The sequence below is a fragment of the Streptomyces sp. NPDC001714 genome, assembly GCF_042892755.1.
In the GTDB taxonomy this organism is placed as follows: domain Bacteria; phylum Actinomycetota; class Actinomycetes; order Streptomycetales; family Streptomycetaceae; genus Streptomyces.
Genome location: NZ_JBIAUL010000039.1, coordinates 1 through 56165, shown reverse-complemented (window position 1 = coordinate 56165; position 56165 = coordinate 1). Strand labels below are relative to the sequence as shown.

52 protein-coding genes and 1 pseudogene (1 of these 53 running past the window's edge) are annotated in these 56165 nt (G+C 72.5%); 21 read left to right on the top strand and 32 right to left on the bottom strand.

Features of this window, described 5'->3' with window-relative positions; genetic code table 11:
- Positions 1 to 1705: the 3' portion of a bifunctional serine/threonine-protein kinase/ABC transporter substrate-binding protein gene (locus ACFY0P_RS49595; protein ID WP_388929109.1), read on the top strand. Its footprint begins 407 nt before the window's first position; 1705 of the gene's 2112 nt are visible here — the last part of the coding sequence; its start codon lies beyond the left edge, outside the window; its stop codon occupies positions 1703 to 1705.
- A 219-nt stretch (positions 1706 to 1924) separates the two neighbouring features.
- Here the strand turns inward: ACFY0P_RS49595 and ACFY0P_RS49590 are convergent, their stop codons facing one another.
- The 5 genes from ACFY0P_RS49590 to ACFY0P_RS49570 form a co-directional block, all read right to left on the bottom strand.
- Complete coding sequence (locus tag ACFY0P_RS49590; RefSeq protein ID WP_388929108.1) at positions 1925 to 3979, bottom strand: SWIM zinc finger family protein; 2055 nt, start codon at positions 3977 to 3979, stop codon at positions 1925 to 1927.
- Complete coding sequence (locus ACFY0P_RS49585; protein ID WP_388929107.1) at positions 3976 to 6786, bottom strand: SNF2-related protein; 2811 nt, start codon at positions 6784 to 6786, stop codon at positions 3976 to 3978. The genes ACFY0P_RS49590 and ACFY0P_RS49585 overlap by 4 nt, the downstream gene beginning before the upstream one ends.
- A gap of 97 nt (positions 6787 to 6883) precedes the next feature.
- Positions 6884 to 7465, bottom strand: a complete 582-nt coding sequence (locus tag ACFY0P_RS49580) for a sugar kinase (RefSeq protein ID WP_388929106.1) — start codon at positions 7463 to 7465, stop codon at positions 6884 to 6886.
- Positions 7462 to 8607 carry an ROK family glucokinase gene (locus ACFY0P_RS49575; RefSeq protein WP_351499697.1) on the bottom strand — a complete coding sequence of 382 codons (1146 nt, stop codon included), beginning with the start codon at positions 8605 to 8607 and terminating at the stop codon, positions 7462 to 7464. Before ACFY0P_RS49575 ends, ACFY0P_RS49580 begins: the two co-directional genes overlap by 4 nt.
- A gap of 261 nt (positions 8608 to 8868) precedes the next feature.
- On the bottom strand, positions 8869 to 9606 hold the full coding sequence (locus tag ACFY0P_RS49570; RefSeq protein ID WP_388929116.1) for a GntR family transcriptional regulator: 738 nt from the start codon (positions 9604 to 9606) through the stop codon (positions 8869 to 8871).
- 130 nt (positions 9607 to 9736) lie between these two features.
- Between ACFY0P_RS49570 and ACFY0P_RS49565 the strand changes: the two genes are divergently transcribed.
- On the top strand, positions 9737 to 10747 hold the full coding sequence (locus tag ACFY0P_RS49565; RefSeq protein ID WP_388929105.1) for a Gfo/Idh/MocA family oxidoreductase: 1011 nt from the start codon (positions 9737 to 9739) through the stop codon (positions 10745 to 10747).
- 23 nt (positions 10748 to 10770) lie between these two features.
- Here ACFY0P_RS49565 and ACFY0P_RS49560 read toward each other — a convergent pair whose 3' ends face one another.
- From ACFY0P_RS49560 to ACFY0P_RS49550, 3 genes are all read right to left on the bottom strand, one after another.
- On the bottom strand, positions 10771 to 11952 hold the full coding sequence (locus tag ACFY0P_RS49560) for a cytochrome P450 (RefSeq protein ID WP_388929104.1): 1182 nt from the start codon (positions 11950 to 11952) through the stop codon (positions 10771 to 10773).
- A 74-nt stretch (positions 11953 to 12026) separates the two neighbouring features.
- A complete protein-coding gene (locus ACFY0P_RS49555) occupies positions 12027 to 12689 on the bottom strand; it encodes a response regulator (RefSeq protein ID WP_388929103.1) in 663 nt (220 codons plus the stop codon).
- A gap of 51 nt (positions 12690 to 12740) precedes the next feature.
- A complete protein-coding gene (locus ACFY0P_RS49550) occupies positions 12741 to 14003 on the bottom strand; it encodes a histidine kinase (protein ID WP_388929102.1) in 1263 nt (420 codons plus the stop codon).
- A gap of 174 nt (positions 14004 to 14177) precedes the next feature.
- On the opposite strand from ACFY0P_RS49550, the gene ACFY0P_RS49545 reads away from it, so the two are divergent.
- On the top strand, positions 14178 to 15104 hold the full coding sequence (locus ACFY0P_RS49545; RefSeq protein ID WP_388929101.1) for a DMT family transporter: 927 nt from the start codon (positions 14178 to 14180) through the stop codon (positions 15102 to 15104).
- A gap of 268 nt (positions 15105 to 15372) precedes the next feature.
- Here the strand turns inward: ACFY0P_RS49545 and ACFY0P_RS49540 are convergent, their stop codons facing one another.
- The 5 genes from ACFY0P_RS49540 to allB all read right to left on the bottom strand — a co-directional run bounded on the left by ACFY0P_RS49540 (position 15373) and on the right by allB (position 20256).
- Complete coding sequence (locus ACFY0P_RS49540) at positions 15373 to 15768, bottom strand: ribonuclease domain-containing protein (protein ID WP_388929100.1); 396 nt, start codon at positions 15766 to 15768, stop codon at positions 15373 to 15375.
- A gap of 106 nt (positions 15769 to 15874) precedes the next feature.
- Complete coding sequence (locus ACFY0P_RS49535; RefSeq protein WP_388929099.1) at positions 15875 to 16501, bottom strand: dihydrofolate reductase family protein; 627 nt, start codon at positions 16499 to 16501, stop codon at positions 15875 to 15877.
- Between the two features lie 93 nt (positions 16502 to 16594).
- Positions 16595 to 17407: an AIM24 family protein gene (locus ACFY0P_RS49530; protein ID WP_388929098.1), complete on the bottom strand. Its 813-nt coding sequence runs from the start codon at positions 17405 to 17407 to the stop codon at positions 16595 to 16597.
- Positions 17408 to 17751: 344 nt separating this feature from the next.
- Positions 17752 to 18864, bottom strand: coding sequence for an allantoicase (alc, locus tag ACFY0P_RS49525; RefSeq protein ID WP_388929097.1), 1113 nt, complete (start codon positions 18862 to 18864; stop codon positions 17752 to 17754).
- A gap of 51 nt (positions 18865 to 18915) precedes the next feature.
- Entirely contained in the window at positions 18916 to 20256 is a 1341-nt protein-coding gene (gene allB, locus ACFY0P_RS49520; RefSeq protein WP_388929096.1) for an allantoinase AllB, read from the bottom strand.
- A gap of 273 nt (positions 20257 to 20529) precedes the next feature.
- On the opposite strand from allB, the gene ACFY0P_RS49515 reads away from it, so the two are divergent.
- Positions 20530 to 21318: an IclR family transcriptional regulator gene (locus ACFY0P_RS49515; RefSeq protein ID WP_388929095.1), complete on the top strand. Its 789-nt coding sequence runs from the start codon at positions 20530 to 20532 to the stop codon at positions 21316 to 21318.
- 127 nt (positions 21319 to 21445) lie between these two features.
- Here the strand turns inward: ACFY0P_RS49515 and ACFY0P_RS49510 are convergent, their stop codons facing one another.
- Complete coding sequence (locus ACFY0P_RS49510; protein ID WP_388929094.1) at positions 21446 to 21760, bottom strand: DUF5955 family protein; 315 nt, start codon at positions 21758 to 21760, stop codon at positions 21446 to 21448.
- A gap of 155 nt (positions 21761 to 21915) precedes the next feature.
- On the opposite strand from ACFY0P_RS49510, the gene ACFY0P_RS49505 reads away from it, so the two are divergent.
- Positions 21916 to 22515, top strand: a complete 600-nt coding sequence (locus tag ACFY0P_RS49505; protein WP_388929093.1) for an NTP transferase domain-containing protein — start codon at positions 21916 to 21918, stop codon at positions 22513 to 22515.
- Between the two features lie 184 nt (positions 22516 to 22699).
- Positions 22700 to 24322, top strand: a complete 1623-nt coding sequence (aceB, locus tag ACFY0P_RS49500; protein ID WP_388929092.1) for a malate synthase A — start codon at positions 22700 to 22702, stop codon at positions 24320 to 24322.
- Between the two features lie 6 nt (positions 24323 to 24328).
- Here aceB and ACFY0P_RS49495 read toward each other — a convergent pair whose 3' ends face one another.
- The 4 genes from ACFY0P_RS49495 to ACFY0P_RS49480 form a co-directional block, all read right to left on the bottom strand.
- The gene (locus tag ACFY0P_RS49495) at positions 24329 to 24616 is read right to left on the bottom strand and encodes a SelT/SelW/SelH family protein (protein ID WP_388929091.1); all 288 of its coding nucleotides are present in this window, start codon (positions 24614 to 24616) and stop codon (positions 24329 to 24331) included.
- Between the two features lie 57 nt (positions 24617 to 24673).
- On the bottom strand, positions 24674 to 25579 hold the full coding sequence (locus tag ACFY0P_RS49490; protein WP_388929090.1) for a HipA family kinase: 906 nt from the start codon (positions 25577 to 25579) through the stop codon (positions 24674 to 24676).
- A 67-nt stretch (positions 25580 to 25646) separates the two neighbouring features.
- Positions 25647 to 26462, bottom strand: coding sequence for an SDR family NAD(P)-dependent oxidoreductase (locus ACFY0P_RS49485; protein ID WP_388929089.1), 816 nt, complete (start codon positions 26460 to 26462; stop codon positions 25647 to 25649).
- Positions 26463 to 26504: 42 nt separating this feature from the next.
- A complete protein-coding gene (locus ACFY0P_RS49480; protein ID WP_388929088.1) occupies positions 26505 to 28058 on the bottom strand; it encodes an IucA/IucC family protein in 1554 nt (517 codons plus the stop codon).
- A gap of 93 nt (positions 28059 to 28151) precedes the next feature.
- On the opposite strand from ACFY0P_RS49480, the gene ACFY0P_RS49475 reads away from it, so the two are divergent.
- The 3 genes from ACFY0P_RS49475 (at position 28152) to ACFY0P_RS49465 (ending at position 31830) form a co-directional block, all read left to right on the top strand.
- Positions 28152 to 29666 (top strand): IucA/IucC family protein, encoded by a 1515-nt coding sequence (locus tag ACFY0P_RS49475; protein WP_388929087.1) that lies wholly within the window; start codon positions 28152 to 28154, stop codon positions 29664 to 29666.
- A 74-nt stretch (positions 29667 to 29740) separates the two neighbouring features.
- Positions 29741 to 31003, top strand: coding sequence for a VWA domain-containing protein (locus ACFY0P_RS49470; RefSeq protein ID WP_388929086.1), 1263 nt, complete (start codon positions 29741 to 29743; stop codon positions 31001 to 31003).
- The gene (locus ACFY0P_RS49465) at positions 31003 to 31830 is read left to right on the top strand and encodes a hypothetical protein (protein ID WP_388929085.1); all 828 of its coding nucleotides are present in this window, start codon (positions 31003 to 31005) and stop codon (positions 31828 to 31830) included. The genes ACFY0P_RS49470 and ACFY0P_RS49465 overlap by 1 nt, the downstream gene beginning before the upstream one ends.
- A gap of 53 nt (positions 31831 to 31883) precedes the next feature.
- On the opposite strand, the gene ACFY0P_RS49460 is transcribed toward ACFY0P_RS49465, so the two are convergent.
- Positions 31884 to 32510: a winged helix-turn-helix transcriptional regulator gene (locus tag ACFY0P_RS49460; protein WP_388929084.1), complete on the bottom strand. Its 627-nt coding sequence runs from the start codon at positions 32508 to 32510 to the stop codon at positions 31884 to 31886.
- An 81-nt stretch (positions 32511 to 32591) separates the two neighbouring features.
- Between ACFY0P_RS49460 and ACFY0P_RS49455 the strand changes: the two genes are divergently transcribed.
- The 5 genes from ACFY0P_RS49455 (at position 32592) to ACFY0P_RS49435 (ending at position 36154) form a co-directional block, all read left to right on the top strand.
- Entirely contained in the window at positions 32592 to 33800 is a 1209-nt protein-coding gene (locus ACFY0P_RS49455) for a pyridoxal phosphate-dependent aminotransferase (protein ID WP_388929083.1), read from the top strand.
- Positions 33801 to 33833: 33 nt separating this feature from the next.
- Positions 33834 to 34364, top strand: coding sequence for a hypothetical protein (locus tag ACFY0P_RS49450; protein WP_388929082.1), 531 nt, complete (start codon positions 33834 to 33836; stop codon positions 34362 to 34364).
- Positions 34365 to 34367: 3 nt separating this feature from the next.
- Entirely contained in the window at positions 34368 to 34967 is a 600-nt protein-coding gene (locus tag ACFY0P_RS49445; RefSeq protein ID WP_388929081.1) for a histidine phosphatase family protein, read from the top strand.
- A gap of 89 nt (positions 34968 to 35056) precedes the next feature.
- A complete protein-coding gene (locus ACFY0P_RS49440) occupies positions 35057 to 35674 on the top strand; it encodes a hypothetical protein (RefSeq protein ID WP_388929080.1) in 618 nt (205 codons plus the stop codon).
- A gap of 57 nt (positions 35675 to 35731) precedes the next feature.
- Positions 35732 to 36154 (top strand): acyl-CoA thioesterase, encoded by a 423-nt coding sequence (locus ACFY0P_RS49435; RefSeq protein ID WP_388929079.1) that lies wholly within the window; start codon positions 35732 to 35734, stop codon positions 36152 to 36154.
- Positions 36155 to 36181: 27 nt separating this feature from the next.
- Here ACFY0P_RS49435 and ACFY0P_RS49430 read toward each other — a convergent pair whose 3' ends face one another.
- Positions 36182 to 36583, bottom strand: coding sequence for a winged helix-turn-helix transcriptional regulator (locus ACFY0P_RS49430; RefSeq protein WP_388929078.1), 402 nt, complete (start codon positions 36581 to 36583; stop codon positions 36182 to 36184).
- A 131-nt stretch (positions 36584 to 36714) separates the two neighbouring features.
- Between ACFY0P_RS49430 and ACFY0P_RS49425 the strand changes: the two genes are divergently transcribed.
- The gene (locus ACFY0P_RS49425) at positions 36715 to 38148 is read left to right on the top strand and encodes an MFS transporter (RefSeq protein WP_388929077.1); all 1434 of its coding nucleotides are present in this window, start codon (positions 36715 to 36717) and stop codon (positions 38146 to 38148) included.
- Positions 38149 to 38579: 431 nt separating this feature from the next.
- On the opposite strand, the gene ACFY0P_RS49420 is transcribed toward ACFY0P_RS49425, so the two are convergent.
- A complete protein-coding gene (locus ACFY0P_RS49420; protein ID WP_388929076.1) occupies positions 38580 to 39443 on the bottom strand; it encodes an NAD(P)H-binding protein in 864 nt (287 codons plus the stop codon).
- 93 nt (positions 39444 to 39536) lie between these two features.
- On the opposite strand from ACFY0P_RS49420, the gene ACFY0P_RS49415 reads away from it, so the two are divergent.
- Positions 39537 to 40328 (top strand): helix-turn-helix domain-containing protein, encoded by a 792-nt coding sequence (locus ACFY0P_RS49415; RefSeq protein ID WP_388929075.1) that lies wholly within the window; start codon positions 39537 to 39539, stop codon positions 40326 to 40328.
- Positions 40329 to 40374: 46 nt separating this feature from the next.
- Here ACFY0P_RS49415 and ACFY0P_RS49410 read toward each other — a convergent pair whose 3' ends face one another.
- The 9 genes from ACFY0P_RS49410 to polX form a co-directional block, all read right to left on the bottom strand.
- Positions 40375 to 40995: a TMEM175 family protein gene (locus ACFY0P_RS49410; protein WP_388929074.1), complete on the bottom strand. Its 621-nt coding sequence runs from the start codon at positions 40993 to 40995 to the stop codon at positions 40375 to 40377.
- Between the two features lie 61 nt (positions 40996 to 41056).
- Complete coding sequence (locus ACFY0P_RS49405) at positions 41057 to 42385, bottom strand: nucleobase:cation symporter-2 family protein (RefSeq protein WP_388929115.1); 1329 nt, start codon at positions 42383 to 42385, stop codon at positions 41057 to 41059.
- Positions 42386 to 42659: 274 nt separating this feature from the next.
- Positions 42660 to 44036 carry an 8-oxoguanine deaminase gene (locus tag ACFY0P_RS49400; protein ID WP_388929073.1) on the bottom strand — a complete coding sequence of 459 codons (1377 nt, stop codon included), beginning with the start codon at positions 44034 to 44036 and terminating at the stop codon, positions 42660 to 42662.
- A 125-nt stretch (positions 44037 to 44161) separates the two neighbouring features.
- The gene (pucL, locus tag ACFY0P_RS49395) at positions 44162 to 45094 is read right to left on the bottom strand and encodes a factor-independent urate hydroxylase (protein ID WP_388929072.1); all 933 of its coding nucleotides are present in this window, start codon (positions 45092 to 45094) and stop codon (positions 44162 to 44164) included.
- Positions 45095 to 45097: 3 nt separating this feature from the next.
- Positions 45098 to 45505 (bottom strand): hydroxyisourate hydrolase, encoded by a 408-nt coding sequence (gene uraH, locus ACFY0P_RS49390; protein ID WP_388929071.1) that lies wholly within the window; start codon positions 45503 to 45505, stop codon positions 45098 to 45100.
- Between the two features lie 4 nt (positions 45506 to 45509).
- On the bottom strand, positions 45510 to 46022 hold the full coding sequence (gene uraD / locus ACFY0P_RS49385) for a 2-oxo-4-hydroxy-4-carboxy-5-ureidoimidazoline decarboxylase (RefSeq protein WP_388929070.1): 513 nt from the start codon (positions 46020 to 46022) through the stop codon (positions 45510 to 45512).
- 214 nt (positions 46023 to 46236) lie between these two features.
- Positions 46237 to 46605 carry a helix-turn-helix domain-containing protein gene (locus ACFY0P_RS49380; RefSeq protein WP_388929069.1) on the bottom strand — a complete coding sequence of 123 codons (369 nt, stop codon included), beginning with the start codon at positions 46603 to 46605 and terminating at the stop codon, positions 46237 to 46239.
- Positions 46602 to 46853, bottom strand: a complete 252-nt coding sequence (locus tag ACFY0P_RS49375; RefSeq protein WP_388929068.1) for a hypothetical protein — start codon at positions 46851 to 46853, stop codon at positions 46602 to 46604. The genes ACFY0P_RS49380 and ACFY0P_RS49375 overlap by 4 nt, the downstream gene beginning before the upstream one ends.
- 47 nt (positions 46854 to 46900) lie before the next feature.
- The gene (gene polX, locus ACFY0P_RS49370) at positions 46901 to 48640 is read right to left on the bottom strand and encodes a DNA polymerase/3'-5' exonuclease PolX (RefSeq protein WP_388929067.1); all 1740 of its coding nucleotides are present in this window, start codon (positions 48638 to 48640) and stop codon (positions 46901 to 46903) included.
- A 131-nt stretch (positions 48641 to 48771) separates the two neighbouring features.
- Between polX and ACFY0P_RS49365 the strand changes: the two genes are divergently transcribed.
- The 4 genes and pseudogenes from ACFY0P_RS49365 (at position 48772) to ACFY0P_RS49350 (ending at position 51476) form a co-directional block, all read left to right on the top strand.
- On the top strand, positions 48772 to 49611 hold the full coding sequence (locus ACFY0P_RS49365) for a TIM barrel protein (RefSeq protein WP_388929066.1): 840 nt from the start codon (positions 48772 to 48774) through the stop codon (positions 49609 to 49611).
- A gap of 111 nt (positions 49612 to 49722) precedes the next feature.
- Entirely contained in the window at positions 49723 to 50616 is an 894-nt protein-coding gene (locus ACFY0P_RS49360) for a 2-hydroxy-3-oxopropionate reductase (protein ID WP_388929065.1), read from the top strand.
- A gap of 138 nt (positions 50617 to 50754) precedes the next feature.
- Positions 50755 to 50880: pseudogene (locus ACFY0P_RS49355) on the top strand (catalase-related domain-containing protein); the annotation flags it as partial.
- A gap of 353 nt (positions 50881 to 51233) precedes the next feature.
- On the top strand, positions 51234 to 51476 hold the full coding sequence (locus ACFY0P_RS49350; protein WP_388929064.1) for a hypothetical protein: 243 nt from the start codon (positions 51234 to 51236) through the stop codon (positions 51474 to 51476).
- A gap of 216 nt (positions 51477 to 51692) precedes the next feature.
- Here the strand turns inward: ACFY0P_RS49350 and gcl are convergent, their stop codons facing one another.
- The gene (gene gcl / locus ACFY0P_RS49345) at positions 51693 to 53477 is read right to left on the bottom strand and encodes a glyoxylate carboligase (RefSeq protein ID WP_388929063.1); all 1785 of its coding nucleotides are present in this window, start codon (positions 53475 to 53477) and stop codon (positions 51693 to 51695) included.
- A 209-nt stretch (positions 53478 to 53686) separates the two neighbouring features.
- Here gcl and ACFY0P_RS49340 point away from each other — a divergent pair, with 209 nt between their 5' ends.
- Positions 53687 to 54364, top strand: coding sequence for a hypothetical protein (locus tag ACFY0P_RS49340; protein ID WP_388929062.1), 678 nt, complete (start codon positions 53687 to 53689; stop codon positions 54362 to 54364).
- 90 nt (positions 54365 to 54454) lie between these two features.
- On the opposite strand, the gene ACFY0P_RS49335 is transcribed toward ACFY0P_RS49340, so the two are convergent.
- Positions 54455 to 56065 (bottom strand): AMP-binding protein, encoded by a 1611-nt coding sequence (locus ACFY0P_RS49335; RefSeq protein ID WP_388929061.1) that lies wholly within the window; start codon positions 56063 to 56065, stop codon positions 54455 to 54457.
- Between the last annotated feature and the right edge of the window lie 100 nt (positions 56066 to 56165).

The window sequence follows — 56165 nt, the reverse complement described above, 5'->3', positions numbered from 1 at the left end:
GGACGTGAAACCGGCGAACGTCCTGCTCGCCGCCGACGGACCGCGCCTGATCGACTTCGGCATCGCCCGCGCGGTGGGCGCGACGGCACTCACCACGGACGGCTCGGTCATCGGCTCCCCCGGCTACCTGTCACCGGAACAGGCCCGCGGCAGGACGGTGGGACTGCCCAGCGACGTCTTCTCCCTGGGGTGCGTGCTCGCCCACGCGGCGACCGGACGGCCGCCGTTCGGCACCGGGGGCGCGGCGGCCGTCCTGTACCGGACGGTGCGCGAGGACCCGGACCTGACCGGGGTCCCCGAGGACCTCGCCCCGACGCTGCGCGCCTGTCTGGCGAAGGGGCCCGGCGACCGCCCCACGGTGCCTCACCTGCGAGCCGTCTTCGGCGAGTTCACTGCGGAGTCATGGCTGCCGGCGGGCCTGCCCGCGCTGGTCGCGGACCGTGCCGCACGCGTCCTTGACCTGCCGGTGCCGGAGCCCACCGCCCTCTCCGAGGTGCCTTTCACCGCCGCCCCGCCCGCCCCGTCCCGGCGGTGGCTGCTGATCGCGTCGGCGGCGGCCGGCGTCGGCGCGGTGGGCGGTGGCAGCGCCTGGTGGCGGTGGGGGCGGCCGGGGCCGCCGGGGTCCGGCAAGGGCCCGCTGCCGACCCGTACGATCGCGCTGCTCGGCGACCTGTCCACCGCCGTCGTCCGGGCCCAGGCGCGCGGGGCACGGCTGGCGGTCGACGCGCACAACGCCCGTTCCGACCGGGCCTTCGACCTCGCCCTGCGCACGGCCGACGACCGGGGCACCGCGGCCGGTTCCGCCGCCGCGGCCGCCCGGCTCGTCGCCGCCCGCGAGGTGTACGCGGTGATCGGCGCCGGCACCAACACGGCCGTGCCCGCCGCCGTGCCGGTGTGCACCGCGGCCGGGGTGTGCCTGCTGGTCACCCGCGCCGACACCGACGCCCTCGACGGCACCAACACGACCAGTTCGCTCATCCTGCGCAGCACCCGTACCGCGGGTCCCGGTGCCGTCGTGAAATACCTCAACCGGGTGGTACGGCCCGCCCGCACCGTCGTCGTGCACGACCTCACCGACGCCCGCGAGGGCGAGGCCACCGTCCGGATCGTCGACGTGTACCGGAAGGTGGAGGTGGGCACCGTCGAGGTGGCCGAGGTCGCCGAGGGCGCCGGCTTCACCGACGTGGCCCACGGCCTCGCCGCCCACCCGGACACGGCCGTCGTCTTCGCGGGCGGTCTCCCGGCCCGCGCCGCCGCCTGCGCGCGGGTTCTGACCGACACCGGGCACCGCGGATTCCGTGGCGGCGACGAACACATCCTCGGCACGCCCTTCCTTGAGGCGGGCGGCGGCTGGTGGATCAGCACGGGGTACTGCGACCCGGCCACCGACCCGAAGACCCGGACGTTCGCCGCCGCCTACCGGACCCGCTACCGCACCGCTCCACCACCGTGGGCGGCCGAGGCGTACGACGCCGTCGACTACGTCGCCCACGGCCTCGCGGCGCCCAGCAGCGACGAACGCGAGTCCCTGCGCGCGGAGTTGCTGCGCAAGCCCTGGCAGGGCATCACCCGCCGGTACAGCTACGAGAGCCAGTACCAGTACCTGGAGACCGGCCAGGACGGCGGGTGGTTCCTGTACCGCGTCGAGAACGGCAGGGCCCGGTTCGTCGCCCGGCACGACGACATCGGGAAGAAGACGTCGTAGGCCTCCGGCAGGGCGGCGGGGCGGCGGGACCAAGCGGGTCCGGCGAAGTCCGCCGCGGTTCGGCAGCGCTCCGAAGGGGCGCGGGGCTGTGTCCCTCTGCGGCTCCGCCGCGATGGGGGTCCTTTGGGGTTCGAGCGAAGCCGGGAACTTGGGGGAGCGACCGGCCACGACGGCGCCGCAGTCGACCGACGGCACAGCGCGGCAGTCCCAGCGGAACGCTCAGAGGTCGTCCGATGCGCCGAGGCCGGTCAGCGCGCCCACCGGGTCCAGGTCGGGGGTGCCTCTGGGCCACCAGTCGTCGTGGCCCGGCTCCGACTCGTAGGCGTACCACAGGCCGTCGCGGCCGAAGCGGAGCTGGAGATGTCCGCCGGGGTGGGTGAGGTGGTTGTGCCACGGCCGGAAGGCCGGGAGGTCGGCGGCGAGCAGCAGCGGCCGGGCCCGGTCGAAGCGGCCGGCCGGCGGGTCCCAGGGCTCTTCCAGGACGGCCAGCCCCTCCTGGCCGCCCTGGCGCCAGGCGGCGACCGCGCGCGCCAGGTCGCCCGGGGTACGGCCGACGGCGTCCGCGAGCGTGGCGTAGAGGGCGCGGGTGGACGCGGTCAGGCCGGAACCGGGGCGGGCCGCGGCGAGCCGTACCGCGTCCTGCCAGAGGGTCAGTTCACCCACCGGGTCGTGCCCGGTGGTGAGCAGGGCGTGGGCGCGGGCCGCCGCGTCGGTGGCCAGCTGGTCCAGCGCGAACGGGTCCGGGCCGCCGGGCACCCCCGGATACACCGGTGGCTGCTCGGGGTGCGCCGGAGCCGGCAACGGAGGCGGCAGCGGCGGAAGCTGACGCGGCACGAGGGCCTCGGACGCGCGGACGCCCGGCAGCGCGGCCGGCTGCCGCTCCCGGGCCGCGCGGGCGGCGTTGCGCCGGGACAGCGCGTCCAGCACCTCGCGCTCCCCGCGGCCGCGCAGCAGAAGCAGCACGAACGGGTCGGCGTCCAGCAGCCGCGCGGTCTGGTAGCAGAGAGCCGCCGCGTGCTTGCAGGGGTGCCCGAAGTCGGGGCAGCTGCACCGGGGTTCGAGCTCGCCGGGCCCCGGCAGCAGCGGAACCCCGCTGTCGGCGAGGGTCTGCGGCAGCTCCTTGTCGAGCAGCGCGGCGATGTCGGCGGGCCGGTCGGCGGCGGCCTCCAGCAGCCGCTCCCACTCGTCCTCGCCGAAGGTCCGCAGCCGCACCTGCACGCGGTACGGCCGGGGCCGGCTTCCCTGCACGTACGCCAGGACCAGCCCCGGGGTCACGGTGATGGCGTCCACGTGCCCGCGCTCGGCGTAACCCCGCCCGCGCACCAGCCGCTTCGCGTCCAGCGCGCCCTCTTCCAGCGCCCGTACCCAGGCGTTGCCCCACCAGGTCGCGGCGAAGTCGGGAGCAGAGCCGGAGGCGCGGGGCGGAAGGGAAGGGAAGGTACGGCGGAGTTCGGAGTCGCGGTGGGGGGTGGCCATGGTGCGCGGGAGGCGGGGCGCCGGCTCGGCGGGGTCCGCGGCAGCAACAGCGGGCCGGGGATCGGCGGGCTCGGGCCTGTTCGGCCCGGACTCCGGCTCAGGAGTCTCCGGCCCAGACTCCGACTCGGGCGTGTTCGGCCCAGACTCCGGCTCAGGCGTGTTCGGCCCGGACTCGGTCTCGGGCGTGTTCGGCCCGGACTCCCGCTCAGGAGTCTCCGGCTGGGGCTCGGGCCCATGCGACTCGGGCTCGGGCTCGGGCCGACCCGGCTCGGCCTCGTCCCTCGGCATCCGGAACGCGGTCGCCAGGAACTGCTTCAGGTCACGGGCGTTGCGACCGCGGGCCGCGGACGCCCGGGCCGGTGAGGACGAGGGCGAGGACGAGGGCGACGGCAGCCGCCGTACCGCTGAGGCCGGGGACCGTTCCGAAGCCTCGGCCTTGGCGGTCTCCTCGGCCCGCCTCGCCTCCGCGCGCGCCGCCCGCAGTGCCTCGCGTGCGACGTCACCGGGGCGACCGACCGGCCGGACGGCAGCGGAGGCGCCGGTGTCGGCCTGGTCGGCCCGCTCGGCGACCACACCTGCCTCGGGCTCGGGCTCGGCGTCCCGCTGCTCCGCCTCCTTCGCGGCGGCGGCCGCCCGCAGCGCCAGACGCGCGGCGTCCCCCGGCCTGGGCGCCCGCTCCGCCCGCTCCCCCGGTACCTCGGCCGGACCGCTCCCGTCGCCGCCGGTCTCCGCCTCCTGTCCGCGCGCCGCCCGCAGCGCCCGCCGTGCCGCGTCCCCGGGTCGCTGCTCGGCGGTCATGACGTCCTCCGCAACGACACCAGGTCGGACAGCTCGCGGTCCGTCAGTTCGGTCAGGGCGGCCTCGCCGGAGCCCAGGATCGCGTCGGCGAGAGCCCGCTTCGCCTCCAGCATCTCGGCGATGCGGTCCTCGACGGTGCCCTCGGTGACCAGGCGGTGCACCTGGACCGGCTGGGTCTGGCCGATGCGGTACGCGCGGTCGGTGGCCTGTTCCTCCACCGCCGGGTTCCACCAGCGGTCGAAGTGCACGACATGGCCGGCGCGGGTGAGGTTGAGGCCGGTGCCGGCGGCCTTCAGGGAGAGGACGAGGACCGGGGTCGCGCCGCTCTGGAAGCGGTCCACCATGCGCTCCCGCTCCGGTACCGGGGTGCCGCCGTGCAGCAGGTCGACCGGGACCGCGCGGGCCTGGAGGTGCGCGGTGATCATGCGGGCCATGCCGACGTACTGGGTGAAGACGAGCGCCGAGCCGTCCTCGGCGAGCACGGTGTCCAGCAGTTCGTCGAGCAGGGCGAGTTTGCCGGAGCGGGCGGCCAGGCCCTCGATGCGGGACTCCTCCTTGAGATACAGCCCGGGGTGGTCGCAGATCTGCTTCAGGGCGCCGAGCAGCTTGAGCACCAGACCGCGGCGCGCGATGCCGTCCGCCGTCTCGATGGCGAGCAGCGACTCGCGCACCACCGCCTCGTACAGCGCGGCCTGTTCGCGGGTGAGCGGGACGGGGTGGTCGGTCTCCGTCTTGGGCGGGAGCTCGGGGACGATCCCGGGGTCGGACTTCTTGCGGCGCAGGAGGAAGGGGCGGACCAGCCGGGCCAGCCGGGCCACCGCCTCCTCGTCCTCGCCGTTCTCGACGGCGCGGGCGTGCCGGGCGCGGAAGGACTTGAGGGGGCCGAGAAGCCCGGGGGTGGTCCAGTCGAGGAGGGCCCAGAGCTCGGAGAGGTTGTTCTCCACCGGGGTGCCGGTGAGAGCCACGCGCGCGGGGGTGGGGATGGTGCGCAGGGCCTTCGCGGTGGCCGAGTAGGGGTTCTTGACGTGCTGTGCCTCGTCGGCGACGACCATGCCCCAGGGCTGGTCGGCGAGCCTGGCCGCGGTGGCGCGCATGGTGCCGTAGGTGGTGAGGACGAAGCCGCCGTCGAGGCCGTCCAGGGTGCGGTCGGGGCCGTGGAAGCGGCGGACCGGGACGCCGGGCGCGAACCGGGCGATCTCCCGTTGCCAGTTGCCGAGCAGCGAGGCCGGGCAGACCACCAGGGTCGGCTCGGTGCGGGCCCGCTTCAGGTGCAGGGCGATGACGGTGATCGTCTTGCCGAGGCCCATGTCGTCGGCGAGGCAGCCGCCGAGGCCGAGGGCGGTCATCAGGTCGAGCCAGGCCAGGCCGCGGAGCTGGTAGTCGCGCAGGGTGGCGTGCAGGCCGGCGGGCGGCTCGGCCGGCCGGATGCCGGCGGTGAGGCGGTCACGCAGGGCCGCGAGGACGCCGACGGGGACCGCCTCGACCCGCTCGCCGTCCACCTCGGCCTCGCCGGTGAGCGCCACCGAGAGGGCGTCGACCGGGTCGAGCAGGCCGAGTTCGCGCTTGCGCGCCTTGCGGACGAGGGCGGGGTCGACGAGCACCCAGCGGTCCCGCAGTCGTACGACCGGGCGGTGGGCCTCGGCGAGGGCGTCCATCTCGGCGTCGCTGAGCGGATCGCCGCCGAGGGCCAACTGCCAGCGGAACTGGAGCAGTTCCTCGCTCTCGAAGAAGCCCGTGCCGTCGGTGGCCGAGCCGGGGGCGGCCCGGACCACGGCGGCCGCGGTCAGGTCCTGGGCCAGGTCCCGGGGCCAGTGCACGGCGACCCCGGCCGCCGCGAGCCTGGTCGCAGCCACCCCGAGCAGCTGGCCCAGCTCCTCCTCGGAGAGCGCGAGCACGTCCGGCACGTCCTGCTCGGCCAGGCGGGCCAGCGGCGGCCATACCCGCGCGGCCCGGCGCACGGCCAGCGCGGCGTCCACGCGCGCGCGGGGACCGAAGGCGGCGTCGGACGCCCCGGACCACAGCGCCGCCGCGTCGGTCACCAGGGTCGGGTCGGCCAGGCTGTGCACCTGGACGATCGCCGCTCCCGCGCGGTGCGCGTCCTCGCCGTCGTCGAACAGGTCGTACGCCGACAGGTCCAGGCGCAACGAGATGCGCACGCCCGCGTCCATGCCGGCGGCGACCTCCGCGGCCCACTCCCGGGCGTCGGGCAGCCGCTGGGGATCGCGGGCGGCGAAGGGCCGGCCCGAGGTGTGCGGCGCGGCCGGGGTGCGGGGCAGGGTGTCGGCGACCGCGTCCAGGAAGGAGCGGACCAGCGCTTCCGGCCCGGGCAGCAGGAGCGGGCCGGGGCCGGGCAGCGGGACGGCGTGGCCCTCGGCGGGCAGGGCGTCGGCCACCGCGCGCAGGTGGGCGATGTCGGCGGGCTCCAGGGGGCCCGCCCGCCAGGCGTCGTGTCCATCCGGGGTGAGGCCGGGCAGCAGCCGGCCGCGGGCGGTGAGCCGCAGCGCGTGCAGGGCGGCCGCGCCCCAGCAGGCGGTGGCGGGGTGGGCGGCCGGATCGCGGCGGGCCCGGACGAGCAGCGGGAGGGCGTCGGCGAGCGGCAGGGTGAGCGCGGGCACCTGCCGACGGCGGACACCGGTGGCGCCGTGCCGTCGTACGACCGTCAGCTCCTCGGTGGCCGCGCCGGGCAACGGGTCCCCCTCGGGGTCCCAGAAGGCCATCCGGCCCTGGCGGGGCAGGTCGGCAGGCAGATAGACCGCCGCCAGGCGCACCGGTACGCCCGCGTCGGCCCGGGCCGTCGTGCCGCTCATACGTTCTGCCACCTCCCGCCCACCTGTCGGATCAGACGTCTTCGACTGTACGGGCGGGGTCTGACAGTCGGCTCCGGCGACCGGCCGGGACCGCGGCCTACGGGACGGTGCGTGAGACGACGTAGATCATCGGGTAGTTCGGGTCGGCCGTGTTCACGACCACGTCCTGGGTGGGCGCCGGGTTCTTCTGCTTGTGCGTCAGGCCCGACCAGGTTCCGGGGCCGGTGAACTTCCAGCCGCTGATCTTCTGGTCGCGGGAGCTGATGCTGATGTCGTCCTTCTTGAGCGCGTCCCGGCTGACGCCCATGCCCTCCAGGAAGCTGTCCAGTCCGGCGCTGTTGGTGCGGAACTGGACGTAGAGACGGCTGGTCTTCCAGTTGTTCGTCTCGTAGTAGGCGATCGTGTCGGCCGGGTGCGGGACCGGCACCTGGTAGAGGCGCCGCTGCACCTTCGACGGCCAGCCCTCGGTGAGGCCGGTCGCCGAGTACTTGGACTCCTTGTCCTTGCCGCTGTTGCGGCTCTGGGCGGCGGAGATCACCAGGTAGCCGGCCGGTACGCCGATGAGCAGCACGATGATCAGCAGCGTCAGCGCCCGGCGCCTGGCCTTGTGTCCCGGGGTCTCGGGCGGGCGCTGCGGTCCCTCCGGGGACGCGGCCTGACGGGGCAGCGCAGCGGTCATGCGGTGTCCCGGGTACGGCGGGCCTCCGCGAACCGCTCGTAGCGCTCGTACCGCTCGACCCGGCGCCGCTTGGCGCGCCGGAAGCGGCGGGCGACCAGGCGGGCGAGGTCGGCGGCGCCGACCATGCCGGCCTCGGGGCCCAGCTGGGCGCGGGCGATCCGGGCCTCGGGGCGGTAGCCGCGCCCGGTCAGCTGTCGCTTGAACGCGTCCCGCGCGGGGCCGATCAGCAGGTCGTCGGCGGCGCTGACGCCACCGCCGATCACGAAGCAGGAGGGGTCGAGGGCGGCGGCGAGGTTGGCGATGCCGACGCCGAGCCACTGGCCGATGTCCTGGAGCAGTTCGACGCACATCGCGTCGCCCTCGCGGGCCAGCTCGGTGATCATCGGGCCGGTGATCTCGTTGATGTTGCCCTTGACGTGCTCGATGATCCCGTACGCGACCGGGGAGTCGGCGGCGGCCAGCTCCTTGGCCTCGCGGACCAGCGCGTTGCCGGAGCTGTACTGCTCCCAGCAGCCGCGGTTGCCGCACGGGCAGCGGTGGCCGCCGGGCACCACCTGCATGTGGCCGAACTCGCCGGCGACGCCGTACTTGCCGCGCTTGACCTGGCCGTCCTCCAGGATCGCGCCGCCGATGCCGGTGCCGAGCGTGATCATGACCAGGTGGTCCTCGCCGCGGCCGGCGCCGAACCGCCACTCCGCCCAGGCGGCGGTGTTGGCGTCGTTGTCGACGAGAACGGGGACCGAGAGGCGGCCGGAGAGGCGGTCGCGCAGCGGTTCGTTCCGCCAGGACAGGTGGGGGGCGAACAGCACGCGGTTGCGGTCGGCGTCGACCCAGCCGGCGGCGCCGATGCCCACGGCGTGCACGTCGTGCCGGTCGGACAGGTCCAGGACCAGTTCGACGATCGTGTCCTCGACGACCTTCGGGCTCTTGGACTTGTCCGGGGTCTCCGTGCGGAGCTTCTCCAGGATGTTGCCGTCGGCGTCCACGACGCCCGCCATGACCTTGGTGCCGCCGATGTCGATGCCGACCGTGGGCACCCGGGGTGCCGTCAGGTGGGAGCGGCGTTCCCGGGTGCCGACGGTCCGCAGGACGGGGGCGCGGCGGGAGCCGATGGGGGCGGTGAGGTCGCGGTAGGTGCTCATCGGGCTCGATTCTGCCGTACGCGTGCGTGCAGTGCCGTTCGGGGGAGATAAGGGCCGGGACGGCACCGTTGCGGGTGCGGGTGCGTGGGGGCTGGTCGCGCAGTTCCCCGCGCCCCTGACCTCGTCACGGTTCACGGCGTAGAGCATCCAGGTCGCTGCCCCTGCCCTCGGCCGGGTGGGCTGTCCCGCACCACACGCGGCCATCGCGACGGCCACCCGGAGTCATATTGTCCGGACATCATGACTGATGGGGCGGCGCATTCAGGACCGCACCAGCAGCTGGAACTCGAAGGAGTAGCGGGTGGGGCGGTAGATGTGGTCGCCGAACTCGACGGCTCGGCCGGTGTCGTCGTACGTGGTGCGCTGCATGGTGAGCAGCGGGGCACCCTCCGGCTCGACGAGCCGGTCCGCCTCGGCGGCCGCGGCGCCGCGCGCGCCGATGGACTGGCGGGCGCTGTGCAGGGTGATCCCGGCGCTCCGCATCAGGCGGTACAGGCCGGTCGCCTCCAGCTGGGCGGTGTCCAGGTCGAGCAGGCCCGGGGGCAGGTAGTTGGTCAGGTACGCCATGGGCTCACCGTGTGCCAGCCGCAGCCGTTCGATGCGGTGCACCTCGGCGCCCTCGGCGACCCCGAGCGCGGCCGCGACCTCGGCTGACGCCGGGACGACGGTGTTGACCAGCACCTTCGTCGCGGGGCGCTGACCGGCCGACTCCAGGTCGTCGTAGAGGCTGCTGAGTTCCAGCGGGCGCTTGACCTGGCTGTGCACGACCTGGGTGCCGACACCCCGGCGGCGGACGAGCAGGCCCTTGTCCACGAGGGACTGGATGGCCTGGCGGACCGTCGGGCGGGACAGGCCGAGCCGTGCGGCGAGCTCGATCTCGTTGCCCAGCAGGCTGCCGGGAGTGAGCGAGCCGTGCTCGATCGCCGCTTCCAGCTGCTGGGCGAGCTGGAAGTACAACGGCACCGGCGAGCTCCGGTCCACGCTGAGGTCGAGCGTCACGGTCGGGTCCACATCTGGTTTCGGCACGGGGCCGAGCGTATCCCCGTGACGGGTTGACGGGAAGTTGTGTAGTTCGATTGTCCGGACATACGGATTGACAGCGCACGGTGTGCACCAGCACCTTGTTCCCATGCGCATCGGGGTCATCGGGACGGGCCGCATCGGCACCATTCACGCGAACACGCTCAGCCGTAATCGCGAGGTCGGATCGCTGATCCTCACGGACGTGGATCCCCAGCGGGCGCAGGATCTGGCGCACCGGCTCGGGGAGACGGCGGCGCCCGGGACGGACGAGATCTTCAAGTGGGGCGTGGACGCCGTGGTGATCACCGCGGCCACCTCGGCCCACGCCGACCTGATCGGCCGGGCGGCCCGCTCCGGGCTGCCGGTCTTCTGCGAGAAGCCGATCGCCCTCGACCTGCCGGGCACGCTGCAGGCCCTGGCGGACGTGGAGACGGCCGGGACGGTGCTGCAGATGGGTTTCCAGCGGCGCTTCGACAAGGGGTACGCCGGTGCGCGGGAGGCGGTGCGCTCGGGCCGGCTCGGCCGGCTGCACACGGTACGGGCGCTGACCTCCGACCAGTCCCCGCCCCCGCCGGAGTGGCTGCCGCTGTCCGGCGGGCTGTTCCGGGACACGCTGATCCACGACTTCGACGTGCTGCGCTGGGTGACCGGCCGCGAGGTCGTGGACGTGTACGCGACGGGCTCGGACGCGGGACCCGCGATGTTCCGCGAGGCCGGTGACGTCGACACGGGCGCGGCGGTGCTCACCCTGGACGACGGCACGCTGGCGACGGCGACGGCGACCCGGCTGAACGGCGCCGGGTACGACGTGCGGATGGAACTGGCCGGCGAGCGGGACACCGTGGTGGTCGGCCTGGACGACCGTACGCCGGTCGCCTCGACCGAGCCGACCGGACCGCCGCCCGCGGACAAGCCGTGGCCCGGCTTCCTGGAGCGCTTCGGGCCCGCCTACGAGGCCGAGCTGTGCGCCTTCGTCGACGTGGTGCGGGGTCAGCTGGCCAACCCCTGCGACGGGCGCGAGGCACTGCAGGCGCTGCGGATCGCGGAGGCCTGCGAGATCTCCCGGCACGAGCGCAGACCGGTGGCGCTCGCGGAGGTCCCCGACCGGCCGGCCTGACCGGCCTCGGCCCACCGGTGCCGCTACCAGCGCACCGGGAGGCTGCGGACCCCTCTCATCAGAGTGCCCGGCAGCCACGGACCGTGCGGGCCGTCCAGGGCGAGGCCCGGGGCCCGCTCCAGGAGGGTGCGCAGAGCGATCCGGCCCTCCAGACGGGCCAGGGGTGCGCCCAGGCAGTAGTGGATGCCGTGACCGAAGGCGAGATGGCCGCGGTGGTCGCGCCGGATGTCGAAGCGGTCGGGCTCGGGGTAGCGGTCACCGTCGCGGTCGGCGCCGGCGAGGCTGATCATCACGGGGTCGCCCCGGCCGATGGCGGTGCCGGCGATCTCCAGGGGTTCGGCGGCGTACCGGTACGTGGCGTTCTCCACCGGGCCCTCCCAGCGCAGGGTCTCCTCGACCGCGCCGTCCAGGAGGCTCATGTCGGCGCGCAGGGCGGCGAGTTGGTCCGGGTGGGTGAGCAGGGCGAGGACGCCGTTGCCGATGAGGTTGACGGTGGTCTCGTGGCCGGCGATCAGCAGGACGAAGGCCATGCCGCGCAGCTCCCCGACGGAGAGCCGGTCGCCGTCCTCGGCGGTGGTGCGGATCAGGTCGCTCAGCAGGTCGCCGCTCGGGCCCGCGCACCGCTTGTCCTCGATGAGCTCGGCGAGATAGTCGGCGAGCGCGGCGAAGGCGTCGTATTCGCTGCCCGGGTGACTGGACGCGACCACCTCGTTGGACAGCTTCCGGAACCGCGCGCGGTCCAGTTCGGGGACGCCGAGCAGTTCGCTGATCACCGTGATCGGCAGCGGGTAGGCGAGTGCGTCGACGAGGTCGGCGCGGCCGCGCGGGAGCATCTCGTCGAGCAGCCGGTCGGTGATCTCCTGGATCCTCGGCTCAAGACCGGCCACCCGGCGGGCGGTGAAGGCGCGTGTGATCAGGCCGCGCAGCCTGGTGTGCTGGGGCGGGTCGGCGACCAGCAGGTACTTGCCGATCAGCTCCTCGTCGAGGAACTTGAAGCCGACCTTCTCGGTGTCCTTGGCCAGCCGGGAGTCGGCGAGCGCCGCGCGCGCCTCCTCGTACCCGACGACCAGCCACGTCTCGTGGTACTGGTCGGGAAGCGGCCACCGCACCCGGTGCACCGGGCCGCGCTCACGCAGCCGCGCGTACACCGTGTGCGGGTCCGTGCGCAGACCGTCGCCGTACTCGCCGAGGTCGGTCACCTGCATGCTCTGCTCCCCCTTCAGGAGGTCCCCGAGGCCGTCCCGTATCCCGACAACGCCCGGGCCGCCCCACAGGTGCCCTATGCCTCCAGCAGTCCCGCGTCGTACGTCAGCAGGGCGATCTGGACGCGGTTGTTGAGGCCGAGCTTGGCCAGGATGCGGGAGACGTGGGTCTTGACGGTGGCGACGCTCATGAAGAGGCCGGTGGCGATCTCGGCGTTGGCGAGGCCCCGGCCGACCGCGACGGCGACCTCGCGCTCACGGTCGTTGAGGGCGGCGAGCCGGTCACGCGCGCGTGCCTGCCGGGTGTCGGCCCGGGCGCCGGCCGCGTGCCGCATCAGCTGCCGGGTGACGGCGGGCGACAGCACGGGGTCTCCGGCCGCGACCCGGCGTACCGCGGCGACGATCTCGGCGGGCGGGGTGTCCTTGAGGACGAACCCGGCGGCTCCCGCGCGCAGCGCGTGCAACACCTGTTCGTCGGCGTGGAAGGTGGTCAGGACGACGACCTGGGGGGCGTCGGCACGCGCGCGCAGCCGCTCGGTGGCGGTGAGTCCGTCCACGATCGGCATCCGGATGTCCATCAGGACGACGTCCGGACGGGCGCGGTCCACGAGCGCCTCGACCTCGTCGCCGTCGGCACCCTCCCCGACGATCTCGATGTCCCCGGCCCCGCCCATCATGAGGGCGAGCCCCGCCCGCACCAGCGGATCGTCGTCGACGAGCAGCAGTCTGATCGCGGTCATGGCACCAACGTAATCACGCGGGTACGGCTTCACGTGGCCGTCTTCCGGTCGTCACCCGGCCGGTGCGGCGGCGGCCCAGGGCAGCCAGGCCCGTACCTCGAAGCCGCCGTCGCCGGTGGCCCGGTGCTCCAGCCGTCCGCCGGCCAGCGTCGCGCGTTCGGTGAGGCCGATCAGGCCCTGGCTGGAGCCGGGGACGTGCGGGGCGTCGGTCGCGGGGGCGGGGTTGTGCACGGTGATGTCCAGGCCGTCGCCGGGGGCGCCGGTGACGCGGACGGTGACCTCGGCGCCAGGGGCGTGTTTGCGGGCGTTGGTGAGGCCCTCCTGGGCGATGCGGTAGGCGGTGCGGCCGACGGAGGCGGGGACGGCGGCCGGGTCGCCGACGCGGTTGTCCAGCACCACCGTCATACCGGCCCCGCGCACTTCGGCGACCAGCGACTCCAGCCCGGCGAGGGTCGGCTGCGGCCGGCCGCCCGCCTCGTCGCCGTCGGCGGCCCGCAGCACGCCGATGATCTCGCGCAGGTCCTGGAGGGCCTCGTGGGCGCTCTCCCGGATGACCCCGGCCGCCCGGGCGATCTCCTCCTGGGGCGCGTCGGGGCGGAACTCCAGGGCTCCGGCGTGCACGCTGAGCAGGGTCAGCCGGTGGGCGAGGACGTCGTGCATCTCGCGGGCGATGGCCTCCCGGGCCAGCCGCTGGGCCCGCTCGGCGCGCAGCCCGGCCTCGGTCTCGGCCCGCCGGGCCCGGTCACGCAGGCTGACCATGAGCAGCCGCTTGGAGCGCACGAACATGCCGAGGCTGACGACCAGGAGGGTGAACAGCACGACCAGGATGACGACGGCCAGGTAGGGCAGGTCGGGGTCGGGGCGCAGCCAGTAGAAGAGCGGGACCAGCGCGAGGTTGACGCCGGCGACCCAGGCGACGTACCGGAACGGGCGGTGCACGGCGAGCGTGAACAGCGCGACCGTGGCGGCGCCGCCCGCGGTGTCGGAGACGAGGCCGACCGGGACCATGGCGATGGCCAGGCCCACCGGCCAGCGGCGGCGCAGCCAGACCGCGGCGCAGGCCAGCCCGCCGACCATCTGGTCGGCGACGGCGAGGACGTGCGAGACGTGCGGGTCCTGGCGCATCGTGTTGGCGGCCGCCGCGCCGAGGAGGACGGCCAGCAGGAAGCAGCTGAAGTCGACGAGCCAGTCGCGCGCGGTGCGCCGGGGCCGCCGGCCGGCCGGACCGGCGTCGGGGTCGAGTTCATGGATCACGGCGGAGGGGAAGAGCCACCGCCGCCCCTCGAACGTCCGTATGGAGATGTCACCGCTCACGGTCGACCAATCTACGGAGGACCGGCCCGCGGCACCTACTCGTGCACGGGATCGTCGACCAAAGTTGTGCCCATGTGGACTTTCGGAGTGCCACGCGCGCGTGCGGAGGGTCTTCCGGCGGGCACGGCTCGCCCCGCGGCTGATGGCGCGCGGGGAGACGACGGGGCGACCGGCATGCCCGTCGCCGCCGTGGGCATGATCACCGAGCCCGCGCAGGCCGCCGAGATCATCGCCTCCGGCAGCGCCGACGCGGTCCTGCCGGCCCGGGAACTCCTGCGCAACCCGTACTGGGCCCGGCACGCCGCCGACCAGCTCGGTGGCAAGGTCGGCTCGCCCGTCGGCGGAATTCTCGGAGTGATCGGCTCGGCCCTGTTCCAGGCACTCGCGCTCGACTACGGGACCCTGGCCGCCGTCCAGCCGGTCTTCATCCTCGAACTTCCGCTCGCACTCGTCTTCGGCAGCTTCGTGTTCCGGGTCCAGGTCTCCCGGAAAGCGTGGTGGTGCGTCGTCGCCATCTTCGCGGGACTGGCGATCAGCCTCTTCTCGGCCGCTCCCTCCGGCGGACGCGCCCAGGTCCCCGGCGTGTGGTGGGTGCCCACGATCGCCGCCGCAGGCGGGGCCGGGGCCGCGCTCGTCCTCGTCGGTCTGCGACGCCCGCACGGCCTGGCGCGCGCGGCCTGCCTGGCCGCGGCCGCCGCCGTCGGAAACGCGCTCACGGCAGCCCTGGTGAAGTCCGCGATGAACATCCTGTCCCGGCACGGAGCCACCGCGTTCTTCCTCGCGTGGCAGACCTACGGCTTCGCACTCGTCGGCTCGTTCTCCATCATCCTGCTGGGATACGCCATGCAAGGAGGCCCTCTCATCGCCTCCCAGCCGGCGCTCACCCTCGGCGACGCCGTGGTCAGCTTCTGCCTCGGAGTCACCCTCTACGCGGAGTCACCACGTACCGACATGTGGCTCATGCCGGCCCTATTCGGGGTCGCCCTGCTCTCGTACGGCGTCTTCGCGCTCTCTCGCACCCGCTGCCTGGCGAAGTGCGTCGACCGGGACACCGAGCAGGACGCGCACCGGGCGGAGCGTCGAGCGGCGACGGCGATGTGATCGGGGTAATCGGGAGCGGCGTGAAAGGGGCGGCAGCCGAGCGGGGCCACGTCCCGCGGTCAACATCGTGGGGGGGACCGTGGGACGTGGCCCCTGGCAGGGGGCTGTCGCCCGAAGCACTCGGATTCGTCGCCTTGGCCGTGCGGGCGGTCGCACCGGCCGCCGCCGGGGGCCGGAGGGCCGGATGTGAACCGGCCCTCCGGCGTGTCGCACCGTTCCTCAGCGGACCATGATCTCTTCGGCCTGCCGGCTCAGACGGGGAAGCCGCTCAGCAGCCGAAGTCGATCAGGTCGAACGTGACGTAGTGGTCCGCCGTGTAGTAGTCCTCCTGGTACTCCTCGCCGGTCACGATGCGCCGTGCACCGCGCGTGGAGGAACCGGGCGTCTTCACCGTGTACTCGTGGTAGTAGCCGGTGGGCTCGCTCGGCAGCACGCCCTCCTGGTTGCGGAAGACGACCCCGTCCTGCGAGTACGGGAACGGACCGCCCGACGCGATCAGGTCGAGCGTGTCGTACGCCTGCGACGGCAGGTCGCTGTAGCAGATACTGCCGACCGAGTCGGCAGCGGCGTCCGCCGTGGCGGCGGAGACGGTGCCGCCCACGAGGAGGGCGGACAGCAGGGCGCCCGCGGCGCCGACGCGGGTGATTCGTGGGGGGAATCTCATGGCTCCATGATGACGCGCGTAGAGTGTGGCATGTCAATGTCAAGTCTGAAGAATTTGCCGCCAAGTCCCGCGAGTTTTCAGGGAATTAACTTGGACCGCGAGGCGGTCAGGCGTTCTGCTCCGCGAGGTACGACCCGTAGTCGGGGCGGCCCGCGACGTCGTACGACTGGATGGAGACGCCCGCCGCGGTGATCCGCCCGCCGGTGTGCCGGAACTTCGTCGGCAGGGCGCCTTCCTGGAAGAACCGGCGGCCGGAGCCGAGCACGACCGGGAAGGTCACGAGGTGGAGGGTGTCGACGAGGCCGAGGTCCAGCAGGGAGCGGACCAGGGCTCCGCTGCCGTGCACCTGGAGCTCGCCGTCGGTGCGCTCCTCGAGGGCGGTGACCTCCTTGGCGAGGTCGCCGGTGAGGACCGTGGTGCCGGACCAGCCGGGGTCGGCCAGGGTCGCGGACGGGACGTACTTCGGCAGTGCGTTGAGCCTGGCCGCGATCGGGTTGCCGGGGTCGGTGATCTTCGGCCAGTAGGACGCGAAGATGTCGTACGTACGGCGGCCGAGCAGGAAGGCGCCGGCCCGCTCGAAGACCTCGGCGACGAACCGGCCGAAGTCCTCGTCGCCGTAGGTGAAGCTCCAGCCACCGTGGGTGAAGCCCCCGCTGGGGTCTTCCTCGGGGCCGCCGGGCGCCTGGTAGACGCCGTCGAGGGTGACGAACATGGTGGAGACGAGCTTGCCCATGGCGGTGCCTGCTTCCTGGGGCGGGGTCCGTTGTCGTCGTTCAGACCCCGGTGGCACCCGTAACTCATCGGTCGGCCGGTCCCCGGCGTGCCCTCACCCCGCGTGCGTCGAGAACAGTCCGCCGGTCGGGCCCTGCTTGTCGCCGCCCTGGGCCTTCTTCAGGGCGTTGGCGAGGCTCTCGATGGTGAGGGACTGCAGGATCACCCGGCCGTTGCCCTCCAGGGTGGCCAGGGAGAGGCCCTCGCCGCCGAAGACGGCGTTCATCAGGCCCTGGCGGTTGAGGCCGCCGACGCGCTGGACGCCGTACTGGATGCCCTCCTCGAAGGCGACGACGCAGCCCGTGTCGACCTCGATACGGCCGCCGAAGTCGGCGGGGTTCAGGTCGATGAAGTTGCCCGCGCCGGCGATGATCACCGTGCCGTGGCCGGTGAACTTCTCCAGGATGAAGCCCTCGCCGCCGCTCATGCCGGTACGGCCGCCGGAGAAGGCGATGCCGAACTCGACGGTGGACTCGGCCGCGACGAAGGCGTCCTTCTCGGCGAACCACGCACGCGTGCCGGTCAGCTCCAGCGCGCGCATCTCGCCGGGGAGCACCCCCGCGAAGCCGACGGTGCCCTCGCCGCCCTGGGAGGTGAAGTACTGGAACGCCAGCGACTCGCCGGCGAGCATGCGCTGGCCGACCTGCATGGCGGTGCCCATGGCCTGGCGCAGCATGCCGCCCATGCCGCCACCGCCGCCGCCCTGCTGCTGACCGCCGCCGTTCGGGCCGCTCAGCCGGGTCTCCATGGTCACGTTCGTCGTCTTGAACAGGAACTTGCCGGCCTCGCAGTAGACGGTCTGGCCGGGGTGCAGGTTGACGACCGCCATCTGCATGGCGTTGCCGACGATCTCTTGCTGAAGGGTCACGGCAGAAGAACGTAGCCGACGGCTCAGCGGTTCCCTCCGCCCACCCACCACCCGACTCGGTCAGCCGACAAGCGAGGCCTCATAAGCCGACACCCACCACCCTCGAAGACCGTCCCGCTCCCCGCTGACCTCGGCCCCAGCCGTCCCATCCCGCCCCCGGCCAACCAATCCGACCGCCCCGGCCACCCCCTCCCGGGTGACCTCGGCCGCCCCGTCCCACCCGGCTCTGCCTGGGCGCCCCACCCCACCCCGCCTTGGGTGCCTAGGTGGGCCCGTCCTGTCGTTGCTTTTCGAGTTCGCTTTGCGAGAAGGCGAGTCGGGTGGGTGGGTGGGCGAACACGGCGTCAGGACAGTTCGCGGTGCCTTGCCGTCAGGGCCGTTGCCCCCGCTTCCGTCGGTGTACCGAACAGCCGCAGGCGGGAGATCCCGCCGTCCGGGAAGATGTCCACGCGCGCGTGCGTGCCGACCGCGGGTGTCGGCAGGACGAAGCGGTGGTTCGTGTCCGGCTGGAGGCGGGTGCGCGGCAGGATCTCGCGCCACTCGCCGTCCTCGCCGTCCCTCACCGACACCGAAGCCCAGCCCGCGCTGTTGCCCTTCAGGTACGCCGTGTCGATCTCGATCGCCCGGATCTGGGACTGGGCGGCGAGCCGGTACCGGATCCAGTCGTTGCCCCGGTCTCGGCGGCGGCGCGTCTCCCAGCCGTCGTCCATCTTGCGGGAGCGGCCCGGCTGGATGGTGTTGGTCGCGGGTGAGTAGAAGAGATCGGAGGCGTCCTCCACCCGGCCGCCGTTCTCCAGGGCCGCCACGTCGAAGGTGCCGAGCACGGCGAGCCACTCGGGGTCGGGCACGACCTCGCCGTACACGCGCAGGCGTGCGATGCCGCCGTCGGGGTGCTGGTTGACGCGGAGGTGGGTGAAGCGCTGTTCCAGGGAGACCGTGAAGCCGTTCGCCGCGTGGCCGCCGACCGGCGTGCGCGGGACGAGGGTCGTCCACTTCACGTCGTCGCCGAGCAGTTCCGCCGGGGACGGCGAACCCGCCACCGACGTGCCCTCGACCGACACCGCCTGCGGGTAGTTGCCGCGGAAGTGGGCCGTGTCGACGACGATCCCGCGGACGACGCCGGCGGCGCCGAGCCGGACCAGCGCCCAGTCGTGGTCCTCGGCGGTGGGCCAGGGATGGTCGGCCGAGACCCCGCGGCGCCGGCGCGTCTCCCAGCCGTCCATGATCTTGCCCTTGTGCCCGAAGTGCTCGGGGTCGAACTCGGCCCGCCCCGGCACCAGCAGGTTCTCCCGCTGGGCGAAGAACTCGTCGTTGGCGGCGATGACCCCGGCACCGAGCTGCCGGTCGGCGAGGTTGACGTACCGGGTGAAGGGGAAGTCGGCGGTGCGGTAGTCCGCGTACGGGTCGCCGCCGGAGTAGGGGTGCGCGTCGCCGGTGAAGGTCGGGATCGCCGTCAAGGTGTTCCTTTCGGTGTCGGCCGCCGCGGGTGCGGAAGGAGCAGAGGGAGGTCAGGGGGTGCGGGTGAGGAGGCGGCCCTGCGGGGGCGTGAACTCGCCGTCCGCCACGACGCGTTCGCCGCGCAGCCAGGTGGACCGCACGACGCCGTACAGGGTCTTGCCCGCGTAGGCGGTGACCCGGTTGCGGTGTTGGAGGCCCGCCGGGTCCACGGTGAAGGTCTCGTCGGGCGCGAGGACGGCGAAGTCGGCGTCCCGGCCCGCCGCGATGGCGCCCTTGCGGTCGTCGAGCCCGACGAGCGCGGCCGTGCGGGCCGACATCCAGCGGACCACGTCCTCGAGTCCGTGGCCGCGCCTGCGGGCTTCGGTCCACACGGCGGCCAGGCTGAGCTGGAGGCCGGAGATGCCGCCCCAGGCGGTCGCGAAGTCGCTCGTCTTGAGGTCGGCCGTGGAGGGCGAGTGGTCGGTGACCACGCAGTCGACGGTGCCGTCGGCCAGCGCCTGCCAGAGCAGGTCCTGGTTGGCCGCCTCCCGGATGGGCGGGCAGCACTTGAACTCGCTGGCGCCGTCGGGGACCTCCTCGGCGGTGAGGGTGAGGTAGTGCGGGCAGGTCTCGACGGTGAGGCGGACACCGTCCGCCTTGGCCGCCGCGATCAGCGGCAGCGCGTCGGAGGAGGACAGGTGCAGGACGTGCACGCGCGCGTGCAGGCGTTTCGCCTGGGCGATCAGCTGGGCGATCGCCGTGTCCTCCGCGTCGCGCGGACGGGAGGCGAGGAAGTCGGCGTACTTCGGGCCGCCCTGCTGCGGGGCGGCCTCCAGGTGGTGCGGGTCCTCGGCGTGCACGATCAGCAGGCCGTCGAAGGAGGCGATCTCCGCCAGGGACCGGGCCAGCTGCTCCTGGTCGAGGTGCGGGAACTCGTCCACGCCGGACGGCGACAGGAACGCCTTGAAGCCGAAGACCCCGGCCTCGTGCAGCGGGCGCAGGTCCTTGACGTTGTCGGGCAGCGCGCCGCCCCAGAAGCCGACGTCGATGTGCGCCTTGTCGGCCGCGACCCGTCGCTTGACGCGGAGGTTCTCGACGGTCGTGGTCGGCGGGAGGGAGTTGAGCGGCATGTCGACCAGGGTGGTGATGCCGCCGGCCGCCGCCGCGCGGGTGGCGGTCCAGAAGCCCTCCCACTCGGTGCGGCCCGGGTCGTTCACATGCACATGGGTGTCGACCAGGCCGGGCAGCAGGACGTCGTCGCCGAAGTCCTCCAGGCGGGCGCCCTCCGGGACGGGAGCGTCGTAGGGCAGTACGGCCGTGATCGTCCCGGCGGACACGGCGACCGAGGCGGCCCGCGTCCCCTCCGGGGTGATGACGCGCGTCGAGCGCAGCACCAGTTCAGCGTCGGACACCCGGACCCCTCTCTCTGCCGCCGTTTTACTTCCGCGAAACGGGATTTACACCCACGCAACGGAATTCAACGTTCTGTTGAAGGAGTCTTCACTCCCGCTCCCGCGCCGTCAAGGGCACACTGCATCCCAGGGCCCGACAGGCGCCCACTCTGGACGTTTCCACAAAGCGGAATTACACTTCCGGCAAGCAGAACGTAGCTAGGTACGACCAGGGAGTCAACCGACTGCCGGGTAGGCTTCTGCCCTTCCCGCCAGTCCCGAAAGGAACGCGCCGTGCCGACGTCCAGCGCCAGCACCAACGACTCCGCCAAGTCCGGCGGCGGCGTCCAGTCCCTCGAGCGCGCCTTCGATCTGCTGGAGCGGATGGCGGACGCGGGCGGCGAGGTGGGCCTCAGCGAGCTCTCCGCGAGCAGTGGGCTGCCGTTGCCGACGATCCACCGGCTGATGCGGACGCTGGTCGCCTGCGGCTATGTACGGCAGCAGCCGAACCGGCGGTACGCGCTCGGCCCCCGGCTGATCCGGCTCGGCGAGTCCGCGTCGCGGCTGCTCGGTACCTGGGCGCGGCCGTACCTCGCGCGGCTGGTCGAGGAGACCGGGGAGACGGCGAACATGGCGCTGCTCGACGGGGACGAGATCGTGTACGTGGCGCAGGTGCCGTCGAAGCATTCGATGAGGATGTTCACGGAAGTGGGCCGCCGGGTGCTGCCCCACTCGACCGGCGTGGGCAAGGCGTTGCTGGCGAATGTGCCGGACGCCGAGGTGCGGGCGCTGCTGGGGCGGACCGGGATGCCCGCGGCGACGGAGAAGACGATCACCACTCCGGAGGGGTTCCTGGCCGCGCTGGCGGAGGTGCGGGAACTCGGGTACGCCGTGGACGACAACGAGCAGGAGATGGGGGTGCGGTGCCTGGCGGTGTCCGTGCCGGACTCGCCGACCGCGGCGGCCATTTCGATCTCCGGGCCTGCGGGGCGGGTCACGGAGGCGGCGGTCGAGAAGATCGTGCCGGTGCTGCAGCAGGTGGCTGTCGAGTTGTCCCGGGCGCTTGCGAGTTCGGGGGCCTGAGGGGTTTCAGGGGCCTAAGGGGCAGGGACGACAGGAGCGTTGGCGGGTGCGGGTGCGCGGGGTCTGGTCGCGCAGTTCCTCCCCCAGCCTTCGGCCGGGGGTACCCCCAGCGCCCCTGACGAGGCGCTCAGCGTCTCGGCGTTTCACCGAACAGGTCCACCGCCTGCCGTACGTCCGACAGGCCCCGGGACAGTGCGCTCATCGAACCGATCGCGCCCGCGATCAGTAACAACGACCGGCGCAGGCGGGGGATCTCCGGGATGCCGCCCGTCGCCATCGCCGCCAGGGCCGCCAGCTCGTCCTCGGCTATCGCGCGGTCCGGGAACTCGGCCGGGTGTGCGGCCAGTTCGCGGCGCAGCCGGGAGACCGCCGTGCGTAGTTCCGTCACCCTCGGATCCTCGTCGCTGCCGGTCACTGGCCTCTGTCCCAAGCTCCGCAACACAGCTCTCCCCCCTCGCCAGGTGCCCCTGAACGGTGGTCGGGCGCCCGGGGACGCGGGTCAGTAAACGCCCTCCCGTACGGAAAGCGCTACAGCGCGGACCGAATTTCAGCCCTCAGGAACCGGCCGCCCGCTCCGGCGTCGGGTATGCAGGACGCATGACGGACACGCACGACCAGATCGCCGGCCTGCTGCTCGCCGCCGGCGGTGGCAGACGGCTCGGCGGGCGGCCCAAGGCGCTGCTGACACACCGGGGGCGGCCGCTGGTGGAGTACGCGGTCGGGGTGCTGCGGGCGGGCGGCTGCGGGCCGGTGCACGTGGTTCTGGGGGCCGGCGCGGACGACGTGCGGGCGCGGGCCGGGCTGGACGGCTGTGTGGTCGTGGAGAACCCGGACTGGGCCGAGGGCATGGGGTCCTCGCTGCGGGTGGGGCTGGAGTCGCTCGCCGGGGCGGGGGTGCGGGCGGCCCTGGTGTCCCTGGTGGACCAGCCCGGGATCGGGGCCGCGGCCGTGGCTCGGGTGCTCGGCGGGTACCGGGACCGGAACTCGCTGGTGTCGGCCGCCTACGACGGGGTGCGCGGCCATCCCGTCCTGTTCGGCTCGGCCCACTGGGCGGGGATCGCCGCGAGCGCGACCGGGGACCGGGGCGCCCGCGCCTATCTCAGGGCCCACGAGGAGGCGATCACGCTCGTCGAGTGCGGGGACGTGGCCGAGCCGTACGACATCGACACGGAGGCGGACCTGGGCCACCTTGAGTGAACGGGGTGGCACCGAGCGCCACCTTGGCTCGACCCGGAGAATCTCGACATCAACAAACCATTGAACTTCCACAATGAGGAAACTAGTATCCACTGTTCAGAAGCTCCCGGCCCCTGATCGGGTGCGCTTCGCTCTACCCGGAACGACTGGCACCCGGTGCCACCGCTGAAGGAAGTGACAGCTCATGTCCGCACCAGCGCCGTCTCCGCTGGCCATCGTCGACGCCGAGCCCCTGCCCCGGCAGGAGGAGGTCCTCACCGACGCGGCGCTCGCCTTCGTGGCCGAGCTGCACCGGCGGTTCTCGCCGCGCCGTGCCGAACTCCTCGCCCGCCGCGCCGAGCGCCGCGCCGAGATCGCCCGCACCTCGACCCTGGACTTCCTCCCGGAGACCGCCGCCGTCCGCGCGGACGACTCCTGGCAGGTGGCCCCCTCCCCCGCGGCGCTGAACGACCGCCGGGTCGAGATCACCGGTCCCACCGACCGCAAGATGACCATCAACGCCCTCAACTCGGGCGCCCGGATCTGGCTCGCGGACTTCGAGGACGCCTCCGCCCCGACCTGGGAGAACGTCGTCCTGGGCCAGCTGAACCTGATCGACGCCTACACCCGGAACATCGACTTCACGGACCCGGCGAGCGGCAAGTCGTACGCCCTGCGCCCGGACGAGGAGCTCGCGACGGTCGTCATGCGGCCGCGCGGCTGGCACCTGAACGAGCGGCACGTCGAGGTCGACGGCGAGCAGGTGCCCGGTGCCTTCGTCGACTTCGGCCTCTACTTCTTCCACAACGCGCAGCGGCTGCTCGACCTCGGCAAGGGGCCGTACTTCTACCTCCCGAAGACCGAGTCGCACCTCGAAGCCCGGCTCTGGAACGACGTGTTCGTCTTCGCGCAGGACTACGTCGGCATCCCGCAGGGCAGCGTCCGCGCCACCGTGCTGATCGAGACGATCACGGCCGCGTACGAGATGGAGGAGATCCTCTACGAACTCCGCGACCACGCCTCCGGGTTGAACGCCGGCCGCTGGGACTACCTGTTCTCCATCGTGAAGAACTTCCGTGACGGCGGCCCCAGGTTCGTCCTCCCGGACCGCAACGCGGTCACCATGACGGCCCCGTTCATGCGGGCGTACACCGAACTCCTCGTCCGCACCTGCCACAAGCGCGGCGCGCACGCGATCGGCGGCATGGCGGCCTTCATCCCGTCCCGTCGGGACGCCGAGGTGAACAAGGTGGCCTTCGAGAAGGTGCGCGCCGACAAGGACCGGGAGGCGAACGACGGTTTCGACGGCTCCTGGGTGGCCCACCCCGACCTGGTCCCGATCGCCATGGAGTCCTTCGACCGGGTCCTCGGCGACAAACCGAACCAGAAGGACCGGCTGCGCGAGGACGTCCACGTCGAGGCCGCCGACCTGATCGCGGTCGACTCGCTGGAGGCCAGGCCGACCTACGCCGGTCTGGTCAACGCCGTCCAGGTGGGCATCCGTTACATCGAGGCCTGGCTGCGTGGTCTCGGCGCCGTGGCCATCTTCAACCTCATGGAGGACGCGGCCACCGCGGAGATCTCGCGCTCGCAGATCTGGCAGTGGATCAACGCCGGCGTCGAGTTCGAGAACGGCGAGAAGGCCACACCGGAGCTGGCCCGCACGATCGCCGCCGAGGAACTCGACGCCATCCGCGCGGAGATCGGTGACGAGGCCTTCGCGGCCGGCCACTGGCAGCAGGCCCACGACCTGCTGCTCACCGTCGCCCTCGACGAGAACTACGCGGACTTCCTGACGCTGCCCGCGTACCAGCAGCTGCGCGGCTGACCCGACCTAGTCCTGCGCAGCCTTGTCCGAGTGGCCCAGGGACTTCCCCGGGGCCACTCGGTCGCGTACGGCCTGCTTCACGGCCGTGGGCTCGGGGAAGCCCTGTTCGCGCCGGTCCCACACCACCTCGTCACCGACCCGTACGACGAAGACGCCGCCCTTGCCCGGCTTCAGCGCCAGCTCCGTCAGCTCGGTCTCGAAGGTGGTCAGCAGCTCCTGCGCCAGCCAGGCCGCCCGCGGCAGCCAGCGGCACTGGGTGCAGTACTCGATCTCCACGCGCCGACTGTCACTCATCGCTGTCTCTCATCCGAACTGTCTCTGAACCGAACCGCCGCTCATCCGGACCGCCGCTCATCCGAGGTGCACCGACCAATCCTGTCGGGCAGCGGGCTTGCCGTGCAGGTCGGGAACCCGCTTCAGCCAGGCCGGGCGTCCCTGCTGGGTCCTGGCCGCGCGGGCGGCCTCCTCGGCCGCGAGCTGGTCGCGCCCCGGGAAGTCGGTGGGGAGCCACTCGGCGGAGGCCCGCACCCGGGCCAGCAGGTAGCCGACGTAGGCCTCGCGCATCTCGTCGGGCGTACCGAAGTCGGTGAGCCAGGCGTCCGGGACCTCGGCGAGGACGTCCCGGAGCAGTTTCTCGGTCACTTCGGGCGCGAGTTCGGCGTCGGCGGCCCGGGTGTCGGGGCCGTACCGGCCGAGGGCGTGATGCCGGAAGTCGTACGCCTTCCCCGGGGCCGAGGTGTCCCAGCGGTGGTGGAAGACGAGGGCGGCACCGTGGTCGATGAGCCACAGGCGCGGGGGTGCGATGCCGAAGGTCGGCCAGACCATGAGGTTGGAGCTGTGCACCGTACGGTCGACGTTGACGGTGAGCGCGTCCAGCCAGACGATCCGGCCCGCCTCCAGCGGGTCCACCGGGAAGACCTCGGCGATCTGCGGGGTGAAGTCCTCCGCGCCGGGCAGGAAGTCCATCCCGAGGTTCACTCCGCCGCTGGCCTCGTGCAGGTCGCGCACCTCCTGATGCGGCTCGTCCCCGGCGATCGCCGGGTCGAAGTGCACCAGGACCAGCTCGGGGAACCGCAGCCCGAGCGCCCGCGCCAGCTCCCCCACGATCACCTCGGCGACCAGCGCCTTGCGCCCCTGCGCGGACCCGGTGAACTTGACGACGTAGGTGCCGAGGTCGTCGGCCTCGACGATGCCGGGCACCGAGCCGCCGGAGCGCAGGGGGGCGACATAGCGGGTGGCGGTGACCTCCCTCAGCATGCTCGCCCCTCGTTCTCCGGCCTCGGACGTGAAGTGACCAGCGTAACCGGGCCTGACGGTGCGCGGCTCAGTGGTCGCCGTCGCGGCTCTCGACGCGGAAGCCGAAGGGCACCGTGCCCGGGTCGAGGGCCGTGATGCCGCCGTCGACGGTGAGGGTCGCGCCGTTGACGAAGGACGCGGCGGGCGAGAGCAGCCAGGCGATGGCCTCGGCGACCTCGGAGGGATCGCCCGGACGGCCGGCGGGCGCCAGCCTCGTCGCCTCCGTGTAGGCCTCCTCGACCCCGCCGGCCATGCCCTCCGCCGCCGCGAAGCGGGCCATGCGTCCGTCGGCCATCTCGGTGCGGACCCAGGTGGGGCACACCGTGTTGGCCCGCACGCCCCGGCTGCCGTAGTCGACGGCCACCGAGCGGCACAGCTGGAGGAGCGCGGCCTTCGAGGTGGCGTACGCGGCGTTGCCCCAGCCGTTGCGCAGCGCCGCGACGGAGGCGACCGCGACGACCGCGCCGCGGGTCTCCAGCAGGTGCGGGAGGGCGGCGCGCAGGGTCAGGAACGGGCCGGTCAGGTTGGTGCGCAGCACCTCGTCCCAGGTCTCGTCCGAGAGGTCGCCGACCGCGCCGCTGCGGCCGATGCCCGCGTTGAGGACCAGTCCGTCGAGCCGGCCGTGGCGGGCGACCGCGGTGTCGATGAGGTCCTGGATCGCCGCCGGGTCCGAGAGGTCGCCGGGGTGCGCCAGCGCGCCGGTCTCGTCGGCCACCCGCCGCAGCGGGTCGGGCCGCCGCCCGCCGATGACGACGTGGTGTCCGGCGGCCCGCAGCAGCCGGGCGGTGGCGGCGCCGATGCCGGTACCGCCGCCGGTCACCACGACAACTCGCTCGTCACCCATGACGGTCGGCTCCTCGTCGGCAGGGGATCAGGCGCTGTGATCCTAGGCCGGTCCCCCTTCGGTCCCCGCGATTTCAGGCCAGGGGACGGCCAGGGGATTCGGCAACGGCAGATAGCGCGCGTCGGCGCCGTCCGCACCGGTCCAGCGCAGCAGGAGGTTGGTCTTGCCGGGCAGGGTCGGGGAGGCGAGCAGGTCGGTCACCTCCGGGAGCGGCTGCCGTGCCAGCTCCCGCCGTGCCGCCGGCCACGGGTCGAACCCGGGGTGGCGTTCGGCGAGCGCGGCGGCGACCTCGGTCAGGTGGTTGACGACCAGGCAGTACACCAGCCGCTCCCACCCGGCGGCCCGGTCCACGTCGGCCAGCAGTTTGACCCCTTCGGCGTCCCGGTACAGCGCCTGCACCGGCATGCCCTCGGCGTCGACGGCGACCAGGGTGTTCTGCAGGTGCGCCTCGAGGACGACGCCGTGCTCGGCGAAGGCGGTCAGGGCCGGGGGTACGACCGCCCGCAGATACGCCTCCCACCAGGCACCGGGGTCCGCCGCCGCGGCCAGCGGGTCGCCGTCGAAGCCCTCGACCAGGCCGGCGGCGAGCAGCGGGGTGGCCCCCGGCAGCAGCGGTCCGCGCAGCCCGTCCCGGACGAGCACGGCGAGCTCCTCGAAGGCGAAGCGTGCGGTGCGGTAGCCGCGGTCGCCGAGCCAGCCCGCGGGGCCGCCCATCGCCGTGAACGCGGCGGTCGCGGCCGCGTCCGTGCGGCGCAGTTTCCGCAGGTCGTGCGCCCAGAGGCGGCGGATGTCGTTGGTGATCCGGACATCCAGGCTGAACTTCAGGAAGAGATCCCGCTCCGGCTCGTACACCGTGCGGATGGCGGCGGTCGGCCAGGTCGTGAAGCCGGTTTCGCCGAGGCGCAGCAGCCGTCCGTCCGCGAAGGCCGGGGCGAGGTCGCGGGCGACCAGGTCGAGCTGCCAGGGGTGGGCGGGCAGCAGCCGGTAGCCGTCCGGTACGGCGGCCGGCGCGGCCAGTGCGTCCAGCGCGGCCGTGTCGCCCTCCTCCACCACCTCGTCCTCGCGGACCGCGAGCAGCACCAGCGGGAACCGGGCGTGCGCCTCGGGGGCGTACGGCAGCCAGGCGGTGACCGGGCCGCCACCGCGCGCCTTGGGGGCGGGGTGGTAGGGATGGCCGGTGATGAGGGACTGCTCCGAACGCACATACGGGTCGTCGGGCGCCGTCGCCCGAGCGCGTGCCGTGAGCAGCGCGGCGACCGCGTCCCGGCTGTCGATCATCTCGGTGGGCAGGTCGCCGTTGGACAGCCCGGTGTGTCCGCGCAGTTCCTCGGCGACGAGTTTCACCAGTTCGGCGTGGCCGAGGCGGTGCCAGGTGCCGTCCGCGTGCACCTCGGGAGCGGTCGGCCGGCGTTCGCCGCGCACCCGCAGCAGCCGTCCGCCGCCGGGCAGCCGGTAGACCCGCGACGGCCCTTCCCCGGCGTCCGGGAGCGGCTGGGCCACCTCCCGCAGCAGGCAGTTGAGCAGGGGCGCGGCAGCGTACGCGTCGGCTTGTTCGCCGACCGCGTCGCTGAGGGGCATGAGATCCACGCGTTCCATTCGTTCGCTACGTCCACACAGTCCGATCCTGATCAGTATGTCGCTCGGCACCGGTCATCATGACCGTCGTACCCGTCCCCGAGGAGCTCTCCCGTGCACCGTCCCTCCCCCATCGAGACCCGGCTCGCCGCGGAGCTGGCCGAGGCGCGGCCGGACCTCGTCGAGCGGTACGAGACCGAGCTGCCCGGTGCGCGGGCGGCGGTGCTGACCCGGCTGTGGCGGGCGCTGGCGCACGAGCCGCTGCCGTGGGTGGCGCGCCGGGTGCGCGGGGCGCACAGCCTGGCCCTGCGGCTGGCCGACGGGCGGGCCCTGCACGGCCCGCGGGCGGATCCGTACGCCACGCACGCGTACGTGACCGCCGTGCGTCTGGACGGGGTGGCGTACGACGATCCGGCGCGGTTGACGACGGACCTGGGGTGGCCGCACTCGGCCGGGTTCGCCGCCGAACTCGGGCACAGTGTCGCGTCGTTGGCGCTCTCCCGCGCGGACCGGGAGTTCTCCGTCAAGGACCCGGAGGAGTGGCCGGACCGTGACTGGGAGTGGGAGCAGCGGGTCGTCGACGGGCATCCCTTCCACCCCAACTGCCGTTCGCGGCCCGGTTTCTCGGCGGCCGAGCAGCTCGCGTACGGGCCGGAGCACCGGCCGGTCGTCCGGCTGGAGGCGGTCCCGGTCGCGGCCGGGGACTGCCTGCTGACCGGCGACTGGCCGGACGAACTCCGGGACGGTGAGCGGCTGTTGATTCCCGTGCACCCCTGGCAGCGTGACCACGTCCTCAAGGGCGGCTCCGCCGGGCCCTGGCGGGACGCGCACCCGCTGATGTCGCTGCGCACGCTCGCCCTGGCCGACGAGACACATGTGAAGACCGCGCTCAGCGCCCGGCTGACCTCGTCCGTGCGGGACATCTCGGCGTACTCGGTCGGCGCGGCGGTCACGTTGTCGTCGTTCGCCACGGACCTGGCGGACCGCACGGACGGACTCCTGCACGTCACCCGTACGCTGGGCGCGGTGACCGCCGGCTCCCCCGACCTGGCGGCGCTGTTGCGCGAGTCGCCGCAGGCGTACGCGGCACCGGGCGAGCGCGTCCTCCCGGTGGCCGCGCTGGCCACCACCGGTCTCCCCGCATCGCCTTCCTGGCTGGCCGAGTTCACCCGCCTGGCGCTGACGGTGGGGCTGCGGCTGCTGGACCTGGGCGTGGCCCTGGAGGCGCACGGCCAGAACCTCCTGGTCGTGCTCTCCGAGACCGGCGCCCCGCTCCGCCTGGTCTACCGCGACCTGGCCGACATCCGGCTCAGCCCCGCCCGCCTCGCCCGGCACGGCATCGCCCCGCCCGGCCTGACGGGCCGCCTGGTCACGGACGACGAGACGACCCTGCGCCGCAAGCTGTTCGGCTCCCTGGTCGCGGGCGCGCTCGCGAGCACGGCGGGTTCGGGCCCGGCCCTGGCGACGGCCCTGGAGACGGCCGTACGGCACCTGCCCGCCACCCCCGACCTGACCGCACTCCTCGAAGGCCCGCTGCCCACCAAGGCGTTGACCCTGATGCGGCTCTCCCCGGAGGTGCCCGGCGACCAGTGGACGGCCCTGCCGAACCCGCTGGCCGCCCTCCGTTGACCTGCCGGTCATTCTCCTTCACCGGTGCGGACCTCGTTTTGGAGCCCGGCACCTTTGATCAATAGGATCCGCCGATGATCAGAACACATCGGCCGGCGGCAGGAGTCTGCGCTCTGCTCGCCGCCCTGGCGGCCGGGATCGCGTTCCCCGGCCATGCGGTCGCCGACGAGACCGAACAGGCCGCTCCCAAGGTGGAGCTCGTGCTGGACGTCAGCGGTTCCATGCGGACGGCGGACATCGACGGCGGGACGCGCATGGCCGCGGCCAAGCAGGCGTTCAACGAGGTGCTGGACGCGACGCCCGAGGGGGTCCAGCTCGGCATCCGCACGCTGGGCGCCAACTACCGCGGCAACGACCGCAAGGAGGGCTGCAAGGACACCGCGCAGCTGTACCCGGTCGGCACCCTGGACCGCACCGAGGCGAAGACCGCCGTCGCCACGCTCTCGCCGACCGGCTGGACCCCCATCGGCCCCGCGCTGCTCAAGGCGGCCGACGACCTCCAGGGCGGCGACGGGACCCGCCGTATCGTCCTGATCAGCGACGGCGAGGACACCTGCCAGCCGCTGGACCCGTGCGAGGTGGCCCGCGAGATCGCCGCCAAGGGCGTCGGGCTGACCATCGACACCCTCGGCCTGGTGCCGGACGCCAAGACCCGCGACCAGCTCAGCTGCATCGCGGACGCGACCGGCGGCACGTACACCTCCGTCCAGCACAAGGAGGAACTGACCGACCGGGTCGGCCAGTTGGTGGACCGGGCGGCGGACCCCGTGGTCACGCCGGTAGCTACCGAGGGGACGGACCAGTGCTCGTCCGCGCCCGCGCTGAAGTCGGGGCTGTACACCGACCGTGAGGAGTTCGGGCAGCAGCGCTGGTACAAGGTCGACGTCGACCCCGGCCAGGAGCTGCGCGCTTCGGTGAGCGTCGCGGCCGACCGGGCCGTCAACGCCGACTACGGTGTGCTGCTGCGCGCGGTGACCGTGCACGGGCGGGAGATCGTGCGCGGCGAGGCGTCGGGGGTGGGCCGTACGGACGTCATCTCGACCGGGCTGCGGTACCCGAAGGCCGAGAGCGACGACGAGGACACCACCCCGGAGACCGTCTGTCTCCAGGTGACCAACTCCTTCTCGGCCGCGTCCGGGGTGAAGACCAGCCCCGGTCTGCCGGTCGAGCTGACGGTCGACGTGGTGGACGGGCCTTCGAAGGCGAGCGATGTCGCCTCCTTCGGTCTCGGCCGCGGCTGGTGGCTGCTCGGCGCGCTGGTGCTGACCGGCTTCCTCGCGGGTCTGGTGTGGGGCTGGGTGTCTCGCTGGCGGGTCGCGGTCTGGAGGACCAACTGATGGGGATCACACGTGTGCTGAGCGCCGCCCTGCTGGCGGTGGGCCTCGCGGCGGGTCCGGCGGCAGCCGACTCCTCGCCCTCGCCGAGCGCCTCGCAGGACAGCGGCGCGCCCACCCAGGCGGGCACGTCCTTCCGTACGGCGGCCGAGATGGACCAGGGACAGCAGGCGACGGCCAGCGGATCGACCGGCGACTACCTGTACTGGTCCTTCCCTGCCGACGCCGGCCAGCGGCCGGACGTCAAGGCGACGGTGAAGCTGCCCGACTCGCACGCGGGACAGACCTGGCAGCTCGACGTGTACGACGGGCTGCGGCGCCGGCAGGCCTGCCAGTACGGCGCGCAGACCCGCACGGCCGCGCAGGGCGCCACGTCGGTGGAGCTGGCCTGCGTGATGCGCACCGTGCGCGCCTGGTCGGAGCCGTGGGCCGACGACCCGCTGCCCGGCACGTACTACATCCGGCTGACGGTGGTGGATCTGGCCTCGGCCGACCTCGGTCAGCCGGTGAGCGCCGAGGTGAGGGTGGACGCCAAGGACATCGGCGGTTCGGCGGCGGTGGACGGTTCGCTGGCCCAGCCGCTGGTGCCGGGGATCGCGGTCAAGTCCGGGTCGGACGGGGACAGTTCTTCGTCCGACGACACTTCTTCGGCCACGAAGTCCGCGGTGCTGTCCAGCATCGAGCCCGACGACGGCTGGTCCTCCGGCTGGTGGAGCGACCGCTGGGTGTGGACCGGGATCGGCGGCGTGCTGGCCGCGCTGGCCGGGATCGGCGGGTACGCGCTGACGCGGGGGTCGGGTCGGCCGTCACGTGTGCCGCCGGGCGCGTGATCCGATACAGAACCTGGTGACTGGGCCCCGCTCGCGGCGGCCCAGTCGTCGTTTCAGGCCTCCCGCAGCTCCTTGGCCAGCGCCCCGTCCCCGGTCACGGTCACCCGCCCGTCCCGCACCGCCTCCGCCAGCCCCAGCTCCCCCCGGGCCAGCGCCGTACCCGTCCCGGCGTCGAGCACGAGCCGGGCGTCGGGCTCGGCCGGTGCCGGGCCGTGACCGTACACCGGGCCGCCCTCCGCGCCGACGTACAGGTGGAAGTCCCCCTCCTCCAGCCGGACTTCGACGAGCCCCTCGCCCGCCAGAGCCCGCAGCAGCGGCAGCGCGAACCAGTGCGCGCGCACCGCGTCGGTGGGCCGGCGCTCGCCCAGTTCCGGCTCGCCCCACTTGCCCAGCGCCTGGAGCACCGGCAGCAACTCCCGCCCGCGTGGCGTGAGTTCGTAGACGTACGCCGCCCCCGGCGGGGGCAGCCGCCGCCGGGTGGTGAGCCCGTCCCGCTCCATGTCCTTCAGCCGGGAGGCGAGGACGTCCGTGCTGACCCCCGGCAGATCCGCGTGCAGGTCCGTGTAGCGGCGGGGACCGGCGAGCAGCTCCCGGACGATCAGCAGGGTCCAGCGGTCGCCGACCGCGTCGAGGGCGCGGGCCGCGGAACAGTACTGGTCGTAGCTTCGGCGAGGTGACATGCGACGCAGTCTAGACAAGATGTTGGACTTTCCAAGCTCCTACTTGGTAAAACCAAGCAACACGAGTTTCCGGAGGGGCGCATGGAGTTCCGGCAGTCCAACAAGCTCAGCGAGGTCTGTTACGAGATCCGCGGACCGGTGATCGAGCACGCCAACGCGCTCGAGGAGGCGGGTCACAGCGTGCTGCGCCTGAACACCGGCAATCCGGCACTCTTCGGCTTCGAAGCCCCTGAGGAGATCCTCCAGGACATGATCCGGATGCTCCCGCAGGCACACGGCTACACCGACTCGCGCGGCATCCTCTCCGCCCGCCGGGCGGTGGCCGGGCGCTACCAGACCCTTGGCCTGGAGGTCGGCGTCGACGACGTGTTCCTCGGCAACGGCGTCTCGGAGCTGGTCTCCATGGCCGTCCAGGCGCTCGTCGAGGACGGCGACGAGATCCTCATCCCCGCCCCCGACTTCCCGCTCTGGACCGCGGTGACCACCCTCGCCGGCGGCAAGGCGGTGCACTACCTCTGCGACGAACAGGCCGACTGGTACCCGGACCTGGCCGACATGGAGTCGAAGATCACGGACCGCACCAAGGCCGTCGTGATCATCAACCCGAACAACCCGACCGGCGCGGTGTACCCCAGGGAGATCCTGGAGGGCATCCTCGACCTGGCCCGCCGGCACGGCCTGATGATCTTCGCGGACGAGATCTACGACCAGATCCTGTACGACGACGCCGTCCACCACTCCACCGCGGCGCTCGCCCCCGACCTGGTGGTCCTCACCTTCTGCGGCCTGTCCAAGACGTACCGGGTGGCCGGCTTCCGCTCGGGCTGGCTGGTCGTCACCGGCCCGAAGCAGCACGCCAAGGACTACCTGGAGGGCCTCACCATGCTGGCCTCCATGCGGCTGTGCGCCAACGCCCCGGCCCAGTACGCCATCCAGGCCGCGCTCGGCGGCCGCCAGTCCATCCGCGAACTGGTCCTGCCCGGCGGCCGGTTGCACGAGCAGCGCAACGTCGCCTGGGAGAAGCTCAACGAGATCCCGGGCGTCTCCTGCGTCAAACCGAAGGGCGCCCTCTACGCCTTCGCCCGCATCGACCCCAAGGTCCACCCGATCCACGACGACGAGAGGTTCGTCCTGGACCTGCTGCTCCAGGAGAAGATCCAGGTCGTCCAGGGCACCGGCTTCAACTGGCCCGCCCCCGACCACTTCCGCATCCTCACGCTTCCCCACGCCGAGACCCTGGAGACGGCGATCGGCCGCATCGGGCGGTTCCTGAGCGGCTATCGGCAGTAATGGAGCGCGGGGCCGTCCGGGTATGCCGTCCCCATGACCCAGCGGCCTCTGCTCCTCCTCGACGTCGACGGCCCCCTGAACCCGTTCCGGGCCCGGTTCCTGCGGCACCGCGGGTACGTGACCCGCAGGCTGCACCCCGCCAACTGGTCGGCCCGCCAGCGGCCCGGCTCCCGCGCGCTGCGCCGGGGGCTGCGGGTGCGGCTGCATCCGGGGCACGGGGCCCGGCTGCTCGCGCTGCCGTACGAACTCGCCTGGGCCACCACCTGGACGCACCAGGCCAACGAGATGATCGGGCCGGTCGTCGGGCTGCCCGAGCTGCCCGTCATCGAGTGGCCGGAGCCGTTCGCGAAGGATCCGGACGGCCTGTACTGGAAGACGCGGACCGTCGTGGCGTGGGCGGCCGGGCGGCCGTTCGTGTGGGTGGACGACATGGTCACCGAACTCGACGTCCGCCATGTCGCCGAGCACCACGCAGGGCCCGCACTGCTCCTTCCGGTGGATCCGCGGCACGGCCTGCGGGCGCGTGACTTCGCCGAACTGGAGCGCTGGGCTCTTAGCCTCTGACGTATGGCTGATGTCTTTCTCGTCCGGCACGGTGAGACCGAGTGGTCGCGGTCCGGACGGCATACCGGGTGGACCGACGTGCCGCTCACCGAGCACGGCAGGGACGAGGCACGCCGGCTGGTGCCGCTGATCCGCTCGCACCGCATCGGTGCCGCCTTCGTCAGCCCGCTCCAGCGGGCCCGCGAGACCGCGGAGCTGATCGGCGTGCCCGACGCCCGGGTCGACGCCGACCTGCGGGAGTGGGACTACGGCGGCTACGAGGGCGTGACCACCATGGAGATCCAGCGCACCCGGCCCGGCTGGTTCCTGTTCACGGACGGGGTCGCGCCCGGCCCGCCGGACCACCCCGGGGAGAGCCCGGAGCAGGTCGGGGAGCGGGCCGACCGGATGCTCTCCAAGGTCGAGGCGGCCCTCGCCAACACCGAGGGTGTCGTGCTGCTGGTCGCCCACGGGCACTTCCTGCGCGTCCTGACCGCCCGCCGACTCGGCCTGGCGCCGTCCGCCGGGGCCCTGTTCCAGCTGGCGACCGGGACGCTGTGCCGGCTGGGCACGGAGCACGACCGGCCGGTGATCGCGGGCTGGAACATCCGGCCCAGCGGGTAGCGGGACCGCCTTGTCAGTGCCTGGTCGTAGTCTTCGAACGGACCGCTCACCAGGCGGTTCCGGACCGCGGACCACCGGGGAGGAGCATCGTGACCCGACCGCCCACCGCCGCGCAGCGCCGGATCATCGACGCCGCCGACCCGGTCACCGGGCGGCTGCGGGGTACGGAGGCGCAGCTGACGGCACTGGTGAAGCGCGGCCTCGCCTTCCGGCATCCGCGCCCGCCGCACGACCACTTCCTGACCCCGGCCGGGCATCGGATACGGGAGGCTTCGCAGCCCCCGGCCGCCACGGAACCCGAGCCGGCCCACGGCTTCGCCGCACGCGTCGGCGGCGAGGAGCAGGCCGACTCCGGACCCGCCCGGGCGCGTGAGGTGCACAGCGCCTGGCAGGGACTGCTCGAACTGCGCCGCATGACCAACCCCGACGGCGCCACGGACCGGCCGTGCGGCTGGGAGCGTACGCATCTGGTGCGGGCCGCCGCACTTGCCCTGGAGGCCGCCGGACACCCGCCGGAGGGGCCGGACACCCCCGGCTACCGGGTGCGGGCGACCCCGCAGCCGGAGGCGGTCGCGGTGTACGCGCCGGAGGGCGAGCCCCTGCGGGCGTGCGCCGCCACCCTGGAGCGGGCGGGCTGGCAGGCCGGCGAGTACACGGAGCCGCGTACCAGAACGCGCTATCTGCTGGCATCGCCGCGCCGGGTGTGACGGGCGTGTCAGGATGCCGGCAAAGGATCAGTGCGTCGTACACGAGAAGGGGAAGTCGTGAGCGAACCGTATTCCGTCCGCGTCACGGTCCGTGGCTACGAGACCGATGTGCAGGGCCATGTGAACCAGGCGGTGTACATCAACTACGCCGAGCACGCCCGCTGGTCGCTGCTCCAGGCGGCCGGGGTCACGCAGGCCGAGCTGATCGGGCGGGGCGTGGGTCCGGTGGGGCTGGAGACGACCATCCGTTATAAACGGGAACTGCTCGCCGGTGACGAGGTCGATGTGACCTGCGCGTTCGAGTGGAGCGGCGGCAAGACGTTCCGGATACTCCAGAAGATCACCAAGGCGGACGGCACGCTGGCCGCCGAGGTGGACGCGGTCGGCGGGCTGCTGGACCTGAAGGCCCGGAAGCTGGTCGCCGATCCGCGCGAGATCTTCAAGGAACTCACCTCGGCGCCGGAGCTGTTCGGGTTCTGACACGGTCCGCGCCGTCTGCACGGCCGTCTACACGTCGAGCAGTTCCGGCTGGTGCTCGGCGTCGTAGACCGCGCGGGCCTGCGCGATGTAGTGGCGGTTGTGCTCGGCCCATTCGGTCAGCCGCTGCAAAGTCTCGTGCAACTCCAGTGCCACCGGCGTGAGGTCGTACTCCACCCGCGGGGGCACGGTCGGATACACCGTGCGGGTCACCAGGCCGTCGCGCTCCAGGTTGCGCAGGGTGAGGGTCAGCATCCGGCGGCTGATGCCCTCGATGCCACGCTCCAGCTCCGTGAAGCGGATGGGGCCGTGCGAGGCCGCGACCAGGATCTGCACGCTCCATTTGCCGGCCACCCTGTCAAGAACCTCGCGGACGGGGCAGGCCTGCGCGTTCACGACCTGGCTGGTAACACCGGTGTTCCTCTGGGACATCGAGCTGCCTCCTTACGCCGTCCTCTCATGGTCACTCACCATGAACCCCGTTACAAGTCGTGCACCTTGCGCACGATCGGTTCCTGTTGATGTCCCTGGCGAGCTACGGCGATTGCGGAGGCCAGAAGGCCATGTCGACCACGACCGGCACACCGGCCGCACCGGTGACTCCTTCTCGAACATACCCGCGCCGGGCGGCTCTCGCCGTCCTGTGCGCGGGCGCGCTGATGACGATCCTGGACGGCACCATCGTCACGGTGGCGATGCCGGCCGTCCAACGCGACCTGGGCTTCAGCGGTCCGGGGCTTGCCTGGGTGGTGAACGCCTATCTGATCCCGTTCGGAGGACTGCTCCTGCTCTTCGGCCGTCTGGGTGATCTGGTCGGCCGGAAGCGGATGTTCACGGCCGGGCTCGCCGTGTTCACCGCGGCCTCCGTGGCGTGCGGGCTGGCGACGAGCCAGGGCGCGCTGATCGCGGCGCGGGCGGTGCAGGGCGCGGGCGGGGCGATGACCTCGGCCGTCGTGCTCGGCATGCTGGTGTCGCTCTTCCCCGAGCCGCGGGAACAGGCCCGCGCCATCGCGGTGTTCAGCGCGGTGGGGTCGGTGGGCGCCACCCTCGGCACCTTCCTCGGCGGGGCGTTGACGCAGGCGCTGAGCTGGCACTGGATCTTCCTGATCAATCTGCCGATCGGTCTGGCGGCCTGGCTCGCCGCGGTACGGATCCTGGCCCGCGAGCCCGGCGCCGGACTCCGCAGGGGCGCCGACGGCCCGGGGGCGGCCCTGGTCACCGGCGCGCTGATGCTCACCGTCTACGTCATCGTCGGCTCCGGCGACCGGGACCCGGCCGCCACCCTGCTCCTGGCCGCGCTCGCCCTCGCGCTCCTCGTGGCGTTCACCGTCCGCCAGGCCCGGGCCGAGCACCCGCTGCTGCGCCTGCGGATGCTGCGCTCCCGGACGCTGAGCGGCGCGAACAGCGTGCAGATCCTGATGATCGCGACGATGTACGGCTTCCAGTTCCTCGGCGCGCTCTACCTCCAACGCGTGCTGGGCTACGGCGAGTTGCACACCGGTCTCGCCTTCCTCCCGGCACCGCTCGCGATCGGCGTCCTGATGCTGGGGCTGTCGGCGCGCACCACCGCCCGCTTCGGCGCGTACCGTGTGCTCCTCGCCGGGCTCGTCCTCATCACCGTGGGGATGGCCCTGCTGAGCCGGGCGCCCGCCGACGGCTCGTACGCGGCCGACGTGCTGCCCCCGATGCTGCTCATGGCGGCCGGCTTCGCCGCGGCGATGCCCCCGCTCACCGGCCTCGCCATGGCCGGCGCCCGCGAGGAGGACGCGGGACTGGCCTCCGGGCTCTTCAACACCACGCAGGTGGTGGGCGGTTCACTGGGCCTCGCCGCCCTGTCCACCCTCGCGGCGAGCCGTACCGACGGCCTGCTGCAGGCGGGCGCCGAACTCGTGCCGGCCACGGCGGAGGGCTACCGGCTGGCGTTCCGGGTGGCAGCGGTGATCGCGGCGGGGGCCCTGGGGCTGGCGGCGGTCGCACTGCGGCCTCGCCGCGCCTGAACCGGGCCGGGGGGTCGAAGCCGGGCGGGGCCGCCGGAGCCGGGCAGCGCCGCCATGGCCGGGCGGCGGCCGCCATAGCCGGGCGACCGCCGCCATAGCCGGGGGGTTGGCCGTTATAGCCGGGCGCGTTCCGCCGAAGCTGGGCAGCGCCGCCATGGCCGGGCGGCAGCCGCCATAGCCGGGCATGTGCCGCCGAAGCCAGGGGAGGGCCGCCGAAGACGGGCGGCTGCGCCATGGCCGTGCGGCGGCCGCCGAAGCCGGGCGAGTGCCGCCACAGCCGGGCGAGGACCGCCGGAGCCGGGCGAGGGCCGACGAAGCCGGACGAGCGCCGCCGAAGCCGGACGAGGCGAGTACCGCCGAAGCCGGGCGAGGACCGCCATGGCCAGGCGAGGGCCGGGCCCACGGCAGGGCGCCTCGGCTCGCCCCGCCGCTCAGGACGCGCCGAACGCCGCCCTGTGGTCCTCGGCCCACGCCCGATAGGTCCGCGCCGGCCGGCCGAGCACCTCCCGGACGTCCTCGGTGACCACCGCGTTGCCACCGGAGCGGACGAACGCCAGGCCGGTCAGGACTCCGTCCACCTGGGCCCCCGCCATGCCCCAGGCCTCGCGGAGGAAGTCACGGGTCTCGTCCGGGGACAGGTCCCGGGTCGGGACCGGGCGGCCCAGGACCTCGGCGAGCACGGCGGCCTGGTCGGGGACGGTGATCGCCTCGGGACCGGTCAGGGTGTACGTCCGCCCCGCGTGCCCGGCGTCGAGCAGGGCCCGCACCGCCACCTCGGCGATGTCGCGCGGGTCGATCACGCCCGAGGCGCCGTCCCCGGTCATGTTCGGGACCGGCTCGCCCGTACGCAGGGCCGGAAGCCAGGTCAGCGTGTTGGAAGCGAACGACGACGGCCGCAGCACCGTCCAGGCCAGCCCGCTGTCCCGCACGGCCCGCTCGCCGGCTCCGTGCCACTGTGCGGAGGGGCCTGACGCGGAGTCACCGGTGGCGATGGCGGAGAGCTTCACCAGCCGCTCCACGCCCGCGGCCCGGGCCGCGGCGGCCAGTGCCGCGTCCTGCCCCTCGTCGGGGCCGGCCGGCCGGAGCAGGAACGCGGCCGTCGCACCGGCCAGCGCGGCCTCCAGGGACGCGGGGTCGGTGTAGTCCCCGCGCACCACCTCCACCCCGGCGGGCACCGTCGCCCGCGCCGGGTCGCGGGTGAGCGCCCGCACCTTCGCGCCGCGCCCGGACAGCTGTCGTACGACGTCACTTCCGATGGTGCCCGTGGCACCCGTCACCAGAATCATGCGGTCCACGATGGGCCTGCCGGAGCGCCCGCCTCTTGGAAATTCCGGCACGGCAGGCCCGCCCGGAGGCCGGGACAGGTCGCTTACGGTGGAGGGGTGCCGATGACCATCGCCGAGCCGCTCGCGACCGTCCCCGACGTGCTGCGCCCATGGGTCGCCGGGATACGGACCATGTCCTTCGCCGAGCCCCCCGAGGGGACGTTCGTCCATCTGCCGGACGCGCTGACCAAAGTGGTGCTGCGGGTGACGGCGGACGGGCAGCGTGACGTGCTGGCGGTCGGGCCGCGGGTGCGGGCCACCTACCACGGCGGGAAGCCCCACATCTCGTGCGTGGAGCTGGTCCTCGCACCGGGCACCGCCCGGCCCCTGCTGGGTGTGCCGGCCGCCGGGCTGGTCGGCCGGGTGGTGCCGCTGGACGGGCTGCCGGGCGGGGCGGCGCGCCGGTTCGCCCGTGAGGTGCGGTGGCTGAACCCCCTGGAGGCGCTGCCGCGGATCACCGAGGTGCTGCCCGGGCTGCTGTCGGAGCGGACGGACGCGGGCCGGACGGCGTTGCTGCGGGCGGGCGTGGACGCGTTGTCCGTACGGCTGGACCGGGCGCCCGCGCAGGTACGGGACGTGGCCCGCGAACTGGCCGTCAGCGAGCGCCAGTTGCGGAACCTGTTCGCCGACGGCGTCGGTGTCTCCCCGAAGCACTTCGCCCGTATCGACCGGGTCCGCACGGTCGCCGCCCGGGCGGGCAGCGCCCGCTGGTCCGAACTGGCGGCCGCCGCGGGCTACTTCGACCAGGCGCACATGACGACCGACTTCCGCGACCTGATGGGCGTCCCGCCCCGCTCGTACGTCACCGGACGGCTCCCCGCGCTCAGCCCCTGCCAGGCGAACCGGCGCGGCTGAGCCCGGATCCCCGCCCCCGCGGGGCAGGCGGAGCCGCTCGCGAGGCTCACGGCGTGGCCTGGTCCGGGCGGGTCGGGACCGGTACCTGGTTGAAGCCGTAGTAGAGGGCGAGCAGGCCGTGTGCGGCCAGGGTGAGCGGCGCGGAGACGAAGGCCAGACCGACCGTGATCGGGTAGCCGAGTGAGCCGAGCGCGAAGCGGGCGCGGGTGGCACGCGCGGCCTCGACGTCGACGCGGGCGTCGAAGAGGTGGCCGGTCCGGGTGAGATGCCACCACAGGGCCTGGAAGGCGGCCGCCATCAGGACCATCACCAGGCTGTAGACGGCCGCCGCCGCGTGCGAGGACGCGTCCTCCCGCAGATACTCGGCGAGCATCGCCGTCGGCCAGGGCACGGCGGAGACCACCATCAGCACCAGCAGGTTCAGGAACATCAGCGTGCGGTCGACCCTGGCGACATAGCTGAACAGCTGGTGATGGTTGACCCACATGATCCCGACGACCAGGAAGCTCACCACGTAGGCGGCGTAGGACGGCCACTGGGCGCCCAGCGCCTGCCACAGACTCTCGCCCTCCGCGGTCCTCGGCACCTTGATGTCCAGGACGAGCAGGGTGACGGCGATGGCGAACACCCCGTCGCTGAAGGCCTCCACACGGCCCGACTCGTTCATGACGCACTCCCCCGTCGGCTCACAGGGACTTCCTACCGCATCCCGCGCCCCACAGCCGAGGTCACGGGATCGACTGGGGTGCCGCGAGCGGTACGGCGGCCTCCGTCGTGCCCCTCGCTCCCGCGCGCTGCCGGCCCAGGTGGTTGAAGACCAGGTTCAGCACCACCGCCGCCACACATCCCGTCGAGATGCCCGAGTCGAGGACGATCCGGGCGGTCTCCGGGAAGGCGTGGTAGAAGTCCGGCTCGGTGATCGGGATGATGCCGACGGCGAGGGAGACGGCAACGACCAGGACGTTCTCGTCCTTCTCCAGGCCGGCCCTGACCAGGGTCTGGATACCGCTGGCCGCCACCGAGCCGAACAGGACCACGCCCGCGCCGCCCAGGACCGGCCGGGGTACGACGGCGATCAGCGAGGCGGCCATCGGGCACAGCCCCATCAGCACCAGGAAGCCGCCGCCGGCCGCGACCACGAACCGGCTGCGGATCCGGGTCATCGCGACCAGGCCGATGTTCTGCGCGAACGCGCTGCACATGAACCCGTTGAACAGCGGGCTGATCGCCGAGCCGAGGGTGTCGGCGCGCAGCCCGGCCGCGATCGTCCGCTCGTCGGCGGGCCGTTCGACGATCTCGCCCAGCGCCAGCATGTCCGCGGTCGACTCGGTCATCGAGACCACCATCACCACGCACATGGAGAGGATCGCGGCGATCTGGAACTGCGGGGCGCCGAAGTGGAAGGGCGTCGGGAAGCCGATCACGTCCGCGTCCGCGACCGGGCCGAAGTCGGTGACGCCGAACGGGATCGCGACGACCGTGCCGGCGACCAGGCCGATCAGCACGGCGATCTGCTTGACGAAGCCGTGGGTGAAACGGCGAAGGAGCAGGACGAGGACGAGAGTCGCGGCGGCCAGCGCCAGGTACTTGACCGAACCGTGGTCCTTCGCCGTCGGGTCGGGGCCCTGGGCCCAGCCGAAGGCGACCGGAAGCAGCGAGACGCCGATGAGCGTGATGACCGTGCCGGTGACGACGGGCGGGAAGAAGCGGATCGCCTTGCTGAAGAAGGGGGCGGCGAGGAAGCCGAGGAGGCCGGCGACGATCACCGCGCCGAAGATGACCGGCAGGGCGTCGGACTTGTCGTGGGTGGACGCGGCTATCGCGGTCATCGGGGCGACCCCGGCGAAGGTGACGCCGTTGACGAAGGGCAGCCGGGCGCCGATCTTCCAGACACCGAGGGTCTGGAGGAAGGTGGCGAGGCCCGCGGTGAAGAGGCAGGCGGCGGTCAGGAAGGTCAGTTCGGTGCCGGTGAGGCCGATGGCCGCGCCGACGATCAGGGGCGGGGCGACCACCCCGGCGTACATGGCGGCCACGTGCTGCAGGCCGGTGGTCGCCATTTTCAGGGGCGGGAGTTTCTCGTCGACGGGATGCACTTCTTGCACTGCGGCTCTCCTCCGGTCGGTTACGCGGCGGCTCTGGCGCGGGTTTCAGGGAGGTGGTGCGTGATCCAGGTCGTGCGGGACCCGGGAGGAGGACGGTGACCGATCCCGGGCGCGCGCAGGGCAGCGCGCGCCCGGGAGACGGCCGCCGTGGACCCTTTCCGGGGCCACGGCCACCGGCCGGGAGCCGTCCCTCCCGACCGGAGCTCAGGTGCCTTGCAGAGGAGTGGGGTTACCGTCCGGCGATCTCGGCCAGCCGCTGGGCCTCGGCCCGTGTGGCGCGGGCGATCGCGTCCTCGTCGACGTGCAGCAGGCGGCCCGCCTCGACGATCTGACGGCCGTTCACGAAGGAGGCGGTGACCGGGGCGGCCGCGCCGAAGACCAGGGCGGTCACCGGGTCGGCGATGGAGGCGTGGGCGAGGGTGTCCAGCCGCCAGAGGACCAGGTCGGCGAGCTTGCCGGGTTCGAGGGAGCCGATCTGGCCCGCACGGCCCAGCACTTGGGCGCCGCCGTAGGTGCCGAGGCGCAGTGCCTGGCGGGCGTTCAGGGCCGCTTCCCGGTGCGCGCCGAGGCGGTTGATCAGCAGCGCGTTGCGCAGTTCGGTGTGGAGTTCGCCGGACTCGTTGGACGCGGTGCCGTCGACGCCGAGGCCGACCGGGACGCCGGCGGCGAGCATGTCGGGGACACGCGCGATCCCGGCCGCGAGGCGGGCGTTGGAGGACGGGCAGTGGGCGACGCCGGTCTTCGTGCGGGCGAACGCGGCGATGTCGGAGTCGTTCATGTGGACGCAGTGCGCCATCCACACGTCCTCACCGAGCCAGCCGGTGGACTCGAAGTAGTCGGTCGGGCCCATCCCGAACAGCTCCTTGCAGAACTGCTCCTCCTCGACGGTCTCCGAACCGTGGGTGTGCAGGCGCACTCCGAGCCGGCGGGCCAACTCGGCCCCCTGTCGCAGGAGTTCGGTGGAGACGGAGAACGGCGAGCAGGGCGCGACGGCCACCTGGGTCATCGCGTCGAAGGAGGGGTCGTGGTGCTCCTCGACGGTCGCCTCGGTGGCGGCGAGGGCGCCTTCGAGGGTCTCGACGGCGAAGTCCGGGGGCAGGCCGCCGTCCTTCTCGCTGCGGTCCATGGAGCCGCGGGCGAGGGTGAAGCGGACGCCCGTCTCGCGGGCGGCACGGATGATCGCGCCGGACAGGTCGCCGGAGTCCTTCGGATAGACGTAGTGGTGGTCCATCGCGGTGGTGACACCGCCGCGGGCCATCATGGCGAGCGAGCCCTGCGCGGCCGCGTACACCATGGGCTCGTCGATGCGCGCCCAGGTCGGGTACAGCGCGACCAGCCAGTTGAAGAGGTTGTGGTCGGTGGCCAGGCCCCGGGTGATCCACTGGTAGTAGTGGTGGTGGGTGTTGACCAGGCCGGGGGTCACCAGGTGTCCGGTGGCGTCGATCCGCCGTACGACGTTCTCCAGGCCCTCGGGAGCACGGCCCGCGCCGAGCGACTCGATGCGGTTGCCGGCGATGACGACGTACCCGTTCGGGTACTCGGTGTCGTGGGCGTCGACGGTCGCGATCGAACAGTTCTCGATGACGATGCGCTGGTCTGCTGCCATGATTCGTCCTTTTCGCTCAGTGGACTCGTGGTGAGGGCACGGCAGGACCCCGGGGATTTGAGTGCCGTGGCCGGGAAGCCCGAAGACGCCTGGTTCCCCGGCCGCGGGTGCCGAAAAAGAGAAGGTCAGAGGTTGGTGAGGTCCACCGGGATCTTCGCCTCGCAGCCGTCCCGCAGGATGGTCGCCTCGATCAGGCCGTAGGGCCGGTCGGCGGCGTAGTACACGGCACCGTCTTCGGTGGCGTTCTTGAGACCGAACGGCTCCAGGTCCACCAGGAAGTGGTGCTTGTTCGGCAGCGAGAAGCGGACCTCGTCGATCTCGCCGCGGTTGTCGATGATGCGCGAACCCATCTGGTACAGCGTCTGCTGCAGCGAGAGGGAGTACGTCTCGGCGAAGGCCTGGAGCATGTGCTTCTTCGTCTGCTCGTAGGACTTCTCCCAGTCGGGCATCTTCTGCTCGTCGTCGGTCCAGTTGAACCGCCAGCGGCTGGAGACCTGGGTGGCCAGAATGCGGTCGTACGCCTCGGGGAGCGTCGTGTACTTGTCCTTGACGTAGCCCCAGAACTCCGAGTTGGTCGAGTTCATCACGACGAGGTCCTTGAGGCCGGAGACGACCTCCCACGACTCACCGTCGAACGTGATCTGGGTGAGCCGGGTCTCCTGGCCCTTGCGTACGAACGAGTGCTTGACCTCGTCCGCGCCGATGAACCCGGAGTTGGCGCCCGAGGCCTCGATGCGCTCCCAAGCGTACTCCTCGATGCGGATCCGGGCCCGGTGGATCGGCTCCTGCGAGGTCACGAAGTGGCGGGCGAGGTGGATGCCGAACTGCTCGGCGGACTCGATGCCGTGCTCCTTGGCGAACGCGAACACCGTGTTCTTGGTGGTGTCGGTCGGCAGGACGTTGGCGTTGGAGCCGGAGTAGTGGACCTCGTCCATGTCGCCGGAGAGCGACACCGAGACGTTGAGGTCCTTGATGTGGTGGGTGGCACCGTCCCGCGTGATCTTGACGACCCGGTTCTCGGCCTTGCCGTACTGGTTCTGTCCCAGAATGGTGGGCATGAGCTAGCTCCCTCGGTAAACGGAGTAGCCGAACGGGTTGAGCAGCAGCGGTACGTGGTAGTGCTCGCCCGGTACGACGGCGAACGTGATCGCCACCTCCGGGAAGAACACGGCCGGTCCACTGTCCCGATTCGCGGGGGCGTCCTGCTGCGCATCGGCTTGCTTCTTCGCGGTCTTCTCTTCGAAATACGGCTCGACGGCGAAGTCGAGCCGCACGTGTGTCGTCCCCTCCGGCAGGTCCGGAAGGTCCTTGCACCGGCCGTCCGCGTCGGTCCCGCTCCCGCCGAGCGCCTGCCAGTCGGCGTCCCGGCCCCGACGGGCCGCGAGCCGGACGGCGACGCCCGCGGCGGGGCGGCCGATGCTGGTGTCCAGGATGTGTGTGGACACGGAGGCGGTGGTGCTGGTGCTCATGGTGTCAGGCGTCCTCTTCGACGAGTCGGGCGAGCCGGATGCGGTTGATCTTGCCCAGCTCGGTGCGGACGATCTCCCGCTCCCGCTCCGGCGGGTTGCCGATCCGTTCCTTGACCGCGTCCCGCATCTCCTCGCCGGTGCGGCCGGTGGCGCAGATCAGGAAGACGTGGCCGAACCGCTCCTGGTAGGCGAGGTTGAGTTCGAGCATCTCCGCCTTGAGGTCGTCCGCGGCGCCGGCCATGCCGGACTGCTCCCGGGCCGAGGTGGGGTCGCCCGGCCTGGGGCGGCCGATCGGCGGGTGCCCGGCCATGGCCTGAGCCAGGTCCGCCGCGGTCAGCTCGACCATGGCGGCGTCGCTGGCGGTGTAGAGGGCCTCGGGGGTGGCATAGGGGCGGGCGGCGAGCAGGCGCCGGGCCCAGGCCGTGGAGGCGCACGCCTCGTGGAGGGCGGCGAGCGCCGCGGGCTCCTCCAGTTCGTTGAACCGGGCCAGACCCGGGGGCGTGGAAGTCGACGTCACGGGAGCCTCCGTGGCCGTGTGCGGCCTTCGTGCTGAACGGGCTGCCGTTAGCTAACGCCCTCCGGAACCCAGCGTCAACACTTTGTTGAAAATTCCGCGTAACAACCCCCCGCCCGCACCCCACGGGTCACTTCCGGCGCGTCCCCGGGTCTACCGGCGCGCCCTGGGTCACTTCCGGGGCGGCGCCGGGTCGCTCCGGGGCGGTGCCCGCGGGTCAGCTGTCCTTCTCGCGGTTCAGGTAGTTGTACACGGTGAACCGGCTCACCCCGAGCGCGCCGGCCACGGTCTCCACACCGTGCCGTACGGAGAAGGCGCCACGCGCCTCCAGTATGCGCACGACCTCCTGCTTCGCCTTGCGGTCCAGGTCGGCCAGCGGCTTGCCCTGCTTTCGCTCCATGGCGGCCAGGATGTGGTCGAGGGAGTCCGCGAGCTGTGGCAGCCGTACGGCGACCACGTCGACGCCCTCCCAGGCGAGCACGACGTCGTCGGCGCCGGCCTCGTCGGGCGGGAGCATCTCCCCACCCATGGCGTCGACCAGCGGCTTCACGGCGGTGATGAAGGGTTCGTCCCGGTTTCCGGTCACTTGACGTCGCCCTCCACCACGTTGACCTGGAGCGAGATCCGGGTGGCCCCGGCCTCCAGGGCCCTGCGCAGCAGCGCGTCCACGGCGGTGAGCACCGCGTCGGAGCCACCCTCCGCCGTGTTCCCGAACGGCCCGACGTCCACCGCGTCCAGCTCGGCCGCCTCGATGACCTCACGGGCGACCAGCGCGTGCGCGGGGGCCTCGTCGAGGTCGAAGGGCTCGGTCGTGAACTCCACTCTCAATCGCACGCGCTCAACCTAACGCGCGGGGCCGATGTTCGGGCAGCCCTCCGGGATCACCGGCCCTTGCGCAGAAAGCCCCGCAGCCGCCGCTCCGGCCAGGTGTTGATCACGTCGTCCCCGGTGAGCCAGCCGCGCTGGGCGGTGCCGATGCCGTAGCGCATGTTGGCGAGGTGCGGGACGGCGTGGGCGTCGCTGTTCACGGCGAACTTCACGCCGTGCCGGCGGGCCCGCAGGATGTCCTCGTCACGCAGGTCGAGGCGGTCCGGGTGGGCGTTGATCTCCAGCGCCGTGCCGGTGCGGGCGCAGGCGGCGAAGAGCGCGTCGAGGTCGGCGTCGATGCCCGGCCGCCGGCCGATGAGGCGGGTGGTGGGGTGGCCGATGACGTTGACGTACGGGTTCTCGCAGGCCCGCACGAGCCGCCTGGTCAGCTGCTCGCGGGCCTGGTTGAAGTGCGAGTGCACGGAAGCCACGCACAGGTCGAACCCGGCGAGGAAGTCGTCCGGCCAGTCCACCTCCCCCTCGGGACCGATGTTCAGTTCGGTGCCGTGCAGCAGCCGCAGCCCGCCACGCCGGCCCTTGGTGGGGTACGTGCCGTCCAGCTCGCGCACCCGTTCCCGCTGGGCCAGCATCCGCTCGTCGGTCATGCGCTGCATGGCCAGGTCGGGCGCGTGGTCGGTGATCGCGTAGTAGGCGTAACCGCGCCGGGCGGCCGCCGCGGCCATCTCCTCCAGCGGGGCGAGCCCGTCGGTGAGGTCGGTGTGGGTGTGCAGGTCGCCGCGCAGGTCGGCCTCGGTGACCAGCTCGGGCAGCTCGTCGCGGAGTCCGGCCTCGATCTCCCCGCGGTCCTCGCGCAGCGGCGGCGGGATCCAGGGCAGGCCGAGGCGCGCGTACACCTCCTCCTCGGTCTCGGAGACGATCTTCTCGCCGCTCTCGACGTCGAAGAGGCCGTACTCGGAGAGCTTGAGCTTCTGGCGCACCGCGATCTCGCGGGTGCGGATGTTGTGGGCCTTGGAGCCGGTGAAGTACTGCAGCGCGGCGCCCCACGAGTCCGGCGGCACGACCCGCAGGTCGACGTTGAGGCCCTTGCCGGTGCGGACGGACGTCTTGGTCCCGCCCTGCCCGATGACCTCGGTGACGTACGGCAGCCCGGTGAACGCCTTCATGAGCGGTGCCGACTCCGTCGCCGCCGCGAGGATGTCGATGTCGCCGATGGTCTCCCGCATCCGGCGCAGCGAGCCGGCGTACGCGCACCGCCTGCAGCCGGTCACGGCGGAGAGCGCGCCGACGATGTCCTCGGCCAGCTCCGTGGCCACGTCGATCTGCACCCGCCCGCCGGAGGACCGGAGCAGTTCGATGCCGTGCAGGATGTTCTCCTCCGTCTTCGGCCCGAAGCCCTTGAGGTCGCGCAGCCGTTCGTCGCGGATGGCGGCGGCGAGTTCGTCCACCGACGAGACGCCCAGTTCCTCGTAGACCGCCATGGCCTTCTTCGGGCCGAGGGTGGGGACGGCCGTCAGCCGCCGGACCCCGTCCGGGATCTTCGCCCGCAGCTCCTCGACGGCGGCCACCGTGCCGCTGTCGAAGTACTCGCGGACCTTCTGGGCGATCGACTTCCCGACGTTCGGGATCTCCTGCAGCCCCTTGAGGTCGAGCGTGGCGACATCGGCGTGGTGGCCGCCGACCGACCTGGCGGCCTTCTCGTAGACCCGCGTCCTGAACGCGTCTCCGCCGGTGATCGAGATCAGGTCCGCGTACTCCTGGAGCAGCGCGGCTACCTCGTCGTTGGACCGAGCCATGCCTTCAGGGTAGGGCGCCTGTTTGCGCGGGCGCTCTTGACAGCCCTCCCCGGCCACAGGCAGTCTTCCATTAAGCAGAAATCAACTTCCACCATGTGGAATAGAGATAGTGGAAGGGAGCGCCCACCCCCATGGGATTTGCAGAGCAGCGCTTCACCGTCAACCTGTCGATCCTCTTCACGGAACTCCCGCTCCTGGAGCGCCCCGCGGCCGCCGCCGCGGCCGGCTTCACCGCGGTCGAGCTGTGGTGGCCCTGGGTCGACTCCCCCACTCCCGCACGGTCGGAACTCGACGCGCTGCGCCGAGCGATCACGGCCGCGGGCGTCCGGCTGACCGGCCTGAACTTCTACGCCGGACAACTCCCCGGCCCCGACCGGGGCGCCCTGTCGGTCCCGGGCGAGGAGTCGGAGAGGTTCCGCGCCAACATCGACGTGGCGGCCGGTTTCGCCCGTGCCCTGGGCTGCCGGTCGCTCAACGCCCTGTACGGAAACCGCGTGGCCGGCGTGGACCCGGCCGAACAGGACGCGCTGGCCCTGGAGAACCTGGTCAGCGCCGCGGAGGCGGCCGACCGCAACGGGGCGGTCCTGCTGATCGAGGCGCTCAACGAGCCGGAGTCGCCGCGGTATCCGCTGGTGTCGGCGCCGGCCGCGGTCGCGGTCGTCGACAAGGTGAACGAGACCTCGGGACTCGGCAACGCCCGCTTCCTGATGGACCTCTACCACCTGTCGATGAACGGCGAGGACCTGCCGTCGGTGATCGAGCGCTACGCAGCGAAGACCGGCCACGTCCAGATCGCCGACAACCCGGGCCGCGGCGCCCCGGGCACGGGGTCGCTGCCGCTGGCGGACCTCCTCGACCAACTGAGGAAGGCCGGTTACGACGGCTGGGTGGGCCTGGAGTACAAGGCGGGGGCCTCGCCGGGCGCCGAGGCCTTCGGCTGGCTGCCGGTGGAGCAGCGCGCCGCCCGTTGACGTGACCGTCCCCGGGGGCTGCCGCCCCCGGACCCCCGCTGCGGCCTGAACGGCCTCGTCCCCGATCGCCGGACGGGCTGTGTGACCGACGTATCCAGAGAGGCACCCCCTATGAGCAACACACACCCCAAGATCGCCTGGATAGGCCTCGGCATCATGGGCTCCCCCATGTCCGAGAACCTGATCAAGGCGGGTTACGACGTCACCGGCTTCACGCTGGAGCAGGACAAGCTGGACCGGCTGGCCGCCGCCGGCGGCACCGCGGCCGCCTCGATCGCCGAGGCGGTGCGGGACGCGGACGTGGTCATCACCATGGTTCCCGCGTCGCCGCAGGTCGAGGCCATCGCGTACGGCCCGGACGGCATCCTGGCGAACGCCAGGCCCGGCGCGCTGCTCATCGACATGTCGTCCATCACCCCGCAGACCTCCGTCGACCTGGCGAAGGCGGCGCAGGACAAGGGCATCCGCGTGCTCGACGCGCCCGTGTCCGGCGGTGAGGCCGGTGCGGTCGAGGCCGTGCTCTCCATCATGGTCGGCGGCGAGCAGGCCGACTTCGACACGGCGAAGCCGATCTTCGAGGCGTTGGGCAGGACCATCGTGCTGTGCGGTCCGCACGGCTCCGGCCAGACCGTGAAGGCCGCCAACCAGCTGATCGTCGCCGTGAACATCCAGGCGTGCGCCGAGGCCGTGGTCTTCCTGGAGAAGTCCGGCGTGGACCTGACGGCCGCGCTGGACGTGCTGAACGGCGGTCTGGCCGGCTCGACGGTGCTGACGCGGAAGAAGGACAACTTCCTCAGCCGCGACTTCAGGCCGGGCTTCCGGATCGACCTGCACCACAAGGACATGGGCATCGTGACGGACGCGGCCCGCAACGTCGGCGCCGCCCTGCCCGTCGGCGCCGTGGTGGCGCAACTGGTCGCGTCCCTGCGTGCGCAGGGCGACGGCGGCCTGGACCACTCGGCGCTGCTGCGCGCGGTGGAGCGCCTGTCCGGCGCACGGGTCTGAGCCGGACCACATGACTTCCGGGCGGTGCCGGTGCCGACACCTGTCCTGTCGCGCCCAGGCGCCGGCACCGCCCGGAAACCACTTCAACAAACTGTTGACGCCCAGCGGTTCCGATCCTGGGCTCCACGAAGGGGCCACGCCGGCAGCCTCTCGCAGGTCTCCCGCGACGGCGTGATCGAGAAGTACCCGGCCCACTTCCACGCCGCCGACCCGGAGTACGGCAGGCGCGTGGCAGAGGCGGTCCGCGCCCTGCGCGAGGACTGACCCCACAGGCGGCCCGCGGCGGCCGACCGGCCCGGATGAGGGGTGGCCGGTCGGCGGCGCGCGGGCGGGGCGAGGACCGCGGCGGCGTGCGAGCCAGTGCGGTGGTGAAGGAACCGAGCGCTCTTCTCGACCAGAGGGAAGGACGCCCCCCGGCTCCGTCGCACCCGCCGCGGTCCCAGCCACACTCCCTGAGCCCCGTCCGGCGGCGCGAACGTCCTGTCGCGCCCAGCCTCGCGCCGTCGGACGGCCACAGCCGAAGAGAGCCTCACGGACTCCCTGAGCGCCGGATGCGGAACCGCCCGCGTCCGGCGCTTCGGCGTGCGCTTCCGTCCCCGCCGCAGGAGTCTTGTGGCATGACTGCACATCCACCGACGGAGTTCCCGCACATCGTCGTGCACGCCCCGGCCCTGGACGGCTCCCGGCGGGTCACCGAGGGCGATGTGACCCTGGGGATCGCCTCCCACCTCGACGACGTGGTCGAGATCCTGCGGATGGCCGACCTGGACCGGATCGAGGTCGAGGACAGCGACCTCATCGAGTGGCAGGGCGGCGGCCCGGACGACTGGCCGGGACTGACCGAGCATCCCGAAAGCTGATGCGCCGCGAAAGCTGACGTACCGGGACGAAGGCACCGGCGAATCCTCAAATAAAGCTCTGAACCATGTTCAGGATGCTTCAACCGCCCCAGTCAGCGGGCATATTCACGTCACACGGTGCCCGCCGGCACGGGGGCGGCGGGCACCGAGTCACCGACGACACGAAGCGGGCGGCCCATCCCCCCGGATGGACCGCCCGCTCTCGTCTGCGCCGGCTCAGACCTTCAGCGTCCTGATCGAGGTCGGAGCGTGCCCCGGCTCGGTCGCGATCTCCTCGAACTCGACGACGTCGGAGATGTCGTTGGTGGTCGACATGGAGATGTTGGTGACCCGCTCCAGGATCGCCTCCACCACGACCGGCACCTGGTGCTCGGCGGCCAGCTTCTTGGCCTCCTCGAAGGCCGCGCCCAGCTCCGCCGGGTCCGTCACCCGGATCGCCTTGCAGCCCAGGCCCTCGGCGACCTTGACGTGGTCGACGCCGTAGACGCCCAGCTCGGGCGAGTTGATGTTCTCGAACTCCAGCTTGACCTGGAAGTCGATGTCGAACGCCCGCTGCGCCTGTCGGATCAGGCCCAGGTAGGAGTTGTTGACGAGGACGTGCACGTACGGGATCTTGTGCTGCGCGCCGACCGCCAGCTCCTCCAGCATGAACTGGAAGTCGTAGTCGCCGGAGAGGGCGACGACGGACGCCTCCGGGTCGGCCTTGGCCACGCCCAGCGCGGCCGGGATCGTCCAGCCGAGCGGGCCCGCCTGCCCGCAGTTGATCCAGTGCCGGGGCTTGAAGACGTGCAGCATCTGGGCGCCGGCGATCTGCGAGAGGCCGATCGTGGAGACGTACCGGGTCTCCGGGCCGAAGGCCTTGTTCATCTCCTCGTAGACGCGCTGCGGCTTGATCGGGATGTCGTCGAAGTGGGTACGGCGCTGGAGGGTCGCCCTCTTCTCCTGCGCCGAGGCCGCCCACCGCGAGCGGTCGGGGAGACCGCCCGACGCCTTCAACTCCCGTGCCACCTCGACGAAGAGCTCCAGGGCCGCCTTCGCGTCGGAGGCGATGCCGAAGTCGGGGGCGAAGATCCTGCCGATCTGGGTGGGCTCGATGTCCACGTGGACGAAGGTGCGGCCGGCCGTGTAGACGTCCAGCTTGCCGGTGTGGCGGTTGGCCCAGCGGTTGCCGATGCCGAGGACGAAGTCGGACTCCAGGAAGGTCGCGTTGCCGTAGCGGTGCGAGGTCTGCAGGCCCACCATGCCGGCGTTCAGCTCGTGGTCGTCGGGGAGGACGCCCCAGCCCATCAGGGTCGGGACGACCGGAGTGCCCGTCAGTTCGGCGAATTCGACGAGGAGTTCGGCGGCGTCCGCGTTGATGACCCCGCCGCCCGCGACGATCAGCGGGCGCTCCGAGGCGTTCAGCATCCCGATCGCCTTCTCGATCTGGGCGCGGGTGGCGGCCGGCTTGTAGACGGACAGGGGCGCGTACGTCTCCGGGTCGAACTCGATCTCGGTGAGCTGCACGTCGATCGGCAGGTCGATCAGGACCGGGCCCGGGCGGCCGGAGCGCATCAGATGGAAGGCCTGCTGGAAGACGCCCGGGACCTGCGCCGCCTCCAGCACGGTGACCGCCATCTTCGTGACCGGGCCCGCGATCGAGGCGATGTCGACGGCCTGGAAGTCCTCCTTGTGGATCACCGCGGTCGGGGCCTGGCCGGTGATGCAGAGGATCGGGACGGAGTCGCCGGCGGCCGAGTACAGACCGGTGATCATGTCGGTGCCGGCCGGACCGGACGTGCCGACGCAGACGCCGATGTTGCCGGGGTGCGTACGGGTGTAGCCCTCGGCCATGTGCGAGGCGCCCTCGACGTGGCGGGCGAGGGTGTGGTGGATGCCGCCGGAGGCCCGGAGCGCCGCGTAGAAGGGGTTGATCGCCGCGCCGGGCACACCGAACGCGTCGGTGACGCCCTCGCGCTTGAGGATCTCAACTGCCGCGCGGGCAGCGGTCATACGAGCCATCGAGAACTCCTGCTTTCGACTGTCGGATGCCTGCTCCCGTCGCGCCCCGCGGTGAGCATCGTCTTCAGTTTTCCGTATTACGGAAAGCAACTTCTACTATCTGAAATCAATGTAGGTGCGGCGACGAACGTCGTCAAGGGACGGACAACCGGCCCCCGGCGGGAGCACCATGGGACGGCTGAACCGACGCGACGCCTGAGGTGGGGGCCATGTCCGAGAGCGTGCCGGTGCGCTGTCCGGCCTGTCGGCGCGAGCACGTCTACACCGCGCCGTCGTACCCGTGCGCCTGCGGCGCGCCGGTGACCCCGAGCCTCGACGGCGCGGCCGGACCGACGCCGGTGGCGCATCGCGCGTGGGACGCGGACTGGGTGACGGTGAGCTGCGGCTCCTGCGGCCGCCGGGACCAGTGGCCGCAGCCGGAGCTGGGCTGCCCGTGCGGGGCGGTGCTGCGCATCGCGGTCGCCGGCGGCGTGTCCGCGCCGCCGGCGGAGCCCGAGCCCGAGTCCGGGGCCGCCTTCCATCCCGTGACGATCCGCACCGCCCGGGACGCGGTCACCGCGGCCGCGCTCTATCTGCGCTGGCTCGGCTACCGGGACATACGGCGGGCCGACCAGCGGCCGCCGTCCGGCATCGGGCTGGCCGCCCGGGGTCTGGTGGCCCAGGTGGACCCGACCGTGCAGCCGGCCTCGCGGCGGGACGTGGAGTGCCTGTGGCTGACGGCGATGACGGAGGACTCGGGGTGCGTGTACTTCTCCCTTGCGGGGTACGCCGAGGAGGCTCGGGAGCGGGCCGACGCTCTGGGGGTGCCGTTGTTCGTGCTGGACTTCACGGGGACGCCGCAACCCGTGAATGAGCACGCCGATGAACTGCGCGGCTCAGGTAGGTGAGTACCTGCGGGCCGGTGGGGGCTGCTCGCGCAGTTCCTCCCCCAGTCTTCGGCCGGGGGCACCCCCAGCGCCCCTAGGGGGCGCCTTTGCTCACGGGGCGCTGCTGTACGTCTCCCTCAGTTCGATCTTGCGGACCTTCCCCGACACCGTCATCGGGAAGTCGTCGAGGATCTGGATGCGGCTCGGCACCTTGTAGTGGGCCAGGCGGCCCTCGCAGAAGGCGCGGAGTTCGTCCAGGGTGGGCGGGGCGGCCGGGTCGCGCGGGATGACGCAGGCCAGGACCTCCTCGCCGTACCTCTCGTGCGGCACCCCGACCACCTGGACGTCCCGGATCTTGGGGTGGGCGTAGAGGAACTCCTCGATCTCGCGCGGGTAGATGTTCTCGCCACCCCGGATGATCATGTCCTTGATGCGGCCGACGATCTCGACGTACCCGTCCTCGCGCATCAGGGCCAGGTCGCCGGTGTGCATCCAGCGCCCGGCATCGATGGCCTCCGCCGTCTTCTCCGGCTCGTTCCAGTAGCCGAGCATCACGCTGTAGCCGCGGGTGCACAACTCGCCCGCGGTGCCGCGGGGTTGGGTGACCCCGGTGGCCGGGTCGACGACCTTGACCTCCAGGTGCGGCAGCACCCGGCCGACCGTGCCGGTGCGGTGTTCCAGGTCGTCCTCGATCCGGGTCTGGAGCGAGACCGGGGACGTCTCCGTCATGCCGTAGCAGATGGAGACCTCCGCCATGTGCATCTCGGCGACCACCCGCTTCATCACCTCGACCGGGCAGGGCGAGCCCGCCATGATGCCGGTGCGCAGAGACGACAGGTCGTACGACGCGAAGTCGGGGAGGTTCAGCTCCGCGATGAACATGGTCGGGACGCCGTACAGCGAGGTGCAGTGCTCCTGCTGGACCGCCTCCAGGGTGACCTTCGGATCGAAGGACGGGGCCGGGATCACCATGCAGGCGCCGTGCGAGGTGGCGGCCAAATTCCCCATGACCATGCCGAAACAGTGGTAGAAGGGAACGGGAATGCAGATCCGGTCCTGCTCGCTGTAGGCGATCAACTCCCCCACGAAGTAACCGTTGTTGAGGATGTTGTGGTGGGAGAGCGTGGCGCCCTTCGGGAAGCCGGTGGTGCCCGAGGTGTACTGGATGTTGATGGGGTCGTCGCAGGACAACTCGGCCGTACGGGTCGCCAGTTCGTCGCTCCGGTCGGCCGTCCCGCGATCGGTCAGTGCCTCCCAGCTCGGGTCCCCGATGTAGACCGTCTCCCTCAACTGCGGGCACCTTCCCCGCACTTCCTCCACCATGGCCCGGTAGTCGCTGGTCTTGTGCCGCAGTGAGGCGAACAGCAGGGAGATCCCGGCCTGGTTGAGGACGTACTCGACCTCGTGGGTGCGGTAGGCCGGGTTGATGTTGACCATGATCGCGCCGATCCGGGCGGTGGCGTACTGCACCAGCACCCACTCGGCGCAGTTGACCGCCCAGATGCCCACCCGGTCGCCCTTGGCGACCCCGCTCGCCAGCAGCGCGTACGCCAACCGGTCGACGTCGGCGGAGAACCGGGCGTACGTCCAGCGCCTGCCGGTCTCCACGTCCACCAGCGCCTCGCGGTCCGGCCAGGCCGCGACCGCCCGGTCCAGGTTGGCCCCGATGGTGTCCCCGAGCAGCGTGGTGCCGCTCGTGCCGTGCGTGTACGACGAGCTCACCGGAAGTCCTCCTCGCGGTACTCGGCGGCCGAGCCGGCGGCCGTGGCCTCGCGCAGCTCGATCCGGCGGATCTTCCCGGACACCGTCTTCGGCAGCGGCG

Coding starts and splice junctions, on each gene's coding strand:
- ACFY0P_RS49590 (WP_388929108.1), bottom strand. CDS start 3,979: ATGACCGCCGAGCAGCGACCCGGGGACGCGGCACGGCGGGCGCTGCGG.
- ACFY0P_RS49585 (WP_388929107.1), bottom strand. CDS start 6,786: ATGAGCGGCACGACGGCCCGGGCCGACGCGGGCGTACCGGTGCGCCTG.
- ACFY0P_RS49580 (WP_388929106.1), bottom strand. CDS start 7,465: ATGACCGCTGCGCTGCCCCGTCAGGCCGCGTCCCCGGAGGGACCGCAG.
- ACFY0P_RS49575 (WP_351499697.1), bottom strand. CDS start 8,607: ATGAGCACCTACCGCGACCTCACCGCCCCCATCGGCTCCCGCCGCGCC.
- ACFY0P_RS49565 (WP_388929105.1), top strand. CDS start 9,737: ATGCGCATCGGGGTCATCGGGACGGGCCGCATCGGCACCATTCACGCG.
- ACFY0P_RS49560 (WP_388929104.1), bottom strand. CDS start 11,952: ATGCAGGTGACCGACCTCGGCGAGTACGGCGACGGTCTGCGCACGGAC.
- ACFY0P_RS49555 (WP_388929103.1), bottom strand. CDS start 12,689: ATGACCGCGATCAGACTGCTGCTCGTCGACGACGATCCGCTGGTGCGG.
- ACFY0P_RS49545 (WP_388929101.1), top strand. CDS start 14,178: ATGCCCGTCGCCGCCGTGGGCATGATCACCGAGCCCGCGCAGGCCGCC.
- ACFY0P_RS49540 (WP_388929100.1), bottom strand. CDS start 15,768: ATGAGATTCCCCCCACGAATCACCCGCGTCGGCGCCGCGGGCGCCCTG.
- ACFY0P_RS49535 (WP_388929099.1), bottom strand. CDS start 16,501: ATGGGCAAGCTCGTCTCCACCATGTTCGTCACCCTCGACGGCGTCTAC.
- ACFY0P_RS49505 (WP_388929093.1), top strand. CDS start 21,916: ATGACGGACACGCACGACCAGATCGCCGGCCTGCTGCTCGCCGCCGGC.
- aceB (WP_388929092.1), top strand. CDS start 22,700: ATGTCCGCACCAGCGCCGTCTCCGCTGGCCATCGTCGACGCCGAGCCC.
- ACFY0P_RS49495 (WP_388929091.1), bottom strand. CDS start 24,616: ATGAGTGACAGTCGGCGCGTGGAGATCGAGTACTGCACCCAGTGCCGC.
- ACFY0P_RS49490 (WP_388929090.1), bottom strand. CDS start 25,579: ATGCTGAGGGAGGTCACCGCCACCCGCTATGTCGCCCCCCTGCGCTCC.
- ACFY0P_RS49485 (WP_388929089.1), bottom strand. CDS start 26,462: ATGGGTGACGAGCGAGTTGTCGTGGTGACCGGCGGCGGTACCGGCATC.
- ACFY0P_RS49480 (WP_388929088.1), bottom strand. CDS start 28,058: ATGGAACGCGTGGATCTCATGCCCCTCAGCGACGCGGTCGGCGAACAA.
- ACFY0P_RS49470 (WP_388929086.1), top strand. CDS start 29,741: ATGATCAGAACACATCGGCCGGCGGCAGGAGTCTGCGCTCTGCTCGCC.
- ACFY0P_RS49465 (WP_388929085.1), top strand. CDS start 31,003: ATGGGGATCACACGTGTGCTGAGCGCCGCCCTGCTGGCGGTGGGCCTC.
- ACFY0P_RS49460 (WP_388929084.1), bottom strand. CDS start 32,510: ATGTCACCTCGCCGAAGCTACGACCAGTACTGTTCCGCGGCCCGCGCC.
- ACFY0P_RS49455 (WP_388929083.1), top strand. CDS start 32,592: ATGGAGTTCCGGCAGTCCAACAAGCTCAGCGAGGTCTGTTACGAGATC.
- ACFY0P_RS49450 (WP_388929082.1), top strand. CDS start 33,834: ATGACCCAGCGGCCTCTGCTCCTCCTCGACGTCGACGGCCCCCTGAAC.
- ACFY0P_RS49445 (WP_388929081.1), top strand. CDS start 34,368: ATGGCTGATGTCTTTCTCGTCCGGCACGGTGAGACCGAGTGGTCGCGG.
- ACFY0P_RS49430 (WP_388929078.1), bottom strand. CDS start 36,583: ATGTCCCAGAGGAACACCGGTGTTACCAGCCAGGTCGTGAACGCGCAG.
- ACFY0P_RS49425 (WP_388929077.1), top strand. CDS start 36,715: ATGTCGACCACGACCGGCACACCGGCCGCACCGGTGACTCCTTCTCGA.
- ACFY0P_RS49415 (WP_388929075.1), top strand. CDS start 39,537: ATGACCATCGCCGAGCCGCTCGCGACCGTCCCCGACGTGCTGCGCCCA.
- ACFY0P_RS49410 (WP_388929074.1), bottom strand. CDS start 40,995: ATGAACGAGTCGGGCCGTGTGGAGGCCTTCAGCGACGGGGTGTTCGCC.
- ACFY0P_RS49405 (WP_388929115.1), bottom strand. CDS start 42,385: ATGGCGACCACCGGCCTGCAGCACGTGGCCGCCATGTACGCCGGGGTG.
- ACFY0P_RS49400 (WP_388929073.1), bottom strand. CDS start 44,036: ATGGCAGCAGACCAGCGCATCGTCATCGAGAACTGTTCGATCGCGACC.
- pucL (WP_388929072.1), bottom strand. CDS start 45,094: ATGCCCACCATTCTGGGACAGAACCAGTACGGCAAGGCCGAGAACCGG.
- uraH (WP_388929071.1), bottom strand. CDS start 45,505: ATGAGCACCAGCACCACCGCCTCCGTGTCCACACACATCCTGGACACC.
- polX (WP_388929067.1), bottom strand. CDS start 48,640: ATGGCTCGGTCCAACGACGAGGTAGCCGCGCTGCTCCAGGAGTACGCG.
- ACFY0P_RS49365 (WP_388929066.1), top strand. CDS start 48,772: ATGGGATTTGCAGAGCAGCGCTTCACCGTCAACCTGTCGATCCTCTTC.
- ACFY0P_RS49360 (WP_388929065.1), top strand. CDS start 49,723: ATGAGCAACACACACCCCAAGATCGCCTGGATAGGCCTCGGCATCATG.
- ACFY0P_RS49350 (WP_388929064.1), top strand. CDS start 51,234: ATGACTGCACATCCACCGACGGAGTTCCCGCACATCGTCGTGCACGCC.
- gcl (WP_388929063.1), bottom strand. CDS start 53,477: ATGGCTCGTATGACCGCTGCCCGCGCGGCAGTTGAGATCCTCAAGCGC.
- ACFY0P_RS49340 (WP_388929062.1), top strand. CDS start 53,687: ATGTCCGAGAGCGTGCCGGTGCGCTGTCCGGCCTGTCGGCGCGAGCAC.